The sequence below is a fragment of the Ottowia sp. genome (assembly GCF_035325765.1).
GTDB lineage: Bacteria > Pseudomonadota > Gammaproteobacteria > Burkholderiales > Burkholderiaceae_C > Ottowia.
Window position 1 is genome coordinate 1 of record NZ_DAOKZG010000001.1, and the last position, 56,399, is coordinate 56,399.

General features: G+C 70.5%; 53 protein-coding genes (1 of these 53 running past the window's edge). 16 read left to right on the forward strand and 37 right to left on the reverse strand.

Annotated features, from left to right (window positions below; translation table 11 throughout):
• Window positions 1–265 precede the first annotated feature (265 nt).
• From PKA16_RS00005 to PKA16_RS00015, 3 genes are all read right to left on the reverse strand, one after another.
• A complete protein-coding gene (locus PKA16_RS00005; RefSeq protein WP_324399118.1) occupies window positions 266–1,177 on the reverse strand; it encodes an ABC transporter permease in 912 nt (303 codons plus the stop codon).
• Between the two features lie 37 nt (window positions 1,178–1,214).
• A complete protein-coding gene (locus tag PKA16_RS00010; protein ID WP_324399120.1) occupies window positions 1,215–2,180 on the reverse strand; it encodes an ABC transporter permease in 966 nt (321 codons plus the stop codon).
• A gap of 177 nt (window positions 2,181–2,357) precedes the next feature.
• Window positions 2,358–3,302 carry a porin gene (locus PKA16_RS00015; protein ID WP_324399122.1) on the reverse strand — a complete coding sequence of 315 codons (945 nt, stop codon included), beginning with the start codon at window positions 3,300–3,302 and terminating at the stop codon, window positions 2,358–2,360.
• A 351-nt stretch (window positions 3,303–3,653) separates the two neighbouring features.
• Between PKA16_RS00015 and coq7 the strand changes: the two genes are divergently transcribed.
• Window positions 3,654–4,295, forward strand: a complete 642-nt coding sequence (gene coq7 / locus PKA16_RS00020; RefSeq protein ID WP_324399123.1) for a 2-polyprenyl-3-methyl-6-methoxy-1,4-benzoquinone monooxygenase — start codon at window positions 3,654–3,656, stop codon at window positions 4,293–4,295.
• 183 nt (window positions 4,296–4,478) lie between these two features.
• Here the strand turns inward: coq7 and PKA16_RS00025 are convergent, their stop codons facing one another.
• The gene (locus PKA16_RS00025; RefSeq protein WP_324399125.1) at window positions 4,479–4,949 is read right to left on the reverse strand and encodes an OsmC family protein; all 471 of its coding nucleotides are present in this window, start codon (window positions 4,947–4,949) and stop codon (window positions 4,479–4,481) included.
• A 430-nt stretch (window positions 4,950–5,379) separates the two neighbouring features.
• On the opposite strand from PKA16_RS00025, the gene ilvA reads away from it, so the two are divergent.
• Window positions 5,380–6,972 (forward strand): threonine ammonia-lyase, biosynthetic, encoded by a 1,593-nt coding sequence (gene ilvA / locus PKA16_RS00030; RefSeq protein ID WP_324399127.1) that lies wholly within the window; start codon window positions 5,380–5,382, stop codon window positions 6,970–6,972.
• 23 nt (window positions 6,973–6,995) lie between these two features.
• Here ilvA and PKA16_RS00035 read toward each other — a convergent pair whose 3' ends face one another.
• A complete protein-coding gene (locus PKA16_RS00035; RefSeq protein WP_324399129.1) occupies window positions 6,996–7,691 on the reverse strand; it encodes a hypothetical protein in 696 nt (231 codons plus the stop codon).
• Between the two features lie 50 nt (window positions 7,692–7,741).
• Here PKA16_RS00035 and gspG point away from each other — a divergent pair, with 50 nt between their 5' ends.
• The 10 genes from gspG (at window position 7,742) to PKA16_RS00085 (ending at window position 17,964) form a co-directional block, all read left to right on the forward strand.
• The gene (gene gspG / locus PKA16_RS00040) at window positions 7,742–8,185 is read left to right on the forward strand and encodes a type II secretion system major pseudopilin GspG (protein WP_324399131.1); all 444 of its coding nucleotides are present in this window, start codon (window positions 7,742–7,744) and stop codon (window positions 8,183–8,185) included.
• A gap of 61 nt (window positions 8,186–8,246) precedes the next feature.
• Complete coding sequence (locus PKA16_RS00045) at window positions 8,247–8,738, forward strand: prepilin-type N-terminal cleavage/methylation domain-containing protein (RefSeq protein ID WP_324399133.1); 492 nt, start codon at window positions 8,247–8,249, stop codon at window positions 8,736–8,738.
• A complete protein-coding gene (gspI, locus tag PKA16_RS00050; RefSeq protein ID WP_324399135.1) occupies window positions 8,735–9,121 on the forward strand; it encodes a type II secretion system minor pseudopilin GspI in 387 nt (128 codons plus the stop codon). The genes PKA16_RS00045 and gspI overlap by 4 nt, the downstream gene beginning before the upstream one ends.
• A 136-nt stretch (window positions 9,122–9,257) precedes the next feature.
• Window positions 9,258–9,950, forward strand: a complete 693-nt coding sequence (locus tag PKA16_RS00055; RefSeq protein WP_324399438.1) for a prepilin-type N-terminal cleavage/methylation domain-containing protein — start codon at window positions 9,258–9,260, stop codon at window positions 9,948–9,950.
• Window positions 9,947–11,032 carry a type II secretion system minor pseudopilin GspK gene (gene gspK, locus PKA16_RS00060; RefSeq protein ID WP_324399137.1) on the forward strand — a complete coding sequence of 362 codons (1,086 nt, stop codon included), beginning with the start codon at window positions 9,947–9,949 and terminating at the stop codon, window positions 11,030–11,032. Before PKA16_RS00055 ends, gspK begins: the two co-directional genes overlap by 4 nt.
• Window positions 11,033–11,267: 235 nt before the next feature.
• Window positions 11,268–12,491 (forward strand): type II secretion system protein GspL, encoded by a 1,224-nt coding sequence (gene gspL / locus PKA16_RS00065; protein WP_324399139.1) that lies wholly within the window; start codon window positions 11,268–11,270, stop codon window positions 12,489–12,491.
• On the forward strand, window positions 12,488–13,003 hold the full coding sequence (gene gspM / locus PKA16_RS00070) for a type II secretion system protein GspM (RefSeq protein ID WP_324399141.1): 516 nt from the start codon (window positions 12,488–12,490) through the stop codon (window positions 13,001–13,003). Before gspL ends, gspM begins: the two co-directional genes overlap by 4 nt.
• 199 nt (window positions 13,004–13,202) lie before the next feature.
• A complete protein-coding gene (gene gspN, locus PKA16_RS00075; RefSeq protein ID WP_324399143.1) occupies window positions 13,203–14,012 on the forward strand; it encodes a type II secretion system protein N in 810 nt (269 codons plus the stop codon).
• A gap of 250 nt (window positions 14,013–14,262) precedes the next feature.
• On the forward strand, window positions 14,263–16,548 hold the full coding sequence (gene gspD, locus PKA16_RS00080) for a type II secretion system secretin GspD (protein ID WP_324399145.1): 2,286 nt from the start codon (window positions 14,263–14,265) through the stop codon (window positions 16,546–16,548).
• 15 nt (window positions 16,549–16,563) lie between these two features.
• Window positions 16,564–17,964: an ATPase, T2SS/T4P/T4SS family gene (locus PKA16_RS00085; RefSeq protein WP_324399147.1), complete on the forward strand. Its 1,401-nt coding sequence runs from the start codon at window positions 16,564–16,566 to the stop codon at window positions 17,962–17,964.
• 413 nt (window positions 17,965–18,377) lie between these two features.
• Here PKA16_RS00085 and PKA16_RS00090 read toward each other — a convergent pair whose 3' ends face one another.
• From PKA16_RS00090 to PKA16_RS00160, 15 genes are all read right to left on the reverse strand, one after another.
• Entirely contained in the window at window positions 18,378–19,670 is a 1,293-nt protein-coding gene (locus PKA16_RS00090) for a cystathionine gamma-synthase family protein (RefSeq protein ID WP_324399149.1), read from the reverse strand.
• Between the two features lie 108 nt (window positions 19,671–19,778).
• Window positions 19,779–20,258 (reverse strand): hypothetical protein, encoded by a 480-nt coding sequence (locus PKA16_RS00095; RefSeq protein ID WP_324399151.1) that lies wholly within the window; start codon window positions 20,256–20,258, stop codon window positions 19,779–19,781.
• A 330-nt stretch (window positions 20,259–20,588) separates the two neighbouring features.
• Window positions 20,589–22,013 (reverse strand): tyrosine phenol-lyase, encoded by a 1,425-nt coding sequence (locus PKA16_RS00100; RefSeq protein WP_324399153.1) that lies wholly within the window; start codon window positions 22,011–22,013, stop codon window positions 20,589–20,591.
• Between the two features lie 361 nt (window positions 22,014–22,374).
• Window positions 22,375–23,052 carry a class I SAM-dependent methyltransferase gene (locus PKA16_RS00105; RefSeq protein WP_324399155.1) on the reverse strand — a complete coding sequence of 226 codons (678 nt, stop codon included), beginning with the start codon at window positions 23,050–23,052 and terminating at the stop codon, window positions 22,375–22,377.
• Window positions 23,053–23,071: 19 nt separating this feature from the next.
• Entirely contained in the window at window positions 23,072–23,455 is a 384-nt protein-coding gene (locus tag PKA16_RS00110; protein ID WP_324399157.1) for a PaaI family thioesterase, read from the reverse strand.
• 356 nt (window positions 23,456–23,811) lie between these two features.
• On the reverse strand, window positions 23,812–24,252 hold the full coding sequence (locus tag PKA16_RS00115) for a DUF1810 domain-containing protein (protein ID WP_324399159.1): 441 nt from the start codon (window positions 24,250–24,252) through the stop codon (window positions 23,812–23,814).
• An 18-nt stretch (window positions 24,253–24,270) separates the two neighbouring features.
• Window positions 24,271–24,660 carry a hypothetical protein gene (locus PKA16_RS00120; RefSeq protein WP_324399161.1) on the reverse strand — a complete coding sequence of 130 codons (390 nt, stop codon included), beginning with the start codon at window positions 24,658–24,660 and terminating at the stop codon, window positions 24,271–24,273.
• Between the two features lie 150 nt (window positions 24,661–24,810).
• On the reverse strand, window positions 24,811–26,547 hold the full coding sequence (soxB, locus tag PKA16_RS00125; RefSeq protein WP_324399163.1) for a thiosulfohydrolase SoxB: 1,737 nt from the start codon (window positions 26,545–26,547) through the stop codon (window positions 24,811–24,813).
• A gap of 75 nt (window positions 26,548–26,622) precedes the next feature.
• Window positions 26,623–27,294 carry a sulfur oxidation c-type cytochrome SoxX gene (gene soxX, locus PKA16_RS00130; RefSeq protein WP_324399165.1) on the reverse strand — a complete coding sequence of 224 codons (672 nt, stop codon included), beginning with the start codon at window positions 27,292–27,294 and terminating at the stop codon, window positions 26,623–26,625.
• A 15-nt stretch (window positions 27,295–27,309) separates the two neighbouring features.
• Window positions 27,310–28,113, reverse strand: coding sequence for a sulfur oxidation c-type cytochrome SoxA (soxA, locus tag PKA16_RS00135; protein ID WP_324399440.1), 804 nt, complete (start codon window positions 28,111–28,113; stop codon window positions 27,310–27,312).
• 82 nt (window positions 28,114–28,195) lie between these two features.
• A complete protein-coding gene (gene soxZ, locus PKA16_RS00140; protein ID WP_324399167.1) occupies window positions 28,196–28,507 on the reverse strand; it encodes a thiosulfate oxidation carrier complex protein SoxZ in 312 nt (103 codons plus the stop codon).
• A 180-nt stretch (window positions 28,508–28,687) separates the two neighbouring features.
• Window positions 28,688–29,146 carry a thiosulfate oxidation carrier protein SoxY gene (gene soxY / locus PKA16_RS00145; RefSeq protein WP_324399169.1) on the reverse strand — a complete coding sequence of 153 codons (459 nt, stop codon included), beginning with the start codon at window positions 29,144–29,146 and terminating at the stop codon, window positions 28,688–28,690.
• Window positions 29,147–29,240: 94 nt separating this feature from the next.
• Window positions 29,241–30,314, reverse strand: coding sequence for a c-type cytochrome (locus PKA16_RS00150; RefSeq protein WP_324399171.1), 1,074 nt, complete (start codon window positions 30,312–30,314; stop codon window positions 29,241–29,243).
• The gene (soxC, locus tag PKA16_RS00155; RefSeq protein WP_324399173.1) at window positions 30,298–31,683 is read right to left on the reverse strand and encodes a sulfite dehydrogenase; all 1,386 of its coding nucleotides are present in this window, start codon (window positions 31,681–31,683) and stop codon (window positions 30,298–30,300) included. Before soxC ends, PKA16_RS00150 begins: the two co-directional genes overlap by 17 nt.
• A gap of 256 nt (window positions 31,684–31,939) precedes the next feature.
• Complete coding sequence (locus tag PKA16_RS00160) at window positions 31,940–32,260, reverse strand: hypothetical protein (protein ID WP_324399175.1); 321 nt, start codon at window positions 32,258–32,260, stop codon at window positions 31,940–31,942.
• A gap of 416 nt (window positions 32,261–32,676) precedes the next feature.
• Between PKA16_RS00160 and PKA16_RS00165 the strand changes: the two genes are divergently transcribed.
• A complete protein-coding gene (locus PKA16_RS00165) occupies window positions 32,677–33,144 on the forward strand; it encodes a carboxymuconolactone decarboxylase family protein (protein ID WP_324399177.1) in 468 nt (155 codons plus the stop codon).
• 34 nt (window positions 33,145–33,178) lie between these two features.
• Here the strand turns inward: PKA16_RS00165 and PKA16_RS00170 are convergent, their stop codons facing one another.
• Together PKA16_RS00170 and PKA16_RS00175 are read right to left on the reverse strand one after the other, a co-directional pair.
• Entirely contained in the window at window positions 33,179–33,661 is a 483-nt protein-coding gene (locus PKA16_RS00170; protein ID WP_324399178.1) for a hypothetical protein, read from the reverse strand.
• On the reverse strand, window positions 33,658–34,641 hold the full coding sequence (locus PKA16_RS00175) for an MBL fold metallo-hydrolase (RefSeq protein ID WP_324399180.1): 984 nt from the start codon (window positions 34,639–34,641) through the stop codon (window positions 33,658–33,660). The genes PKA16_RS00170 and PKA16_RS00175 overlap by 4 nt, the downstream gene beginning before the upstream one ends.
• A gap of 57 nt (window positions 34,642–34,698) precedes the next feature.
• Between PKA16_RS00175 and PKA16_RS00180 the strand changes: the two genes are divergently transcribed.
• Complete coding sequence (locus PKA16_RS00180; protein WP_324399182.1) at window positions 34,699–35,796, forward strand: YeeE/YedE family protein; 1,098 nt, start codon at window positions 34,699–34,701, stop codon at window positions 35,794–35,796.
• Window positions 35,797–35,896: 100 nt separating this feature from the next.
• Here PKA16_RS00180 and PKA16_RS00185 read toward each other — a convergent pair whose 3' ends face one another.
• The 5 genes from PKA16_RS00185 to PKA16_RS00205 form a co-directional block, all read right to left on the reverse strand.
• Window positions 35,897–36,499: a c-type cytochrome gene (locus tag PKA16_RS00185; protein WP_324399184.1), complete on the reverse strand. Its 603-nt coding sequence runs from the start codon at window positions 36,497–36,499 to the stop codon at window positions 35,897–35,899.
• Entirely contained in the window at window positions 36,496–37,779 is a 1,284-nt protein-coding gene (locus tag PKA16_RS00190) for an NAD(P)/FAD-dependent oxidoreductase (protein WP_324399441.1), read from the reverse strand. Before PKA16_RS00190 ends, PKA16_RS00185 begins: the two co-directional genes overlap by 4 nt.
• A gap of 14 nt (window positions 37,780–37,793) precedes the next feature.
• Window positions 37,794–38,102, reverse strand: coding sequence for a c-type cytochrome (locus tag PKA16_RS00195; RefSeq protein ID WP_324399186.1), 309 nt, complete (start codon window positions 38,100–38,102; stop codon window positions 37,794–37,796).
• Window positions 38,103–38,338: 236 nt separating this feature from the next.
• Window positions 38,339–38,677, reverse strand: a complete 339-nt coding sequence (locus PKA16_RS00200) for a metalloregulator ArsR/SmtB family transcription factor (RefSeq protein ID WP_324399188.1) — start codon at window positions 38,675–38,677, stop codon at window positions 38,339–38,341.
• Window positions 38,678–38,705: 28 nt separating this feature from the next.
• The gene (locus PKA16_RS00205) at window positions 38,706–40,337 is read right to left on the reverse strand and encodes an iron ABC transporter permease (protein WP_324399443.1); all 1,632 of its coding nucleotides are present in this window, start codon (window positions 40,335–40,337) and stop codon (window positions 38,706–38,708) included.
• 109 nt (window positions 40,338–40,446) lie between these two features.
• Here PKA16_RS00205 and PKA16_RS00210 point away from each other — a divergent pair, with 109 nt between their 5' ends.
• Window positions 40,447–41,535 carry an ABC transporter ATP-binding protein gene (locus PKA16_RS00210; RefSeq protein WP_324399190.1) on the forward strand — a complete coding sequence of 363 codons (1,089 nt, stop codon included), beginning with the start codon at window positions 40,447–40,449 and terminating at the stop codon, window positions 41,533–41,535.
• 104 nt (window positions 41,536–41,639) lie between these two features.
• On the opposite strand, the gene PKA16_RS00215 is transcribed toward PKA16_RS00210, so the two are convergent.
• The 10 genes from PKA16_RS00215 to PKA16_RS00260 form a co-directional block, all read right to left on the reverse strand.
• Window positions 41,640–42,962 (reverse strand): dihydroorotase, encoded by a 1,323-nt coding sequence (locus tag PKA16_RS00215; RefSeq protein WP_324399192.1) that lies wholly within the window; start codon window positions 42,960–42,962, stop codon window positions 41,640–41,642.
• A gap of 150 nt (window positions 42,963–43,112) precedes the next feature.
• A complete protein-coding gene (locus PKA16_RS00220; RefSeq protein ID WP_324399194.1) occupies window positions 43,113–44,075 on the reverse strand; it encodes an aspartate carbamoyltransferase catalytic subunit in 963 nt (320 codons plus the stop codon).
• 2 nt (window positions 44,076–44,077) lie between these two features.
• Window positions 44,078–44,578, reverse strand: a complete 501-nt coding sequence (pyrR, locus tag PKA16_RS00225) for a bifunctional pyr operon transcriptional regulator/uracil phosphoribosyltransferase PyrR (RefSeq protein ID WP_324399196.1) — start codon at window positions 44,576–44,578, stop codon at window positions 44,078–44,080.
• Complete coding sequence (gene ruvX / locus PKA16_RS00230; protein WP_324399198.1) at window positions 44,575–44,979, reverse strand: Holliday junction resolvase RuvX; 405 nt, start codon at window positions 44,977–44,979, stop codon at window positions 44,575–44,577. Before ruvX ends, pyrR begins: the two co-directional genes overlap by 4 nt.
• 17 nt (window positions 44,980–44,996) lie before the next feature.
• Window positions 44,997–45,596: a YqgE/AlgH family protein gene (locus tag PKA16_RS00235; protein ID WP_324399201.1), complete on the reverse strand. Its 600-nt coding sequence runs from the start codon at window positions 45,594–45,596 to the stop codon at window positions 44,997–44,999.
• 103 nt (window positions 45,597–45,699) lie between these two features.
• Window positions 45,700–51,960, reverse strand: a complete 6,261-nt coding sequence (locus PKA16_RS00240) for an Hpt domain-containing protein (protein ID WP_324399203.1) — start codon at window positions 51,958–51,960, stop codon at window positions 45,700–45,702.
• A 64-nt stretch (window positions 51,961–52,024) separates the two neighbouring features.
• On the reverse strand, window positions 52,025–54,271 hold the full coding sequence (locus tag PKA16_RS00245) for a methyl-accepting chemotaxis protein (RefSeq protein ID WP_324399205.1): 2,247 nt from the start codon (window positions 54,269–54,271) through the stop codon (window positions 52,025–52,027).
• Window positions 54,272–54,295: 24 nt separating this feature from the next.
• A complete protein-coding gene (locus PKA16_RS00250; RefSeq protein WP_324399207.1) occupies window positions 54,296–54,826 on the reverse strand; it encodes a chemotaxis protein CheW in 531 nt (176 codons plus the stop codon).
• Window positions 54,827–54,829: 3 nt separating this feature from the next.
• A complete protein-coding gene (locus PKA16_RS00255) occupies window positions 54,830–55,195 on the reverse strand; it encodes a response regulator (protein ID WP_324399210.1) in 366 nt (121 codons plus the stop codon).
• Window positions 55,196–55,591 (reverse strand): response regulator, encoded by a 396-nt coding sequence (locus PKA16_RS00260; protein ID WP_324399211.1) that lies wholly within the window; start codon window positions 55,589–55,591, stop codon window positions 55,196–55,198. It lies immediately after the preceding gene.
• A gap of 308 nt (window positions 55,592–55,899) precedes the next feature.
• On the opposite strand from PKA16_RS00260, the gene PKA16_RS00265 reads away from it, so the two are divergent.
• A protein-coding gene (locus PKA16_RS00265; protein ID WP_324399213.1) for a bifunctional hydroxymethylpyrimidine kinase/phosphomethylpyrimidine kinase crosses the window boundary here: on the forward strand, window positions 55,900–56,399 show its 5' portion. It continues 442 nt past the right edge of the window; the window shows 500 of its 942 coding nt (coding positions 1–500); its start codon is at window positions 55,900–55,902; its stop codon lies beyond the right edge, outside the window.

The following is a 56,399-nucleotide window of genomic DNA, read 5'->3' on the forward strand; positions in this document are numbered from 1 at the left end:
CGTTGAGCGTTGAGCGTTGAGCGTTGAGCGTTGAGCGTTGAGCGTTGAGCGTTGAGCGTTGAGCGTTGAGCGTTGAGCGTTGAGCGTTGAGCGTTGAGCGTTGAGCGTTGAGCGTTGAGCGTTGAGCGTTGAGCGTTGAGCGTTGAGCGTTGAGCGTTGAGCGTTGAGCAAGTTGGGAGCGCCGGGTTTTCGGAAGTTCACGCCAAACGCTGAACCGCGCGTCGCGCTGAACGCTCAACGCTGAACGCTGAACGCCGGTCGTGTGTCATTGCAACCTCGGGTTCAGCGCATCGCGCAGCCAGTCGCCCAGCAGGTTCACCGACAGCGCGATCAGCACCAGCATCACGCCCGGGAAGATGGTGATCCACCATTCGCCCGAGAACAGGTAGTCGTTGCCGATGCGGATCAGGGTGCCGAGCGAGGGCGAGGTCGGCGGCACGCCGACGCCCAGGAACGACAGCGTCGCCTCGGTGATGATGGCCGTGGCCACCTGGATCGTGGCCAGCACCAGCACCGGCCCCAGCACGTTGGGCAGCACGTGGCGGCGCATGATGCGCAGCGGCGACACGCCGGTCACGCGCGCCGCCTGCACGTATTCCTTGCCCCGCTCGACCAGGGTGCTGCCGCGCACCGTGCGCGCGTACTGCACCCAGCCGGTGAGCGAGATCGCCAGGATCAGCACGCCGAAGGCCAGCGATTCGTTGGCGTTCGGAAACAGCGCGCGCCCTACGCCGGCGATCAGCAGCGCCACCAGGATCGCCGGGAACGACAGCATCACGTCGCACAGGCGCATCAGGAAGGTGTCGATCCAGCCGCCACGAAAGCCCGCCAGCAGGCCCAGCGCGACGCCCGCCAGCACCGACAGGATGACCGACACCACGCCCACCACCAGCGAGATGCGCGCGCCGTAGATCACGGCCGACAGGATGTCGCGCCCCTGGTCGTCCGTGCCCAGCAGGTAGGTCGTGCTGCCCTGCTCGTACCAGGCCGGCGGCAGGCGCGCGTCGGCCAGGTTCAGCGTCGCCAGGTCGAACGGGTTGTGCGGCGACACCCAGCCCGCAAACACGGCGCAGAACACGCAGACCAGGGCGATCAGCGCCGCCACGATCGCCGTCGGCGAGCTGCGAAAGCTGTAGCCGATGTCGCTGTCGAGCCAGCGATGCAGGAATGAGCCCATGTCAGCTTTGCGGTCCGCGCCCCACTCGGTCACGCGCTCAGGCCACGCGCAGGCGCGGGTCGACCACGGCATAGAGCAGGTCGACGACCAGGTTGATGATGACGAAGATCAGCGCGATCAGGCACAGGTAGGCCGCCATCACCGGCACGTCGCCGAAGGTCACGGCCTGGATGAACAGCAGGCCCATGCCGGGCCACTGGAACACCGTCTCGGTGATGATGGCAAAGGCGATCAGGCCGCCCAGTTGCAGACCGGTGATGGTCATCACCGGCACCAGGGTGTTCTTCAGCGCATGGCCGAAGTGCACGGCGCGGTCGGTCAGGCCGCGCGCACGGGCGAACTTGATGTAGTCGGTGCGCAGCACCTCGAGCATCTCGGCGCGCACCAGGCGCATGATCAGCGTGAGCTGGAAGATCGCCAGCGTGATCGCCGGCAGCACCATGTGCATCCAGCCGTCGCGCGTCAGCAGGCCGCTGCTCCACCAGCCGAGCTGCACCGTCTCGCCACGCCCGAAGCTGGGCATCCAGCCGAGCCAGACCGAGAACACCAGGATCAGCAGGATGCCGATCAGGAAGGTCGGCAGCGACACGCCCAGCAGCGACACCGTCATGAACACCTGGCTCAGGAAGTTGCCGCGCTTGAGCGCCGCGTAGACGCCCATCGGCATGCCCACCAGCAGCGCCAGCGCCGCCGCCACGATGGAAAGCTCGAAGGTGGCCGGAAAGCGCTCGCCCAGCAGGCGCGACACCTTGGCCCCCTGGCGCAGCGACAAGCCGAATTCGCCCTGCGCGGCATTCACCAGGAAGTGCCAGAACTGCACGAAGAAGGGCTGGTCCAGCCCGAGTTCGGCGCGGAGGCGGGCGATCTGCTCGGGCGTCGCGTCCTGCCCCAGCAGGAACACCACCGGGTCGCCCAGGTACTGGAACAGCAGGAAGGCGACGAAGGCCACCGAGACCATGACGATGATGGCCTGCAGCAGGCGGCGGAAGATGAAGGCCAGCATGTCACGTCGGCGTTGCGTCGGCCGATGCTAGCAGAGCCCCCGGGCGCCCGGACTCAGGGATTGCGCGCATGGCACCCGGCCTCGGGTGCGTCCGACGCGCGCGCGATGGACGAAAAAAAGCCGCCCGAAGGCGGCTTTGAAACTGTTCGGGCACTGCCCTTGCGGGCAGCGTCACGATCAGAAGTTGTGGCGCAGGCCAATGCCGTAGTTGTTGTCGCCATCGAAGCGCAGGTAGGCGGCGTACACGAAGGTGCGCTTGGACAGGGCATACTTGCCTTCCAGCACGCCGTTGGTGTACTTCTTGCCCGTCCACTCGTTCTTGGTGTCACGCGTCAGGTCCAGCGTGAGCGCGAAGGCACCCAGGTTGGCGGTGCCACCGATCGAGAAGCCGCGACGACGCAGGTCGGCGGCATCGTTCGCGTTGTTGTACGAAGCGGCCACGGCGAAGCTGCCGAAGTTGTACTTGCCGCCCAGTGCGTAGTTGGTCTTCTGGCTCTTAGTCTTGTTGACCGACAGACCCGCAGCGATCGGGCCGTTGGCGTAAATCGCGTTCAGGTCCCACTTCGCAAGGTCGCTGTTGTCGGCCTTGAAGACGTAGCCCAGTTCGGCGGTGAAGCCACCCAGGTTGGGGGTCTTGTAGCTGAACTGGTTGCTGGTACGAGGACCTTCGCCGGTGTAGCCGTAGGTGTTGCCGACCACGGAGTAGTTGGCGGCGCCGGTCAGTTCCCAGGTGGCCAGGCCGTAGAACGACGGGTTCAGCGTGCGGCCCATCTTGAAGGTACCCCAGTTGCCACCGATCCACAGGTTGGCCGCGCGACTCCACATTTGACCGCCGCTGAGGTTCCCAGCGCCGTTTTCTAGGTTAAGGCCATGCTCGAAGTTGAAGCCAGCCTGCAGGCCACCGCCCAGATCCTCGACTCCGCGCACGCCCAAACGGCTGGTGCCGTTGTTCATAGCGCTGGAACCAAGCATCTCGATTTTGGGATCGGCAGCGGCTCCAAGAGCCGGCGAATTGATCTTGCCGAAACCCGCGTCGGCCACGCCGTACAGGGTCACGGAAGACTGCGCCATGGCGCCGCCGGCAAAGCCCAGGACCGCCAGGGCAATCAGAGATTTTTTCATTCCAAGTTCTCCAAGGTTAAACATAGGGCGCCGGTGCGAAGGGTCCGTCTGCGTATCCCGCCGGTTCCCCGGGCCAACCTCCCCATGTGGGAAGTTGTTGCTATTGCACCAGAGGCGCCCCCAACTTGCAAAGATTTCCGGTTCAAAACACCGGGCCCGGGGTCGATCTGTTGCATAAGGGCGACAACCTGGGCCTGCGCGTGGGCAGATTGCAACGCTCGCCCTCGGCACCCCTTGCTCGTGCGCTGCGCGGGCAGTGGCGACGATGGTCCGCAGCCTACGTTGCCACGGCAGCGCCCAGGCTCGGCCATCCGCGCGGTAGCGGCCGCGCATCTGGCGTACCATGCGCCCATGTTGAGCCCAACCGACCGCCTGCTGGCCGCCGCGGACGGCGCACTGCGCACCTTGTGCGCGCCGCCGCAGGCGGCGCGGCCGACACCGCAGCCCGGCGTGCCACCCGAGGCGCAGGTGGCGCTGAGCGACGCCGAGCGCCAGCTCTCGGGCGCGCTGATGCGCGTCAACCACGTGGGCGAGGTGTGCGCCCAGGCCTTGTACACGGCGCAGGCGCTGATGACGCGCGATCCGGCGCTGCGCCAGCAGCTCGATACGGCGGCCCGCGAGGAAACCGACCACCTGGCGTGGACGCACGAGCGCCTGGGCGAGCTGGGCGCGCGCACCTCGCTGCTCAATCCGCTCTGGTACGCCGGCGCATTCGGCATCGGCGTGCTGGCGGGCAAGCTCGGCGGCGACCGGCTGAACCTGGGCTTCGTGGTCGAGACCGAGCGCCAGGTCGAGGCGCATCTGGCGCGCCATCTGGACCGCCTGCCGGCGGCCGACGCGGCCTCCCGCGCCATCGTTGCCGAGATGAAGAAGGACGAGGCACGCCACGCCGACAACGCACGCGCTGCTGGCGGGGTGGACCTGCCACTGCCGGTGCGCGGCCTGATGCGCCTGGCCGCGCGCGTGATGACGACGACCGCGCACTACGTGTGAGCGTCGCCGAGGGGGGCGCCCGCCCCCTCGACGGCAAGGGCATGAAGCCCCGGTCAACCCCGGTGTTTGCCGCCGGCTTGCTTTCGCGCGCTTCGCGCTCCTTTCACGCCCTTCGCGCCCCGATGCAGCGGGGCGCGCATCCAGGCCGGATGAACGGGCGCATGCCCTGGCGTGGCCGACGCCTCACGTGTCCACGGCACCACCATCCACCTCGACCACCTCGAACGAGGTCGTGATGTCGGCCGTCTTGCCCAGCATGATGGACGCCGAGCAGTACTTGTCGTGGCTCAGGCGGATGGCGCGCTCGACCGCGGCCGGCGGCACGCCGCGGCCGCTGACGGTGAAGTGCATGTGGATGCGCGTGAAGACCTTGGGGTCCTCGGTCGCACGCTCGCTGGTCAGGCGCACCGAGCAGCCGCGCACGTCGTGGCGGCCGCGGCGCAGGATCAGCACGAGGTCGTAGGCGGTGCAACCGCCGGCACCGGCCAGCACGGCTTCCATCGGCCGCGGCGCCAGGTTCTGGCCGCCCTGCTCGGGCCGCGCGGGGTCGGGCGCGCCATCCATGGCGATGACGTGGCCCGAACCGGTTTCCGCGACGAAACCCATGCCCGAGCGCGTGCCGGCGGCGCCGGTCCAGCTGACTGTGCATTCCATGTCGATCCGAGCTCCACGAAGCAGGCCGCCAGCGTAGCCGATCGGGCCGCGCCGCGCCAACAGGGCGCACGCCCCGCCTGAACCCGCCAGGGATTCTCCCCGGGCGACTGCCTGCAGCGCTCCCGCGGGCCTGCTGCGGGCCGCCGCCCCGGCGGGGACGTGCAGGCGGCGCGGAACCGTGCACAAATCGGCATCCGGAAGGCCTTGATGCTGCGACGCAACATGTGTTTGTGAACGCTCGTGCTTTTTCGGGTATGCTACGCAACAAGTCCGGTGGAACCACCGGACGCCACTTGTCTCCTCCACCCCTTCAGTAGGTGGATTCAAGCCCTGAACCCCGCGGTTCGGGGCTTTTTTTTGTGCGTCGCAGCAGCACGCCCGGCAGGGCGTCCTTATGATGGACGGCTTCGTCCGATCCCGCCATCCGTCCATGCCGACCGCCGCCCGCCGCCCTGCCCTGACTTCCATCGATTACCTCAAGCGCGTGCTGACGGCGCGCGTCTACGACGTGGCGATCGAGTCCGACCTGACGCCGGCGCGCGTGCTGGGACGACGCCTGCACAACAAGGTGCTGCTCAAGCGCGAGGACCAGCAGCCGGTGTTCTCGTTCAAGCTGCGCGGCGCCTACAACAAGATGGTCAACCTGACCCCCGAGCAGCTCAAGTGCGGGGTGATCTGCGCCAGCGCCGGCAACCACGCCCAGGGCGTGGCGCTGTCGGCGCAGAAGCTGGGCGCGCGCGCCGTCATCGTGATGCCGGTGACGACACCGCAGGTCAAGGTGGACGCGGTGAAGGCGCTGGGCGGCGAGGTGGTGCTGCAGGGCGACAGCTTTTCCGACGCCTACCAGCACGCGCTGAAGCTCCAGGCCGAACAGCAGCTGACCTTCGTGCATCCGTTCGACGACCCGCTGGTGATCGCCGGCCAGGGCACGATCGGCATGGAGATCCTGCGCCAGCACCAGGGCCCCCTGGATGCCGTGTTCGTCGCGATCGGCGGCGGCGGGCTGATCAGCGGCGTGGCCGGCTACATCAAGGCGGTGCGGCCGGAGGTGAAGGTGATCGGCGTGCAGATGACCGACTCGGACGCGATGGCGCGCTCGGTGGCCGAGGGCCGGCGCGTGAACCTGCCCGACGTCGGGCTGTTTTCCGACGGCACGGCGGTCAAGCAGGTGGGCGCCGAGACCTTTCGCATCGCGCGTGCGCTGGTCGACGAGTTCGTGCACGTCGACATCGACGCCGTGTGCGCGGCGATCCGCGACGTCTTCATCGACACGCGCAGCATCGTCGAGCCGGCCGGTGCGATGACGGTGGCCGCGGTCAAGCAGTACGCGGCGCGCCACAAGACCCGGGGCGAGACCTACGTGGCCATCCTGTCGGGCGCCAACATGAACTTCGACCGCCTGCGCTTCGTTGCCGACCGCGCCGAGGTGGGCGAGGAGCGCGAGGCGCTGCTGGCGGTGACGATTCCGGAGGAGCGCGGCAGCTTCAAGCGCTTCTGCCAGGCGATCGGCGCCCTGCCGGGCGGCCCGCGCAACGTGACCGAGTTCAGCTACCGCATCAGCGACGCCGCCAACGGCGGCCAGGCCCACGTGTTTGCCGGCCTGACGACCACCGGCAAGGGCGAGTCGCCGCGCATCGCCGCGGCGCTGCAGCGCGCCGGCTTCGGCGCGATTGACCTGACGCACGACGAGCTGGCCAAGGAGCATGTGCGCTTCATGATCGGCGGGCGCTCGGTGCAGGCGCGCGACGAGCGCCTGTTGCGCTTCCTGTTTCCGGAGCGGCCGGGCGCGCTGTTCAAGTTCCTCGACCTGATGAAGCCGAACTGGAACATCTCGTTGTTCCACTACCGCCACCAGGGCGCGGATTACGGCCAGATCCTGGTGGGCATGCAGGTGCCGACGCGCGACGACGCGGCGTTCAAGCGCTTCCTGGCGGAGCTGGGCTACCCCTGGGTGGAGGAAACGGACAATCCGGCGTACCGGCTGTTCCTGCGCGGCGCGGAGACGCCAGCAGCCACGTCCTGAGCCCGGCTGCGGTGCAGCGCCGCCTATTCGGAGGGCACCCCGGACGGTGCCGGCACGCCCAGCGGACGCCCGCTGGTCATGGGGGTCCGCACCGGTGCACGGGTGGTGCGCCGGGGCGGCGTCGCGATGGCATCGCCCGCGCGCGAGCGTTCGCTGAACGGCGGCAACTCGAGGCGCGCCTCGCGCCCGTCCGCGCCCAGCACCACGGCGTGCGGGGCCACCGAACGCAGGGTCCAGCCACCGTCCAAGCCTTCCACGGTGGCGCCAACCCGCAGCGGCCGGGCCGGCTGGCCATCGACCGCAATCAATGCGGCGCCGCCGGCGCCGTGCGTCAGGATGCCCTGCAGCACCAGGCGCGTGCCGATGTCGGCCGTCACCGGGGCGCTGGCACGGGACTCCAGTGCGCCCAGCGCGCGCGCCACCGCCGCCGTGTCCACGCCGGTCGACGGTCCGGCCGCGCCTGCCACCGGCGCGTCCAGCCGGGGCGCGCTTGCGCCCAGGCGCAACAACCAGAACACGATGCTGCCCGCGGCAAGCGTCCACACCATCAGCGTGACGAGGGCAACCGAGAGGCGGGGAGCCAGGCGCAGGGACCGCATGCGCCCGATTATCATTGAACCCAAAAACGGCGGTTGGCCGCTTGCCTTCTTCACGAGATCCGCATGAACCTTGACTTCCGCTGCTTCGATCACCTCCACCTGTTGGGCGAACGCGTCCAACTGCCGCCTTTTAGGTTGAACCGCTTTCGGCTTCCCGCAGTCTGACTCCGATGAACCCCCGCCTTCTCCGCTTTCTTCACCGGCCGCGCGTGCGCGGCTTCACCTTGATCGAGCTGATGGTGGTGCTGGTCATCATCGGCGTGCTGGCGGCACTGATCGTGCCCAACGTGCTGGACCGCACCGACGACGCGCGTGCCACCGCGGCGCGCACCGACGTGCGCAACATCATGCAGGCGCTCAAGCTCTACAAGCTCGACAACCAGCGCTTCCCGACCGCGGAACAAGGCCTGCAGGCGCTGGTCCAGCGTCCCACCATCGCCCCCGTGCCGAGCAACTGGCGGCCCTACCTGGAGAAGCTGCCGAACGACCCCTGGGGCCAGCCCTACCAGTACCTCAACCCGGGCATCCAGGGCGAAGTGGACGTGATGAGCTTCGGCGCCGATGGCCAGAGCGGCGGCGAGGGCAAGGACGCCGATATCGGCAGCTGGCAGTGACGGGCCGCGCGGCGGCGCATGACGAATGACCCCGAACGCCCGCGCCGCTGGCACCCCCGCCATGAGCGGCACAGCCGCCGTCATCGGGGCCGCGCAAGGGCCCCGTCATCGTGCGCGGCGCGGTCATGCGCGCGGGCGCGGCTTCACCCTGATCGAGCTGATGGTGGTGATCGCCATCATCGCGCTCGGCAGCGCCGCCGTCAGCCTGGCGCTGCCCGATCCCCAGGCGCGCGCGCTCACGCGCGACGCCCAGCGGCTCGCGGCGCTGCTGGAGGCGGCACGCGCGCAATCGCGCGTGGCCGGCGTGCCGGTGTACTGGCAGGCCACGCAGGATGGCTTCGCCTTCGAGGGCTTGCCACCCGGCGCACCGCCCCTGCCGCGCCATTGGCTGGATCGCCAGACGGTGGCGCTGGGCAACGCGCCGGTGTGGCTGGGCCCGGACCCGGTCATCGCTCCCCAGGCCATCGTGCTGCGCCGCCTGGGCAGCACGCTGGCGCCGCTGTCGGTGCAGACCGACGGGCTGCGCCCGTTCACGGTGGAGCCGCTGCCATGAGCCGGTGCCAGGGGCCAGGGCGCGCGCGTGGCTTGACGCGCGGCTTCACCCTGGTGGAGGTGATGGTGGCGCTGGCCATCACCGCGATCGCGCTGATCGCCGGCCTGAAGGCCAGCAGCGCGCTGACCGACAACGCGGGGCGCCAGGACAGCCTGCTGCTGGCGCAGATCTGCGCCGACAACCATCTGATCGAACTGCGCCTGGCGCGCCAGCTCCCCGGCATCGGCGACAGCAGCCACGATTGCCAGCAGGCAGGCCATGCGCTGCAGGTGATACGGCAGGTGCGGCCCACCCCCAATACCAACTTCCGGCGGGTCGAGGCCGTGGTCAGCGAAAACGGTCGCTTCATCGTGCGCGTCGCAACCATCGTCGGTCGCAACTGACGTGAAGCGCCTGCCATGCCGCCGCGCTCCGTCCCCCGGCAGGGGGCCGCGCCCGGCCTGCCCCGCGGACATCGAAGTCGCGTCGGGTCATGCGTCGCCGATCGCGCCAGGCGCAGCAGGGGAGCGTGGGAGCACCATCCCCAGCGGCTTCACCCTGGTCGAGGTGCTGGTGGCGCTCGCCATCCTCGCGCTGATGGCGCTGATGAGCTGGCGCGGCATCGACGGCATGGCGCAGGCGGATCAGGCCACCGCGCGCCACACGGACGGCACGCTGGCACTGCAGGCCGGATTGGCCCAGTGGCGCGCCGACCTGGATGCCATAATGATCTGGCCGACCGCCGCCCCCACGACCGACCCGCCCGCGTCGGCAGCGCGCGTCCAGCGCAGCCTCGCGTGGGACGGCCGTGCCCTGCGCATCACGCGCACGATCCCGGGCGATGCGGCGGCGGGCCTGCGCGTGGTGGTCTGGACACGCCGTCCGACGGATGGCCAGTGGCTGCGCTGGCAATCGGCACCCGTGCGCTCGGTGCGCGCCTGGCAGGCCGCATGGGACGCCGCTGCGCGCTGGGCCGAAGCGGGCGCCAGCGCCGCCACCGAAGGCATCGGCGCCCAGGCCGTGGCGATCGCCACTGCCACCGACTGGCAGCTGCATTACTTCCGCCGGAATGCCTGGAGCAACCCGCTGTCGAGCGCCGCCGAAAGCGCGACCGACACCGACGCCCTGCCCGATGCCGTGCGGCTGTTCATCACGCTGGCGCCCGACCAGGCCGTGACCGGCGCGCTGCAGCTCGACTGGGTGCGACCGGACTTCGTCGGAGACCAGCCGTGAACGCCGAATGCGTCCAGGCCGCCCGCGGCGACGCCCTGCCCGCCGGGCCGCTCCCAAGGCGGGCTGCGGCCCCCTCGGGAGGCAGCGCAGCAGGCGCAGCCGCGAAGCGTGGGGGTCAGCAGTCAGGCGCCGCCCTCCTCATGGCCATGATCACGGTCGCCCTGGTGGCCACCCTGGCGGCCGGGGCGCTGTGGCGCCAGTGGCGCGGGGTCGAGGTGGAAAGTGCCGAGCGCGCGCGCGTACAGTCCGCCTGGATCCTGACGGGGGCGCTGGACTGGGGGCGGCTGATCCTGCAGGGTGACCTGAACGAGGATCGGCGCAAGGGCCACCTGGTCGACCACCTGGCCGAGCCCTGGGCGGTGCCGCTGGCCGAGGCGCGCCTGTCGACCTTCCTGGCCGCCGGCGAACGCGATGCAGAGCTTGAGCGCGATGCCTTCCTGTCGGGCGAGATCACCGACCTGCAGGCCCGGCTGAACGTGATGAACCTGGTGACCGAAGACGCGCTGGGCGCGCTGGCCCGGTTCGAGCGCCTGTTCGACCTGCTGGGACTGCCGAGCCAGCAGCTGGGAGCGTTGCAGCGCGCCCTGGCACGCGCCCGGGACGCGCAGGACGGCACGCTCGAGGATGACGGCGATGCGCCCCTGCTGCCGCGTCGCTTCGAGCAACTGGCGTGGCTCGGGCTCGACGCCGAGGCGCTGGCCCGGCTGCGCCCATACGTCACCGTGCTGCCGTTGCAGGGGGGTCGACCCACGCCGGTGAACCTGAATACCGCCAGCGCATCCGTGATGCACGCCGCCGTGCCCGGGCTTGACCTGGCCCAGGCGGAGCGCCTGGTGGCGCTGCGCAGCCAGAACGATTTCAAGAGCCCGCAGGCGGCCATGGAGGCCCTGGGGGTGACCGATGCCGAACTCGGCTGGGCCACGGTGTCGTCCGGCTTCTTCGAGATTCGCGGCCGTCTGCGGCTCGACGACTTCGCGCTGGAAGAAGTCGCCGCCATGCAGCGTGCCGCCGGTGTGCGGGGCCGGCGCACGGTCACCGTGCTGTGGCGCGAACGCCAGAGCCTGACGCTGGAGGCACGCTGAGCGTTGAGGGCCGCCGGCACCGCGCCCTACAATCGCCGCGGAAACCGCGCCGGATCGCGCTGGCCAGGATTGCGGGTCGGGCGCGACCTGGCGCGCGGCACACGCACGCACCCGGCCGGGTCAAGCGGCTGGAAGCGCGCGGCGCGGCCAGCACCGCCCCGCGCGGCAAGCGGCCGGGATGGGCGATGATTGTCCGCGCCTGGCCACCATTTCCAGGAACGACCCGCCTGCCACCATGAGCCTGCTTGTTCTCGACCTGCCACCCGGCCCGCCGGGCAGCTATGCGTGGGCCACCTCGACCGACGGCCACGCGCCCGACGCCCACGGCGAGGCGGTACCGGCCCTGCTGCCCAGCGCGGCACGCAGCCTGGAAGTGGTGGCACGGGTGCCGGCGGCACGCCTGTCCTGGCATCGCGTGGAGCTGCCGCGCGGAATCGGCCCGCGTTCTCCCCGCCTGCGCGCCGTGCTGACGGGCCTGCTGGAAGAGCGCGTGCTGGAAGAACCGCAGACACTGCACTTCGCCCTGGAGCCGCGCGCCGGTGGCGGCGGCCCGGTGTGGGTCGCGGTGTGCCGGCGCGACTGGCTCGACGCGCACCTCCGCGCGCTCGCCGCCGCCGGGCGAACCGTGGCGCGGGTGGTGCCCGAACTGGCACCGGACAGCGGCACCCTGCAGTTGATGGTGGTCGGCGAGCCGGAGCATCCGCGCCTGCTCGCCAGTGGCAGCGCGGTGCCTGGCGGGGTGCAGAACCTGCCGCTGTCGACCAGCAGCCTGGCGCTGCTGCAGGGGCAACTGGCGCCCGAGGCACGCGCCGCGGCGCGGCTCGACGCCGAACCGGCGGTTGCCGCGCTGGCCGAACAGTTGCTGGGCCAGCCGCCGGCCCTCGTCGCGCCGGCCGAACGCCTGTTGCGCAGCGCCAGCTCGGCGTGGGACCTGGCCCAGGGCGAACTAGCGCGCACCGGCGCCGCCTGGGCGGCACGGCGTGTGGCGGCCGGATGGCGCGACTTCCTGCACGCACCACGCTGGCGGCCTGCGCGCTGGGGCCTGGTGGCGTTGCTGCTGGCGCAGCTGGGCGGGCTCAACCTGGCAGCCTGGCAGACCCGTGCCGAACTGCAGGAGCAACGCGCCGACATCCGGGCGCTGCTCGGCCAGGCCTTTCCCGAAGTGCGCGTGGTGGTCGATGCGCCGGTCCAGATGGCGCGCGAGGTGGCGCTGCTGCGCCAGGCCGCGGGCGCCAGTTCGCAGCGCGACCTGGAACCCATGCTGGCTGCCTACGCACGCATTGCCCCGGCCGACGCGCAACCCAGCGCGATCGAGTTCACGCCGGGGGAGCTGCGGCTGCGGGGGCTGCAATGGGCAGCCGATGCGCTGGCACAGGCACAGACCCGATTGCGCCCGCTGGGCTACCGCATGCTGACCGAGGGCGACAGCACCGTGCTGCGCGAGGAGCTGGCGCCATGAAAACCCCATCCGAAGCCGGCGTTGGCGCCCGCGCGCGTGCCGCGTGGACTGCGCTGGCACCACGCGAACGCCGGCTGATTGCCCTGGCCACCACCGCCGTGCTGCTGGGCCTGTTGTGGCTGCTGGCCCTGGCGCCGGCGCTGGCCACGCTGCGCGCGGCGCCGGCACAGCGCCAGCTGCTGCAGGGCGAGGCCCAGCGCATGCAGGCCTTGCGCGATGAGGCGCAGGCCCTCAAGGCGCTGCCACGCCTGGGTCGCGATGAGGCGTTGCGCGCCCTGGAGGCCGGCACGCGCGCGCGCCTGGGTACGGCCGCGCAGCTCAGCGTGGCCGGTGATCGCGCGCAGCTGACCCTGCGCGACGTCTCGGCGCAAGCCCTGGCCGACTGGCTGGCCGACGCGCGCGCCAACGCACGGGCCAGCGTGGTCGACGCCCGCCTGACGCGCGCGGGTGATCGCACGGCGGGCACGAGCGCGAGCTGGAGCGGCACGCTGTCGCTCAGCCTGCCGCAATGAAGGCAACGCTGGACAAGTCCCCGGCACGCCGCGCATGCCTGCCTGGGGCGGCCCGCTTCGCGGCCCATGCCCGCGAGCCCCAGCCATTGCCGCGCCTTGCGCGCGCCGGGCGCGCGACATCATGGAGGCCGGTCCCGCGTTGCCCGAAGCGCAGGCCCGCACCGGAGCGGGTGCTGCGGGCACCTGGAGCGCACCCGGCATGAAGCGCACGCGCACCGCACTGCCCGGCGCGACACGCGCAGCGCCCTGGTACTGGGCCGTTGCCGGCATGGTGCTCGGCGGCGCGCTGGTGCTGCTGTGGCAGGCCCCGGCGCGCTGGCTCGCCAGCGGCCTGGCGCAGGCCAGCGGTGAACGCGTGCTGCTGGCCCAGGCGCAGGGCAGCGTCTGGTCCGGCACGGCGCGGCTGCTGCTCACCGGCGGCGCCGGCAGCCGCGACCGCGCCGCCCTGCCGGGTCGCGTGCATTGGCGGCTGCGTCCGGCCTGGCCCGGCCTGATGGTGCGCCTGCACGCCGACTGCTGCACGCCGGACGGGCCCCTGGAACTGCGCCTGATGGCCCGCTGGAGCGGCCTGCAGCTGCAACTGGCGGATGGCCAGACTGTCTGGCCGGCTGCCGTGCTGGCGGGCCTGGGCACGCCGTTCAACACGATCCAGCCCCGGGGCGAACTGACGCTGGCGACCCAGGGGCTGCGCATCGACTGGCTGGCCGGGCGCGTGCGCATGGCCGGCACCGCCAGCCTGACGGCACGCGATGTCTCGTCGCGCCTGACCACCCTGCAGCCGATGGGATCGTACCGGCTGCAGCTGTACGGAGGCGAGCCGGTCAGCATCGAGCTGTCGACGCTGGAAGGCGCGTTGCGCCTGGCGGGCCGCGGCCAGTGGGCGCCGGGCGCGCAGCCGCGCTTCCGCGGCGAGGCCAGTGCCGCCCCGGGCCTGGAGGCACAACTGGCCAACCTGCTCAACATCCTGGGGCAACGCCGGGGCGACCGTGCCATCCTGTCGTTCGGGTGAAGCCATGGTGCGCCGACTGACCCCCGTCAACCTGAACCCGGCGATGGACCGGGCCTGAACGCCCCGAAGCCGACATGCACACGTACCTTGACCGCGTCGATCGGGCCCATCCGCCGGATGCGCGGGCCATGCGTGCGCCCGCACCACCCTCGCGGCGCCATGCTGCGCTGTTCCTCGTCGTGCACGAAAGTGCGCACCCCTGCCCGCCGGCATTTGTTACAGTGCCACCCGCTGACCGATTTGCCCACCCATGGCCCGATTCACCCTGACGCCCACCCGCACCCTGTGCGCCCTCGCGCTGCTCGCGTGCACGCCCGGCCTGCATGCTGCCGATCCGGCCCCGGTGCTGACGGGCGCGGACACCGACGTCGCGACGCCGCGTGCCGGGGATCGCGTGACGCTGGATTTCGTGAATGCCGAGATCGACGCCGTGGCGCGCACCATGGCCACGCTGACCGGCCGCAACGTGGTGGTCGACCCGCGCGTCAAGGGCACGCTGTCGCTCACCAGCACCACGCCGGTGACGCCGACGCAGGCGCTCGACCTGTTCGCGGCGCAGTTGCGCACGCAGGGTTTTGCCCTGATCGAATCCAGCGGCATCGTGCTGGTGCTGCCCGAGTCCGAGGCCAAGCTGCAAAGCGGCGCCGTCTCGGCTGGCCGCGTGCACGGCGGCGGCCAGATCCAGACCCAGATCTTTCGCCTCACGCACGAGAACGCCAACAACCTGGTGCCGATCCTGCGTCCGCTGATCAGCCCCAACAACACGATCAACGTGAACCCGGGCACCAACGCGCTGGTGATCACCGACTACGGCGACAACCTGCAGCGCCTGGGGCGCATCATCGCGGCGCTCGACGTCTCCAACGCCACCGGCGTCGAGATCGTGCGCCTCAAGCACGCGGTGGCCAGCGACCTGGCACCGCTGGTGGCGCGCCTGCTGGAGAGCGGCGCCAGCGGCAGCCTGCCCGGCCCGGTGGCTGCGGCGCCGCAGGCCGCGGGCGCCCAGGCCGCCGGGCTGAGCGTGGGCAGCGGCGGCGGCTACCACACCACCATCCTGCCCGAGCCGCGCAGCAATGCGCTGATCCTGCGCGCCGCCAATCCGGCGCGCCTGGCGCTGGCGCGCACCCTGATCGAGCAGCTCGACCAGCCGCCCTCGCGCCTGGCCGATGGCACCGGCAGCAACATCCACGTGGTCTACCTGAAGAACGCCGAAGCGGCCAAGCTGGCGGTCACGCTGCGCGCCGCCCTGGCCGCGCTGCCCGGACAGGCCGCAAGCAGCGGCGGCGGCGCCGGCGCCGCCACCGGCGCGACGGCGCAGGCCACGGTGCGCACCAGCAGTGCCAGCCTCGGCGGCAATTCGAGCGGCCTGGCCAGCGGCCCGACCATCGACGCCGCCGCCAGCAACCAGCCCTCCACCGGTGGCCAGATCCAGGCCGACCCGGCCACCAATGCCCTCATCATCAGCGCGCCCGAGCCGGTCTACCGCGAGCTGCGCACGGCGATCGACCAGCTCGACCAGCGCCGCGCCCAAGTCTACGTGGAAAGCCTGATCGCCGAGGTGCGCGCCGACAAGGCGGCCGAGTTCGGCATCCAGTGGCAGGGCATCCTGGGCAAGAAGGGCGACACCAACATCGGCGTGATCGGCACCAACTACGGTGCCGGCAGCACCAACATCATCGACTTCAGCGCCCAGTTCATCGGCGCCGGCAGCAGCGGCTGGACCCCCACCACGCCACCCTCGGCCGGCCTGAACCTGGGGCTGGTGCACCGCTTCGGCGCCACCTACGCGCTGGCGGCGCTGGCCAACTTCCTGCAGTCCACCGGTACCGGCAACGTGCTGTCGGCGCCCACCCTGCTGACGCTGGACAACGAGGAAGCCAGCATCATGGTGGGCCGCAACGTGCCCTTCGTCACCGGCAGCTTCACCAACACCGGCGCCTCCGGCGGCACCGTCAACCCGTTCCAGACCTATGAGCGCAAGGACGTCGGCCTGACCTTGCGCGTGCGCCCGCAGATCAGCGAGAACGGCACCGTCAAGATGGTGATCTACCAGGAGACCTCCAGCGTCGAGCCGACCTCGGTCAACTCGCCGCAGGGCCTGATCACCAACAAGCGCGCGATCGAATCGAGCGTGCTGGTGGACGACGGCGCCATCATCGTGCTGGGCGGGCTGATGGAGGACCAGTTCACCGAAAGCGAGGACAAGGTGCCCGGCCTGGGCGACATCCCGGTGGTCGGCAACCTGTTCAAGAGCCGCTCGCGCGGCATCACCAAGAGCAACCTGATGGTGTTCCTGCGCCCGGTGGTGGTGCGCGACGCCATCGCCACGGAGCAATTCTCGCTCGACCGCTACGACCTGATGCGCAGCGCCCAGCAGGGCAACCAGCCCCAGCCCAGCAGCGTGCTGCAGATCAACCAGGCGCCGGTGCTGCCGGCGGTGCAGCCGACCAGCGCCGAAGGCTGGACGCGCCCGGCGCCGCCGCCCCCGCTGATCGAGATGCCGGCCAGCGGCGAGGCCAATTACCTGGGCCGCTGAGCGACGCCACCGGCCGTGCGCTACCCCCTGCCCTACGCCTTTGCCCGCGGCAACCGCCTGCTGCTGGAAAACGATGGCCAGGCGCTGACCCTGTGGCACGACGGCGCGCCCGACCCGGCCGCGCTGGGCGAGGTGCTGCGCTGTCACGGCGAAAGCGAACTGCCGCTGGCCCTGCAGCAACTCGACGCGGGTGCGCTCGCGCAGCGCATCAGCAATGCCTATGCGCAGGGCGAATCGAGCGCCGCCGCCGTGGTCAGCGAGGTCGAGAGCGATGCCGACCTGTCGCGCATCATGCAGGAACTGCCCGCCGTCGAGGACCTGCTGGAATCGGCCGACGACGCGCCGATCATCCGCATGCTCAACGCCCTGCTGACGCAGGCCGCGCGCGACGGCGCCAGCGACATCCACATCGAGCCCTACGAGCGCCATTCCAGCGTGCGCTTTCGCGTCGACGGCGCGCTGCGCGAGGTGGTGCAGCCCAACCGCGCGCTGCACGCGGCGCTGATCAGCCGCCTGAAGATCATGGCCGACCTGGACATCGCCGAAAAGCGCCTGCCACAGGACGGTCGCATCAGCCTGCGCCTGGGCACGCGCGCCATCGACGTGCGCGTCTCCACCCTGCCGAGCGCGCACGGCGAGCGCGCCGTGCTGCGCCTGCTCGACAAGTCCGAACAGCGCATCAGCCTGGAAGCCGTCGGCATGCACGGCGACGTGCTGCACAGCTTCGAGCGCCTGATCGCGCAGCCGCACGGCATCATCCTGGTCACCGGCCCCACCGGCAGCGGCAAGACCACCACCCTCTACGCCAGCCTGGCGCGGCTGGACGCGGCGCACAACAACATCATGACGGTGGAGGATCCGATCGAGTACGAGCTGCCCGGCGTCGGCCAGACCCAGGTCAACCCGCGCATCGAGCTGACCTTCGCGCGCGCGCTGCGCGCCATCCTGCGCCAGGACCCGGACATCGTCATGATCGGCGAGATCCGCGACATCGAGACCGCGCAGATCGCCATCCAGGCCTCGCTCACCGGCCACCTGGTGCTCGCCACGCTGCACACCAACGACGCCGCCAGCGCCGTGACGCGCCTGATCGACATGGGGGTCGAACCCTTCCTGCTGTCCTCCTCGCTGCTGGGCGTGCTGGCGCAGCGCCTGGTGCGCAAGCTGTGCACGGCCTGCGGCGGAAAAGGCTGTGCCGCCTGCGGCGAGACCGGCTATTCCGGCCGCACCGGCGTGTTCGAGCTGCTGGTGGTGGATGACGAGATTCGTGCCCAGATCCACGGCCAGGCGCCGGAGGCCAACATCCGCGCCACGGCGCTGGCCAAGGGCATGCGCCTGATGCGCGACGACGGCGAGCGCCTGGTCGCCGCCGGCATCACCAGCCGCGAGGAGGTGCTGCGGGTGACGCGGGATTAAGGCCCACCCCCGTGCCTCCACTCGCTGCGCGATGTTGCGCCTCCCCCCTCAAGAGGGCGCTGCCTATGGCCAGGGGAACCCTGGCCATGGCTGCCACCGGCGTGGCCTGCTTCGCGGCCATTTGAGTCCGCGAGGAAGTGGCGTCGCGGGCGATGGGATCGGCGATGGGGAACAAGCCACCCCTGCGCCTCCACTCGCTGCGCGACGTTGCAGCACTCCTTGAGCACCGCACGGCCGCCCGAAGGTGCGAAGGCCCTCTCCGGGGGCAGCGCAGCGTGGGGGTGTTGGGTTGGGGGCGCTGCCCATGGCCAGGGGAACCCTGGCCATGGCTCCGTGCGCGGTGACTCGATCCGCGTGCTGCGCATCCTGCACGCCGCGCGCCGGTGGCCGGCCCCGCCGCCCGCCTGATTGCATCAAGCCTGCGCGAGCTGGCGAAACGCATGATCCAGGTCGGCGATCAGGTCGTCCGCGTGCTCCAGGCCGATCGAGACACGGATCAGCCCCTCCGACACGCCGGCGGCCTCGCGCGCCGCGGCCGGCACGCCCGAGTGCGTGGTCGAGGCCGGATGGCAGACCAGCGATTCGGTGCCGCCCAGGCTGACGGCCGACTTGAACAGCGACAGTGCGTTGATGAGGCGGAAGGCGTCGGCGCGCCCGCCCTCGAGCACGAAGGAGAAGGTGGAGCCGGCGGCGGCGCACTGGCGCCGGTAGACCGCCTGGTAGGCGGCGCTGTCGACCTGCTCGGGATGGTGCACCTGCACGCGCTGGTAGGGGTTGTCGGCCAGCCAGCGCGCGACGCGGCTGGCGCTGTCCGCGGCCTGTCGCATGCGCAGCACCACGGTTTCCATCGAACGCCCCAGCATCCACGAGGAGTGCGGATCGAGCTGCGAACCGTAGACGCCGCGCGTGGCGCGCACGCGGTCCACCAGTGCCTTGCGGCCCGTGACGCCGCCGGCCACCAGGTCGCTGTGGCCGCCGACGTACTTGGTGAGCGAGTAGACGGACAGGTCGATGCCATGACGCGCGGGCTGCTGGAAGATCGGGCCCAGCAGGGTGTTGTCGCACACCGAGATCGGGCGCGTGCCGTGGCGCTGCTCGAAGGCGTCGATCTGCGCCGCCAGGGCGTTCAGGTCGATCAGTGCATTGGTCGGATTGGCCGGGGTCTCGACGTAGCACAGGCGCACCGGGCCGCGTGCTGCCGACGCCTCCAGCGCCTCGCCCATGGCCGCGGCCGACAGGCCGTCGGCCATGACGTGGGTGCCGATGCCCCACTCGGCCAGGACTTTCGACAGCAGGGTTTCGGTGCCGCCATAGAGCGGCGCCGACTGCACCACCTGGTCGCCGGGGCGCAGGAAGGTCAGCAGCACGGCGCTGATGGCCGACATGCCGCTGGAGGTCACGAGTGCCGCCTCGCTGCCGTCCAGCAGCGCCAGCCGGTCCTCCGCGATCTCCAGGTTGGGGTTGTTGAAGCGGCTGTACACCAGGCCCGCCGATTCGCCTTCGGCCAGCGGCACGCGGCCCGACACCACGTCGAAGAAGTGCGCGCCATCCTCGGCCGAGCGGAAGGCAAAGGTCGAGGTCAGGAACACCGGCGGCTTCACCGAACCCTCGGCCAGGAAGGGGTCGTAGCCGTAGGACATCATCTGGGTCTCGGCGTGCAGCGCGTGCGCGTCGATCTGCTTGCGGTGGTAGGCGGGCTTGCTCATGGGTGCTCCTCGTCGTGCGGGCCGGTGGTGTGCGCGCCTGCATCGACGCGCCGCCCCTCGGCCTGCCGCCCATGGTAGGGCAGCCGGCCGGCACGGTCGGCGGTCAGGTCATTCGGGCGCGGGCGCAGCGGCATCATCGGCCGCGCCCCAGGCGGCCTGCTGCAGGGCGATCGGCAATTCGTGCGCCAGCGCCATCTCCTCGCGCTGGTGATGGTGCTCGAGCAGGTGGCGCAGCGCATGCGCGGCATCCAGCAGCCTGAGTGCCGCCTCGCGCCGCGCCAGCCCATCGGCGTGCGTGCGCCGCGCCAGCGCCGCCACGCGCCCCGCATATTCGTCCGCCAGCTCGACGATGCGCTGGTGCTCCAGCCGGTACACCCTGGCCTGCCAGCGCGCACCCGCGGGCACCTGCGGCAGCAGGCGCTCCTCCTCGATCTCGATGTGGCGCGCCAGCCCCGCGCGCCAGAGCTCAAGCAGCTGCTGCGCGCGCCCGAAGTCGCCCGCCACCACCTCGAGCAGATGCGCATGCAGTTGCGCTTCCAGCCGCTGGTGTTCGCGCTCGAACAGGCTCGGAGCCTCGGGTGCTTCCATGCGCCGATCATCCCACGGCGGGCGGCTGGCGGCCGACACCGCCTTGCGGTCAACAAGATGAAGGATGACGCCGGCTGGCGCCGGCATGACGAAATGACTCGCGCCGTCACGACAGCGCAGCGGAGTCATCCTGTCCCTTCGTCAGCTTGAACGGAGACCCGTTTGTATCGGCAGGTCCGCCACGCCGTGCGCGACCCACGACGCATGAACCGACCCTGCACCGAGGGCCATCGGGCGGGCCATGCGGGGCAGGCGTGGCCAGGGTCTCCCTGGGCGCCGGGTGCGTCTCCCTTTCAGGGGGATGGCGCGCGGCGCCGCCGGGCGTTCACTTCAGGCGTGCGCGAGCGCCGGCTCCGTGCGCTCGGCTGCCACCGGCGCCGGCAGCGGCTCGAAACGCGCCGTGAAGAAGCGCAGGAACTTCGGCTCGTACACCATCTTCATGCCCTGAATCTCGCGCCGGCGCGCGTACAGGTCCTTGCAGGCGCGCGCCACCACGTCGAGGTGGGCATAGGTGTAGACGCGGCGCGGGATGGTCAGGCGCACCAGCTCGAGCTTGGGCCGGTGGTGATCGCCGGTCTCCTGGTTGCGCCCGGCCGAGACGATGCCGCGCTCCATGCTGCGCACGCCGCTTTCCAGATAGAGCTGGGCCGCCAGCGTCTGCGCCGGAAACTCGTCCTGCGGCAGGTGGTCGAGAAAGGCCCGCGCGTCCAGGAACACTGCGTGTCCGCCCACCGGCTTGACGATCGGGATGCCGGCGGCCTCGAGCTGGTCGGCCAGGTAGCGGCACTGGCCGACACGGTGGCTGATGTAGTGCTGGTCCACCGATTCCTCGATGCCGCGCGCCATGGCCTCCATGTCGCGACCGGCCAGGCCGCCGTAGCTGGGCATGCCCTCGAACAGCACCACCAGTTCGGTCGCGCGCTGGTAGAGCTCGTCGTCGTTCATGCACAGGAAGCCGCCGATGTTGACCAGGCAGTCCTTCTTGCCGCTCATGGTGCAGCCGTCGGCATGGCTCATCATTTCCTTCAGGATGGCGCGAATGGTCTTGCCGGCATAGCCGTCTTCGCGCTCCTGGATGAAGTAGGCGTTCTCGACGCAGCGCGTGGCGTCGAACATCACCGGGATGCCGTGCTGGCTGCACAGTTGCTTGACCGCGCGCAGGTTGGCCATGCTGACCGGCTGGCCGCCCGCCAGGTTGACGGTGACGGCGACGCAGACGTAGGGGATGCGCTCGGCGCCGACCTCGTCGATCAGCTTCTGCAGCTTGGCCAGGTCGACATTGCCCTTGAACGGCACCTCGGCCTGCGAATCGTGCGCCTCGTCGATGATGATGTCGACGAACTGCGCGCCGTTCAGCTCCTGGTGCGCGCGTGTGGTGGTGAAGTACATGTTGCCCGGCACGGTGTCGCCCGGCTTGATGCACAGGCGCGACAGCAGGTTCTCGGCGCCGCGGCCCTGATGGGTCGGGACGATGTGCTTGAAGCCGTAGTACTCGCGCACCACCTCCTGCAGGTGGATGAAGTTCTTGCTGCCGGCGTAGGCCTCGTCGCCCAGCATCATGCCGGCCCACTGGTAGTCGCTCATCGCCGTGGTGCCGCTGTCGGTCAGCAGGTCGATGTAGCACTGGTCGGATCGCAGCAGGAAGGTGTTGTAGCCGGCCTCCTGCAGGTACTGGGCACGCTCGGCGCGCGTGGTCATCTTGATCGGCTCGACCACCTTGATCTTGAAGGGCTCGGCAGCGTACATCGGGTTCATGTGTCTCTCCTGTCTGGCTATCGATGAAACAAACCGTGCGTGATGGCTTGCCCCGGGTTGGCTCGATGCCGTCCTGAAGGAAATCAGGCGCTGTCTGGCAAGATCCGAAGATCAACGCAACGTAACCATATTTGTACCGGCTATTCGCTGATGTTTTTTGTTGATGATTTCTGATTGACGCACTTTTATTGCGTAACGACCCTGACGCCGATGGGGTTGGTGTCGGGCGCCACGGCAGGACACCCGGACCTCCGACGCACTGCCGAAGCGGGATTCGCCACGCGCTCGGGGGTGGTCGCTTGCAGCGCCGAAAAGCGCCGGCAGGCGCGCCACGCGCGCCGACGCGGCGTGCCGCGGCACTTCAGGCTGCGCCGATGCCGCGCCCGGCGGCGGGTCGCACCACGTCCCCCGCCACCAGGAGGAAGGCACCGGTGGTGCACCGCGTGGGCACGAGGCGCTCGACGCAGCGCGGCAGCCATCCACCGTCCGGCAACTGGATGGCGCTGCGCACGCGCAGGTTCGCCACCGGCAGGCCATCGAACAGGCGGCGCGCCTCGGCCACCGTGTGCCAGCGCGCGCCCTGGTAGGCCCCCACGCCGCCGTCACGGCCCTTCTGGTGCCACAGCAGGCTGTGGCGGTTGAGCAAACCCAGCACGAAGCGCCGCCGCGTCACGCGCAGCAGTTCGCGCACCGCCAGGCGCTCGTCATCGACGAAGCACAGGGCCGTGATCGACATCGTCAGATCAAAACGCGCGTCGGCATACGGCAGGGCGCGCGCGTCGGCCTCGTCATAGCGGATGCGCGCGCCGCCACGCGCTCGGGCATGCGCGAGCCACGCGGCACTGATGTCGGCGCCGACGATTTCGCCCGACACCGCGGCGGACACCGCACGCGTGAAATAGCCGGTCCCGCAGCCCACGTCCAGCAGCGATTCGCCCGGCCTGGGTTGCAGGTGGCGCAGGATCAGTGCCGTCTCGCGCGTGCCGATCCAGCGCCCGCGCGGGGTGTCGTACCAGGCGTCGTAGGCGGCGGCGTCCATGCCGGCTCAGGGCCCTGCTTCAGCCGGCACGGGGCGGTGCCGCGAGAATCGCGTAATTGCCTGTCGCCAGCGCCACCAGCTGTTCGCCCGCCCGCACGCGCGAGCTCAGGTGCGCCACCGTGCGGCCGCGGTTCACCAGCTCGGTGGTGCACACCAGGCGTCCGCCCTGCACGGGCCGGAAGTAGCTGATCGAGATGTCGATGGTGGCGCAGGTCTGCCCCGTCTCCAGCGTCGGATACAGGGCCAGGCCCATGCCGGTATCGGCCAGCGCGAACACCACCGCGCCATGCACCACGCCGTGCGGGTTCATGTGCTCGGGCGCCAGCTCCAGGCTCATCGTGCTGTAGCCCGCGCGCTGCTCGCCCGTTTCCAGCTTGATCAGGTCGGCAAAAGGGTGCTTCATGGATGTCATCGGACAGTCGCTGCAGCGCGGGACGCGCTCCGGCAGCCAGTCTACCGGCAGCAGCGGCGTCAGGTGCAGCGCGTCCGTGGCTTCGTGGGCTCTGGGGCAACGCGCAACAATGCCCGGGACTCGCGAACACTTGCACCCAGGCAGCGATGCGCAGCGCGCGAGGAGCGGGTTCAGCGTTGCCCTGATCTTGCACGGCGACACCAGCACTGCGGAACGCTCGAGCGCCCCGAGCACGCGATCCGGGCTGTCTGCCAGCAGGCCCCCCCGTCGGACGCCCTGCCCGGCGGTTCGCGGCAAGCCACGGACCTCCCATGGAGCGCTCGGCATCCGCTTGCCGCAACGCGCTGTCAAGCCGCGCCGTCGCCCCCCAGCATCCGCAGCGTGAGCGGATCCGGCACGCCGCCACAAAAGGCCTCGAGCGCCCGCACGAACTCCGGCACCTCGGGCGCCGCGCGGGCGAACAGCGTCAGGCACGAACACAGCTTGAGCGCATCGATGCCACCCAGGATGGATTCGGCCGACCGCCCGGCATGGCCGAGCAAGGCCCGCACGCACTCCAGCAGCCGCGGGCCCAGCACGGGGTGCGCCACGTAGGCCCGCGCCTCGGCCAGGCCGGCAATGCCATAGGCCTGCGCCATGGCGCTCGAGCCCAGGCCGCGCAGCTGCGGGAAGATGAACCACATCCAGTGCGAGCGCTTGCTCCCTTCCTGCAGCTCGGCCAGCGCGCGTGCGTAGGTGCTGGCCTGCGCCTGGACGAAACGCTCCAGATCGAATGCATCGCCCACCATGGGATGTCTGTGGCTGGTTCAAAGGCCCAACTCGGCCTTGATGCCAGAAATCATCGTGGTCGTCCAGTCCTGGCCCGTGAGCTGGATCCGGGAGCGCTTCAGGCTCTGCACCTCGACCGTATACACGCGCGCCCCCTTTTGTGCCGGCCGCACGAACACCCCCACCACCTCGCCCAAGGTCGCCAGGCCCGCGCCCTTCTCGGCCCGCAGCACGCCCTGTTCCGGACTGTTCTCGACGATCGTCAGGTTGCGGCTGGCCGTCAGCACCACCGCGCGCCAGATGGCGTCATAGCTGCGACCACGCACCTCGAAGGTCGACCCACCCGTGCCCGGCTGCAGGCTGTCCGTCGTGGCGCAGCCCGCGGCCGCCAGTCCACCCAGTGCCGCCAGCAATGTCCTGCGTTTCATGCCGATCTCCTCCGTGTTGGCTTGCCTGACACACTGCAGAGGAGGCTTCCGGCCCGGGCACTCTCCAGGGTCGGCCAGGCGCACCCGGTCAATCGCAACGCAGGCGCCGCGATCGACCTCCCGCTACCCGGCCGTGGCGGATCGCTGGCGTCAATCCGCGTAGCCCGGATTCGGCAACGCCCCGCCCACCAGCTTGGGCATGTTGGCCTTGCGCGGCGCGACCTTGCCGCCCGTGGCCTTGAGCCACTTCTCCACCAGGTCCCACACCATCGGGTTGCCGGCCTGGGCGGCCTCCTGGCCGACGGGCGCCCAGCCGGCCACCTTGTAGGTCTTGTCGGGGTCGATGAGCTCGCCCTTGAGGCGCATGTCGGTGACGCGCTTGCCGATGCTTTCCTGCGGGTTGAAGGCGTAGCTCAGGCCGCCGACGCGCACCATGTCGCCGCCCTGCTGGTAGTAGGGGTCGGGGTTGAACAGGTTGTCGGCCACGTCCTCCATCACGGTCTTGATCATCTCGCCCTTCATCTCGGTGAGCGTGGCGTAGCTGTAGGTGGTGGCGGTCATGTCCATGACCCACTCGCGCGTGATGGGCTGGCCGGGCAGCAGCGTGGTGCCCCAGCGGAAGCCGGGCGAGAAGGCCAGGTCGGCGCCCTGCACTTCCATCAGCGCGTCGACGATGAGCTGGTCGCCGGTGCCGTTGAAGTTGCCGCGCCGGTACAGCAGGCCCTCGGTGATGGCGAGCTGCTCGGCCAGCCTGGCCTCGTAGGGCGCGCGGACCTTCGTGATGAGCGCGTCCATGTCGGGGTCGGCCGGCAGCATGTTGGCGAACACGGGCAGCAGCTTGTAGCGGAAGTCGCGCACCTTGCCGTCCTTGACGTCGAGGTCGAGCACGGCCAGGAACTTGCCGTTGCTGCCGGCATTGGTGACGAGAGTCTGGCCGCCACCGTTCCTGACGATGCTGGGCACGGGCATGCCGTCATGGGTGTGGCCGCCCAGGATGGCGTCGATGCCGCGCACGCGGCTGGCCATCTTCAGGTCCACGTCCATGCCGTTGTGGCTGAGCACGATGACGACCTGGGCGCCCTTGCCGCGCGCCGCGTCGACCACCTCCTGCATGTGCTCGTCCTGGATGCCGAACTCCCACTCCTCGACCATGTAGCGCGGGTTGGCGATGGGCGTGTAGGGGAAGGCCTGGCCGATGATGGCGCAGGGCACGCCGTTGATGGTCTTCATCGTGTAGTGCTCGAAAACCGGATCGCCGAAGTCGGTGGTCTTGATGTTCTGCGCCACGAAGTCGACGTGGCCGGCGAAGTCCTTCTTGACGATCTCCTGCACGCGGTCCATGCCGAGCGTGAACTCGAAGTGCCCGGTCATCACTTGAACGCCCAGCAGCTTGCAGGCATCGACCATGTCCTGGCCCTTGGTCCACAGCGCGGTGCCGCTGCCCTGCCAGGTGTCGCCGCCGTCGACCAGCAGCGCGCCGGGGCGACTCGCGCGCAGGCGCTTGACCAGGGTCGCCAGATGCGCAAAGCCGCCCACCTTGCCGTAGCGCTCGGCGGCCTGGGCGAAGTCGAGGTAGGTCAGCGCGTGCGCGCCCGGCGTGCCGGCCGTCACGCCGACGGCCTTCAGCAGCTGCTCGCCCACCAGGTGCGGCAGGCGCCCCTTCATGTCGCCGTAGCCCAGGTTGACGCTGGGCTCGCGGAAGTGGATCGGCCTGAGCTGCGCATGGCAGTCGGTGAAGTGCAGGAACGAGACGTTGCCGAACTTCGGGATCTCGTACAGGCCCTCGGCCGCGGTCTGGGCACTGGCGTTGGCAAAACGCCCCAGGCCCATGCCGGCGGCGCTGGCGGCGCCCAGCACCTGGAGGAACTCGCGCTTGCTCAGGTTCATGGATCAGTCTCCGCTCATATATGACTTGAAAAAAAGGCCCGGCAGAACCGGGCCGTGTCTCTGGTGTGCGGCAGCTCAGCGATTGACCGGCGACCGCGGGTCCAGCAGCAGCGCCACGATGTGGCGGATCTGGTCCTGCGTCAGGATGCCCTTGGCACCGGCGCGCGGCATGTTGGAGCAGGCGTTGTAGGCCTTGCTGTTCCAGATCTTGCCCCAGGTGTACTTGACGACCTCCTGCGCCTGCGGGCTGTTCGGGTCCGTCACGCCGCGCAGCTTGCCGTACTGGTAGAGGCTCGGACCGATGGTGCCGAAGGAGATCTCCTCCTTGCTGATCTGGTGGCAGTTGTAGCAGTTGCCGCCGTTGGCGGCGCCAGCCTTGTCGGTCCAGGTCATGCCGCGGCCGCTCTGGGCGATCTTCTCGCCCTCCTTCCAGTTGCCGATGAACTTGCCGTCGCTGGGCCACTGGATGGTCTTCATGTTGGCCGCTTCCAGGCGCTTAGCCAGCTCGGGGTCGAGCGGCTGGCCGGCCACGTCGGCAGCGTCGCAGGCGGCCAGGGTGTCGTCGTGGGCCAGGGCTTCGTCGACCTTGACGATGCCCTTGTCATGAAAGCCGGTCTTGACCACTTCGGCGGCGCGCGCATCGGCCTCGGCCGACGTCGGCCCGGGGGCAACGACGGCGCAGCCAACCACCAGGGCACCGGCGCCCAGCAGCAGCGCCGACACGGTCGTGAGCTTGAGATGTTTCATGCTTGTGCCTCCTTCTCAGCGCTTGATGGCGGGTGCCACGGAACGGGCTCCCTTGGCGTTCACGCCCATGTAGACCCCCAGCGCCACCGTGGCGTCGCTGATGAAGTCGGGCTCGGGGAAGCGCTGCTGGCGATAGCAGTCGTTCAGGCGGTGCTGCATGGACCACATCTGGCCGTTGGAGACGCGATACGCGGGCCAGGCGGCAAAGCCGACGCCGTCGCCCGGGTTGCCGGTCAGGCGCGGCAGGTCCTGCAGGCGAATGCGCTTGCCGTCCTCGCCGTGGCAGGAGGCGCAGGCGAAGTCATGCGAGCCGCCGCGCTGGAAGAACAGGCGCTTGCCAACCTCGTACATCATGCGTTCCTCGGCATGCGACTGCGGCAGGTTGAAGGTCATGCCCTTGGATTCCTCGGCGATCCAGGTTGCCAGCGCAGAGGTGTTGGCGCGCTCGCCCTTGCCCCAGCTGGCGTCGATGACCTCCTTCGGGTCGATGCCCTGCAGCGTGCTCATGCAGGTGACCAGCCGTGACTCCAGGTCCTGCACCTTGCCGGTGTCGGCAAAGTAGCGCGGCAGCTCGACGAAGGCGCCCTTGACGACGCCCGGGCCCTTGCCGAGGTCGCACTGCTCGAGCGAGGCGTTCTTCGGGCCGCGCTTCTTCGTCCAGAGCTCCTCGCCCTTCATCGAGAACAGGTCGGCCGGGTTGCCGTCCTGCAGCATCTCGCGGTATTCGTCGATCGCCTCGGTGCTGGTCTTCTGCGCCAGGGCGCCGCCGGCCAGGGCCAGCAGTCCCAGGGCAGCCAGCGCGGTCGCGCCGTGCTTGATCTTCATCGTGCTTGTCTCCTCGTCATGAAAGCGGCAGGGCAGGCCCGGAACGCGCCGGGCCTGCCCGAATGCGGGTCGGGCGTCAGGACACCGTCGCCTCGTCGGTGCGCGTGTCGCCCTTGTTGTCGGTCCAGGTGATGGAAATCTTGTCGCCAGCCTTGGCGCCCTTGACGACGAACTGCAGGAACGGGTTCTTGGACACCGCCGGCCCCCATTCGCAGCTGAACACCTCCTTGCCGTTGAGCGAGGCCTTCACGTCCTGGATGTGCCAGGCCGGCACGATCTGCCCGGACGCGTCCTTGCGCTGGCCGGACTCCATCTCGTGACTCATCAGCACGCGCACCGTGGCCTTGTCGTCCTTGGCCTGCGCGCGGATACGCATTGGATCACCCATGTCTTTTCTCCTGAATTCAGTTCAAATCAATTCAACGAACCTCACCACACCCCCATCCGCACCGGGCCCAGTGGCCGCGGAGCAGGCCATGCCAGCGAACGCCATGCCCGGGCTTGTACCGGGCATCGGCGTTGTCCCCCTCAGGGGGAAGGAGCGCAGCGACACAGGGGGAGTGTCTTTCTAGCCACCACAGCCACCCAGGGTGACCTTCACTTCCTTCTTGGCGTAATGCGCCTTGCCATCGGCCGTGATGGCCACGGCATAGACGTCCGACGACTGGCCCATCTTGCTGCGCGTGGCAAAGCTCGGCTCGACCGCGTCGCTCACGTTGAACACCGCCACCAGCGCGTTCGGGTTCTTCTCGACCAGCAGCACCATCTGCTTGACGTTCGGCAGCGTCGTGCTCAGCGCCAGCGGCACCACGGCGCCGTTCTCGGCGATGTCGGGCGCCGTCAGCGTGACGTCCCCGCTCTCGGTCGGAGCACCGCCGGCACCCAGGGCCTTGAGCGCGCCGTCCAGGCTCTTGGCATTGAAGGCCTCCTTGTTGAAGGCGAGGGCGAACTGCGGGAACAGGCCGCTGCCGGCCAGCAGGCCCGCCACGACGGCGCTTTGCTTGAGGGTTTGCCTGCGTGTCTGCATGGGCGTTTCTCCTTCGGGATGGATCGGAACTGGTTTCATGTTAATCGATGGATGGCAGGTTTCTTGATGCGCGTCAGATTGTTTTGAAATGAGCTCATTTGGCGGCGGCGCCAGCCGCCAGCCACTCGGCCATGACCTGCACGTCGGCGGCCGGCAGGTCCTGCGGCGGCATCGGGGTTTCGCCCCAGACGCCGGAACCACCGGCCTTGATCTTGCCGGCAATGTAATCGGCCTTGCCGCCGTGCTTCTTGCCGATGTCGACGAAGCTCGGTCCGACCAGCTTGCTGGCCTGCGCGTGGCAGGCCGTGCACCCGTGCTGCTGCGTCAGCGCCACGGCAGGTGGCACGGCGCCCGCGACCTTGTCGGCGTCGGGCACGGCGACCGGGCCGGCGGCATCGCCCAGCAGGCCTTCCTCGCGCGTGGTATCGGAGCCGCGCTGCGGCCCGACGGTGCGGTTCTGCTCGCGCAGGTTGCCGTGCGCGTCGCGGGCATGCGCCGGCAGCACGGAGGAGACCTTCAGCTCGGGCGTGCAGTCCTTCATGCAGGCCGTGGCCTGCACGTCCGGCTTGCCCGGGGTCCCGCCCAGTTCGGGGCCGGGCCACATGGCGTGCTTCGTCGTCATGCCGTTGCGGTTGGGCATCCGTTGCTGCACCTCGGCGATGTTCCGGTTGCTCAGCGTGAAGTCGGCCGGCAGCACGTCGGCCAGATGCAGCAGGAAGGCCGTGACGGCATAGACCTCGTCGGGCTGGAGCGACTTCGGCTTGTCCCAGGGCATGGCGCGGTTGATGTAGTCCCACAGCGTCGAGACCGTGGGCACCTTCATCAGCGTGGTGCGCTGCGGATAGTCCAGCCGGCTCAGGTTGGCGACGCGCCCGCTCTTGACGTCGTCCTTGCCGGTGCCGCCGATGAGCGGAAAGAACACCGAGTTGGATTCGCCGAAGAAGCCGTGGCAGCTCGCGCAGCGCGACTCCCACACGTCCTGGCCCTGGTCGACGCTGCCCGAGCCGGCCGGCAGGCCCTGGAAGTCGGGGCGCACGTCGATGTCCCAGGCCTTGACCTCGGCCGGGGTGGCGGCGCGGCCGACGCCCGCAAAGCGCTGCTGGGCCAGTGCCGGCAGCGTGATGGCCGCCGCCAGCAGCATGGCCAGCCACTTACGAGAGCTGGACATTCTTCACCTCGCCGTTTTCCTGCACCAGCCAGGACTGGATCGCGTTGTTGTGGTAGATCGAGCGCGACCCGCGCACCTCGCGCAACTGCCGGTAGTTGGGCTGCACGTAGCCGGTCTCGTCCATGGCGCGGCTCTGCACGATGGCGGGCTTGCCGTCCCAGGTCCAGTCGAGGTTGAAACGCGTGAGGCAGCGGTCGAGCACCGGCGTCTCGAGCCGCGCCGTGCGCCAGTTGCGCCCGCCGTCGACCGAGACGTCGACGCGCTTGATCTTGCCGCGCCCGGACCAGGCGATGCCGCTCAGGTTGTAGAAGCCCTGGTCCAGCAGCACCTGGCCGCCCGAGGGCGTGGTGATGACGCTCTTGCACTCCTGGATGCTGGTGTACTGGCGGTGCGTGCCGTCGGGCATCAGGTCGACGTAGTGGATGGCCTCGTCCTTCGTCGCCCAGGGCTGGTCGCCCACTTCGACGCGGCGCAGGTATTTCACCCAGCTCACGCCCTGCACGCCCGGCACCACCAGGCGCAGCGGGTAGCCGTTCTCGGGCCGCAGCATCTCGCCGTTCTGGCCGTAGGCCACCAGCACCTGGCCGCTGGTGACGAGTTCGATCGGGATGGTGCGCGTCATCGACGAACCGTCGGCGCCCTCGGCCAGCACGAATTTGCCCTTTTTCAGGTCGGCGCCGGCCAGCTCCAGCAGGGTGATCAGCGGCACGCCCGTGAACTCGCTGCAGGACAGCATGCCATGCGTGTACTGCACCGTCGGCACGGCGACGTTGCCCCATTCCATGCCGGTGTTGGCGCCGCACTCGATGAAGTAAAAGCGGGACACGCTGGGCAGGCGCATCAGCTCGTCCATGGTGAAGACCATCGGCGTCTTCACCAGGCCGTTGATCATGAAACGATGCTTGGACGGATCGATGTCCCACCAGCCCTGGTGATGGCGCTCGAAGTGCAGGCCGCTCGGCGTGACGATGCCGAACAGCGACTGCAGCGGCGCGAACGACACCGAAGCCTGGGTGGTCTGCGTCAGGCCCGGGCTCTGGCGCCGCTGCACATTGGCCTCCCAGCGCGAAGGACGGCCGTAGCCGTCCGTGACCACCGCCTGGCCGAGGCTGGTGGAGTGCGTCGGCAGATTCAGGATGTTGGGGTCGCCGCCGTCCGCCGGCACCGGGTTGGCCTGCGCACCCGCCTGCGTGGCCGCGGTGCCGGCCAGGGCCGCCGCGAAGGCGCTGCGGATGAAGTCGCGCCGACCGCGCTGGCCCTCGGCGAACACGGCCTGCACGCCGACCGGATCGACGAAGTGCTCGGGCGCCTTGCGCAGGCGGCCACGGGCCGTCAGGCCCGCAGGCAGCGAAATGGTTTCAGGATCCATGGCGTGAAATCAATATATGCGCAAGAACTAATGTTATAGGCGCAAGACAGCGCCGCACATGGGGTTTTACCCGAGTGTCCGGCTCAGGCGCCAGGGAACCTCTGCATGACTTCTCGCGGCAGGCAGGCGCCGCGGATCGAGATCGGATGCAAGGCGCGAACCGCAGCGATAGCCGCAGCCATGGCGAGGATTCGCAACGCGGCAGACCGCCCGAGACTGCGGATGCCCGCGGCGCGGGAGGTCATGCACAGGCTCCCTAACGCGCGAAGTGGTAGTGGTCGCGGTTGAGCACCGCGGCGACGGCCTCGATTTCCTCGGGAAACAGCGTCAGGCTCAGCTCGCTGCTGCAGCGTTCGACCATGGCGAGCAGCGCCGCCGGCGTGTTGATGCGGCCTTGCGGGCGGTAGATCGCCTTGCCGTCGTCGGCCCACTTGAGGGCATGGCACTGGTTGCACCGGTGTTCCGCGATCAGGCGCTCGCCGAGCGCCAGGTCCGCGTCCCGGAACGCGGCGGGACCATCGGCCCAGGCCGCCGCGGTCACCAGTGCCAGTGCCAGTGCGGTGATGGCGCGCTTCATGCAGGAGTCCTCCATCGTCGGTGCCGGGCCGCGCATGCGGCGACAGCTTGCCCATGATATCGGATCGGCCTGAATCCGGCCGCTGGATGCGCCTGTCCGGCACATGGACGCGGTTGAACCCAGGACAACGCTGGACCCGTCCCTCGCGCGCCGCGCATCCCAGCCTGGGGCGGCCTGCTTCGCTGCCAAGGCCCATGACCCCCAGCCATTGCCGCGCCTTGCCCCTGCAGGGCGCGCATCATGCCGTGGGACCTGGTCGGCGTCACCGGAAGTCCGGGGCATGGGCCAGGACGGCCCGGCGTGCCGGCGTGCCGGCGTGCGCCGCCATGCTTCCACGGCCGTCATGGACTCCCGCGCGCAAGCTGACGCCGGGTTCGGCCGGCGTGACAATCGAGGCGCAGAGAAAGGACCACACCGTGACGGACATTCCCTTCACCCAGCGCATGAACGTGCATGCGACCGACCCCAAGGCCTACGCGCCGATGCTGGCGCTGGAAAAATACATCCATGCGGGCAGCCTCGGCGAGGCCCTGCTGGCACTGGTCAAGCTGCGCGCGTCACAGATCAACGGCTGCGCCTTCTGCCTCGACATGCACGGTCGCGAGGCGCGTGCCGCGGGCGTGCCGCAGCGCCAGCTCGACGTGCTGGCCGGCTGGCAGGAAGCGCCCGGCCTGTACTCGGCGCGCGAACGGGCCGCCATCGCCCTGACCGAGCAGGTCACGCTGATCAGCCAGGGCGGCGTGTCGGACGCCGTGTGGGCCCGGGTCGCGGCCGAGTTCAGCCCGCAGGAGACCGTCGAGCTGCTGATGGCCATCTGCGCCATCAACAGCTGGAACCGACTGGCCATCACCACGCACCAGGACCTGCCGCCGCAACAGGACTGAAGCCGGTTGCCGGCACAGGCCGCGCGTCGGAGGTTCAGCCAGCCAGCGCGCGGCGCGCGCGCTCCAGTCGGTCGTCCAGATAGGCGGAATAGAAATCGGGCGAGCCGCCCTCCAGGCGCTCGGCGACCTCCTGCCCGCCGCGCCCGAGGAACAGCAGGGTCGGCGCCATGGTCACGCCCCAGGCCTTGATCAGGGCCTCGTGCGTGGTGGGTGCGCCGCCCGCGGTTTCGGTGGCCTGGCGGCTGCCCATGTCGATCTGCACCACGGGCAGGCCCTCCTGCGCGTGCATGGGCGCGAGGTAGTGCTCGCGCACCAGCTTGCACCAGGGGCAGCCGTGCAGGCTGACCATCACCACCAGCGGCTGGCGCGCCGCCAGCGCGGGCGCCAGCTCGGCGCGCAGCGAGCGCGACAGCGGCAGTTCCCTGGCCGCCGCCGCAGCCGGCGCGCTCCGGCCGAGCGCGCCCAGCGCGCCCAGCACGGCGAGCAGTTGTCGGCGGCCGATGGCACGGTCCCTCACTGCTCGTGCTCCATCAGCAGGTAGGTGTTGTAGGCGTTCATGCGGTTGGCCGCGCCAAACAGCGGGAGGTGCTCGAACTGGCTCCAGTCGGTGGCTGCGTACGCCTCGTCGAACGGCGTCATGTCGCGCGCCGCCTCGCCCATCGTCTTGCGCAGGTAGACCAGGTAGTCGCGCGTGAGCTGCATGTCCTTGCGCGCCTCGGTCGAGACCGGGCCGTGGCCGGGCACGACGACCTGGGCGTCGAAGGTCAGCAGCTTCTCCAGCGACTGGATCCAGTTGCGGCTGTCGGCCTCGCCAACGAAGGGGATGCGGCTGCGAAACACCAGGTCGCCGGCGTACAGGAGCTTGCGCTGCGGCAGGTAGATCACCAGGTCGTCCGGCGTGTGCGCGGGGCCCACCGGCTGGATCACCAGTTGCGTGTCGCCCACCCTGAGCTCGCGCCGGCCGTCGATCCATTCGGTGGCGGGCACCAGGCGCGTGCGCGCGTCGATCCAGGGCGCCAGCTCCTGGCGCGAGGCCTGCAGGCGCAGGCGCGCGGTGTCGGAGTTGAGGTATTCGCGCCCGGCCTGGTGCGCGATGATGTGCGCGCCCAGGTCGGCGAACACCTGCAGGCCGTAGATGTGGTCGGCGTGGTAGTGGGTCAGGATGACATGCGTGACCTTCTGCTCGGTCACCTTGCGGATCTCGCCGAGCAGGCGTTCGGCCAGGGCCGGCGAACCGAGGGTGTCGATCACCACCACGCCGGCCGAGGTGACGACGAAGCCGGCGTTGGAGATGAAGTTCTGGTTGGCGGGCGAGCCCAGCGCCGACAGGCCCTCGACGTACCAGCAGCCGGGCGCGGCTTCGCGCGCCTGCATGGGGGGGAGCGCCGCGGGCTCGGCCGCCTCGGCATAGGCCGCCCAGCGTCCGGCGCCGCCGGCGCAGGCCAGCAGGCCCGCGCAGCCACGCAATAGTTGACGTCGATCAAATTGCACCGCCATGTCCCATCCTATATTTATAAGTCACGACTAAAGTAATTATCTGGAATGCACCCCGACTTGACAAGCCTGCTGGACCAGCATGGCACGGGCACGGTGCTGGCCCTGGGTGGCGCGCTGATCGGGGCGCTGTTCGGCTTCTTCGCGCAGCGCTCGCGCTTCTGCCTGCGGGCAGCGGTGATCGAGTTCTGGCGTGGCCAGTTCGCCGAGAAGCTGTCGGTGTGGCTGCTGGCGTTTGCCAGCGCCGTGATCGGCGTGCAGGCGCTGATCCTGGCGGGCTGGCTCGACGTCAGCGAAGCGCGCCAGCTGGCCACGCGCGGCAGCCTGTCGGGCGCGCTGGTGGGGGGCCTCGTGTTCGGTGCCGGCATGATCATGACGCGCGGTTGCGCCAGCCGGCTGCTGGTCCTGTCGGCGGGCGGCAATCTGCGCGCCCTGCTCTCGGGCCTGGTGTTTGCCGTCACCGCGCAGGCCGCGCTGGGCGGCAGCCTGGCGCCGCTGCGCGAACAGATCGCAGGCTGGTGGACCGTGGACGGCGGCGCTGCCCGCCACCTGCTGGAACGCCTGGGCGCGGGTCCGCTGGATGGCCTGGTGCTGGGACTGGTGTGGCTCGCGGTGGCGGTGATCTTCTCGCTGCGCAGCGGCAACCGACCCTGGATGTGGATCGGCGGCATCGGCACCGGCCTGGCGGTGGCAGCAGCCTGGGGCTTCAGCCACGCGATCGCGCGCGCCAGCTTCGACCCGGTGGCGATCCAGGGCCTGACCTTCAGCGGCCCCTCGGCGGAATGGTTGATGCGCGTGCTGGCGACGCCGTCGCGTCCGTTCGGCTTCGACGCCGGCATGCTGCCCGGCGTCTTCATCGGCTCGGCGCTGGGCGCCTGGATCGGGCGCGAATTCAAGGTCGAGGGCTTCAAGGACGGCACCAGCATGGCGCGTTACATCGTCGGCGCCATGGGCATGGGTTTCGGCAGCATGCTGGCCGGCGGCTGCGCCGTGGGTGCCGGCATGACGGGTGGCGCCATCTTCGCCCTCACCGCCTGGCTCGCGCTGGCCGGCATGTGGCTGGGCGGCGGGCTGATGAACCGGCTGCTGGCCGAACCCGTGCAGACCAGCCAGCCCGCGACGCAGCAGGCACCGGTGGTCGTACCGCTCGCGCCATGAGCGACAGCACCCTCCCGAGTCGCCCAAGGCGCTCGCTGCTCCTCGGCCGCGACTGCCCGCCCATGGCCGGCCCTGTGGCGACCAGGGTCGCGGGCCGGGGCTACTGGCCGCTCAGGTATTCGGCCACGGCTGCCATCTCCAGCGCCGTCATCTTCTCGGCCACGGTGTGCATCACGGCGTTGTCGTTGTTGCGCGCGCGCTGATGGAACTGCTTGAGCTGGTTTTCCAGGTAGGCTGCGTGCTGGCCGGCCAGGCGCGGCAGGGTCGCGCTGCCGGCGCCGGTGAGGCCGTGGCAGCTCGCGCAGGCGGGCACCCCGCTCCACTTGTTGCCGGCCTGGTAGAGGTACTTGCCCACCCCCGCCAGCGCCGCGTCACTGGCCACCTCCTGGTGCGGCGGGCGGCTGGCGTAGAAGCGGCCGAGCGCCACCATGTCCTCGGGCGACAGTTCGGCCACCATGCTGGCCATGGCCGTGCTCTTGCGCGTGCCGTTCTTGAAGTTCTCGAGCTGCTTGGCGATGTACTCGGCGTTCTGGCCCGCCAGCCGCGGGAACACCTCGCTGGCCGATTCGCCCTCGGCGCCGTGGCACAGGAAGCAGGAGCCGCCGATGATCTTCTGGGCGCGGGCGGTGGTGTCGCTGCCGTCCTGCGCCCAAGCCGCGCCGGCCAGGGCCAGCGCGGCGGCGGCCAGCAGGGCCCGCCTCATGCCAGGGTGTCGGCCCAGATGTTGCGTGCCCAGGCCATGGCGTAGCGGCCCTCCAGCTCGCTGGCCGCCACCGACACGCCGCCCGAGCCCTTGACCGGCACCATGGTCTTCTGGTCGGCCTCGTAGCGGTGCACGCTGGCGACGTGGATAACGTCCGTGTCGCTGACGAAGCTGTAGCAGGTGTTGTTGTAGATCGGCAGGCGGTTGACGTCGCGACCCGAAAGCAGGGCCACGATGGCGGCCGCCGCCACCTTGCCATGCTGGTTGGCCATGTGGCCGGACTTGGGCATGGCCGGCGCGATCTGCAGCGCATCGCCGAGGATGTGGATGTTCTTCGCCGCCACCGACTCCATGGTCAGCCAGTCGACCTCGCACCAGCGCTTGTTGGCCGTGGTCAGGCCCGCGTTGTGCGCGACGTCGCCGGCGCGCATCGGCGGCACGACGTTCAGCACCTGGGCCTTGACGTCGTCGTTGAAGTCGAACTTCAGCGTCTTGGTGGCCACATCGACATCGATCAGCTTGTGGCCGCCGCGGTATTCGATGATGCCCTTGTAGCGCTCGGCCCAGGCCTTCTTGAACAACGGGCCCTTGGACGTGACGTCGTCGTTGGCGTCGAGGATCAGCACCTTGGATTTGGGCTTGGCCTGCTTGAAGTACCACGCCACCTGGCAGGCGCGCTCATAGGGCCCGGGCGGGCAGCGGTAGGGCGACAGCGGGATGGCCAGTGCATAGACACCACCATCGGGCATGGCCTCGAGCTGCTTGCGCAGCGCGACGGTCTGCGGCCCGGCCTTCCAGGCGTGCAACACCTGGTCCTGGGCGCCTGGCCTGGTCATGCCGGGCAGGGCATCCCACATGAAGTCGACGCCGGGCGACAGCACCAGCCGGTCGTAGCCGAGGGTGGCCCCGCCGGCCAGGCGCACCTGGCGCTTGTCGGCGTCGATGGCGGTGACGCGATCGCGCACGATCTTCACGCCGTGGCGCTTGGCGAGGTTGTCGTAGGGCGTGGTGATGTCGGCGATCTGCTTGCTGCCGCCCAACACCAGGTTGGAGATCGGGCAGGAGATGAACACCTCGCCCGGCTCGACCAGGGTGACCTCGACCCGGCCTTCCGACCACATGCGGATGTACTTCGCGGCCGTGGCGCCACCGTAGCCGCCGCCGACGACCACCACCTTGCCGCCGGCGCCCGAGCCGGTGGAAGCGCAGCCGGCCGCGAGGCCGAGCGTGGACACCGCGGTGGCGGCCGAACCTGCACGAATGAATTGACGACGATCGATCATGGCTGCCTCCCTCACTTCTTCTGCGCCGCGAACCAGCCGGCGATCGCGTCCAGTTGCTCGTCGCTGTAGCCCTTGGCGAGCTGGTGCATCACCGTGGCCGGCTTGGCGCCGCTCTTGAAGTCCTTCAGCTTCTTCAGCAGCTCGTCCTTGGCCACGCCCGCCAGCGGCTCGTTGCCCGGCTGCGCATGTCCGTTCGTGCCGTGGCAGTTGGCGCAGGCCGCGGCCCAGCTGCGCACCTGCAGCACATCGGTCTGGGCATGGGCCGTGCCGAGCACCGTCATCAGGCCGGCCGCCAGGCCGACAAGCAAAGTCCGTTTCATTGCGTGGATCCTCCCCGATGAATACAACGAAGGCTGACGGAAATTCGTGGCGATTTATATCGTCGCTCGATGATATAGCGCGGGTTTCGGGTCTGACACTGGGGGATTACCCCAGACCCGGGTGCATCCGCCGCAGTCCGCGTGGGTGCCAGGCCCAGCGATCGATCCGCCGGATCGCCGTGCGCCGCAGCCATCCCGGCGCGCCGCGCGGACCAAGGGGGGCCCTGCCCCCGGGCTCAGTAGAGGTTGCTCTCGGAGGCGATCTGGGTGCAGACGGCGCGGCACAACGCGACCACGCGGTCGTTCGTGATGCGGTAGTAGATCTGCACGCCGTCGCGCCGCTTGCCGACCACGCCCGCCTTGTAGAGCGCGCCCAGGTGTTGGCTCATGTTGGGCTGGGTGGTGGGGATGTGCGCCAGCAGCTCGCCCACGTTCTTCTCGCCATGGCACAGCGCGCTGATGATCTTCAGCCGCATCGGCGCCGACATCAGGCGAAACACCTCGGCCGCCGATTCGAAGACTTCGTCGGTCTTGTGCTCCGCTTCGGCGACAAGGGGTTGCTTGGCTTGATCCATGGTGCGAGACGACACGAACCCACCTGAACTATACGTGCTCGGCATCCTCGTGGCGATGGGCGCGCAGCGTGCGACTGAGCAGGATCACCGGCACCAGGCCCACCAGCACCAGCGCGAGCGAGGGCAGCGCGGCCTCGCCCAGGCGTTCGTCGCGCGCCAGTTGATCCGCCACCACCGCCAGCGTGTCGGTGTTGAACGGGCGCAGCACGACGGTGGCCGGCAGCTCCTTCATGACGTCGACGAATACCAGCAGGCCGGCGGCGAAACCGGCGCGCCGCAGCAGCGGCCAGTGCACGCGCGCGGCCAGCTCCAGCCCGCGCGCTCCGAGCAGGCTGGCCGACTCGTCCAGGCTGCGCGGCAGGCGCGCGTAGCCGGCCTGCATCGACTGCAGCGCGACCGAGACGAAGCGCACCAGGTAGGCCCACAGCAGGCCCAGCACGGTGGCCGTGACCCAGCCGCCGGCGCCCGACTCGGGCCAGCGCTGCTGCAGCCAGCCCACCGGCAGCAGCACCCCCACCACCACCACGGCACCCGGGATGGCGTAGCCGAGCGAGACCACCTGCACCGCCCCGCGGCGCAGCGCGGTCGGCCCGTGACGCAGGCTGAAGGCCAGGAACCAGGCGGCCAGCACCGCCAGGACCGCCGTCATGGCACCCAGGCGCACGCTGTTCCAGGCCCAGCCGAGGAAGCGGTCCCAGGGCAGCACCGACCAGTCGGCCGACAGCGGCCGCAGCATGAACAGCACCGGCAGCGCGAAGCCCATCAGCACCGGCAGCAGGCACAGCAGCCAGGCCAGCGCGCCGCGCCAGCCGCGCAACCGCACCGGCCGCGCCTCGGTCGAGCTGCTGTGCTGCGCGCCCGAGCTGGCAAAGCGCAGGCGCTGCTGGGCGCGCTGCTCCAGCCACAGCAGCAGCGCCGCCAGCGCCAGCAGCACGGTGGCCAGTTGCGCCGCCGCCGTGCGGTTGTCCATCGAGAGCCAGGCCTTGTAGATGCCGAGCGTGAAGGTCTGCAGGCCGAAGTAGGCCGACACCCCGTAGTCGGCCAGCACCTCCATCAGCGCCAGCGCCACGCCTGCCGCCACCGCCGGACGCGCCATCGGCAGCGCCACCTCGCGCAGGCGCCGCGGCAGGCTGGCACCGAGCAGGCGCGCTGCCTCCATCAGGTGCGGCGCGCGCTCGGCCAGCGCGGTGCGCGTCAGCAGGTAGACATAGGGATAGAGCGAGAACGAGAACACCCAGGCCGCGCCGCCCAGGCTGCGCACCTCGGGCAGCAGCCGGCCCTGCAGGCCGAAGCTGGCGCGCAGCCAGCTCTGCAGCGGCCCGGAGAACTGCAGGAAGTCGGTGTAGGCGTAGGCCGTGACGTAGGCCGGCATGGCCAGCGGCAGCAACAGCAGCCATTCGAAGCTGCGCCGGCCGCGAAAGTCGAACACCGTCACCAGCACCGCCGCCGGCACGCCCAGCGCGACCACGCCGATGCCGACCAGCAGCGCCAGTTCGACCGTCACGCCGAAATAGGTCGGCAGCACGGTGCCGGCCATCTCCTGCAGGATCTGCGCCGAGACGGCGTTCCACTGACCCCAGGAACTGACCAGCGCCAGCACCGGCAGCGCCAGCGCCAGCGCGACGGCGGCAAGGATCAGGGAAGGCAGCGAGCGCAAGATGGATGCGAGGCGGGCGAGACCGGCCGCGCGCGCGCAGAACCGGGGTCGGTGGAGTGGCTGGTGCACGCACCAGTGCAAATGAGAATTGTACGCATCTACAATCCCCGCCATGTTCCTACGCATCGACCAGGTGGACGTGTGCTACCCGGGCCAGTCGCGCCCGGCGGTGCGGGCAGCCTCGCTCATCCTGCAGGCCGGCGAGATCGGCGTGCTGATCGGCCCCTCGGGCTGCGGCAAGACCACGCTGCTGCGTGCCGTCGCCGGGCTCGAGCGCGTGTGCGGCGGCAGCATCGCGCTGGCCGGCGAGACCGTCAGCGGCGCACACCTGCACGTGCCGCCCGAGCAGCGCCGCATTGGCATGGTGTTCCAGGACTACGCCCTGTTCCCGCACCTCGACGTGGGGCGCAATGTCGGTTTCGGCCTGCGCCACCTGCCGCCGCCCGAGCGCGCCAAGCGCGTTGCCGAAGTGCTGGCCCTGGTCGACCTGCCGGGCAGCGAGCGCCGCTTCCCGCACGAGCTCTCGGGTGGCCAGCAGCAGCGCGTGGCGCTGGCGCGCGCGATGGCGCCGCGCCCGCGCCTGCTGCTGCTGGACGAGCCGTTTTCCAATCTGGACGCGGACCTGCGCGAGCGCCTGGCCCATGAGCTGCGCGCCATCCTGAAGGCGGCTGGCGCCACGGTGCTGTTCGTGACGCACGACCAGTTCGAGGCCTTTGCCATCGGCGACCGCATCGGCGTCATGGACGAGGGCCACCTGCACCAGTGGGACGACGCCTACACGCTCTACCACCGACCGGCCACGCGCTTCGTTGCCGACTTCATCGGCCACGGCGTGCTCGTGCCGGCGCACATCGTGCTGGACGCCGGCGGCCCCCATGTCGACACCCCGCTCGGGCGCCTGAAGGACACCGCGGAGTGCCCGCTGCCCAGCGCCTATCCGGGCGGGCGCTGCGACCTGCTGCTGCGCGCCGACGACATCGTGCACGACGACCAGTCGCCGGTGAAGGCGCAGATCATCCGCAAGGCGTTTCGCGGCTCGGAATTCCTGTACACGCTACGCCTGGCCAGCGGCGAGACGGTGATGGCCCACGTGCCGAGCCACCACAACCACCGCATCGGCGAGTGGATCGGCATCCAGCCCGACGTCGACCACGTGGTGGTGTTCGCGCCCGAATCACAGGCCCCGCGCGCGGCGGCCTGACGCCGGGCGCGCGTCGCGCGGCACACCCGCGCGCGGCCTCCTCGCGTCGGGCTTGGCACGCCGAGGATGGCGCTGCCGAGCGCACCCAGCCATCGGATTCAGGTTCAAGCCGGCACGGCGTCGGTGGCGTGCGCCAGATGGCCTCCGACCAGGGTCCAGCGCACGCGGCCCGGCATCTCGTGGCCCTCGAACGGCGTGTGCTTGCCCTGGCTGCGCAGCGCCGACGGCTCGACCTGCCAGAAATCCCGGGGGTCGTACACGCACAGGTCGGCCACGCCCCCCTCGACCAGCCGACCCGAACTGGCCTGCAGCGTGCCGAGCGCGGCCCCCAGCACGCGCGCTGGTCCCTGGGTCACGACTTCGAGCGCGCGCGCCAGGCCGGGCCCGCCGCGCTGCTCGCCCCATTTCAGCGCCAGTGGCAGCAGCAGCTCGAGCGCCGTCGCGCCCGGCTCGGCCTCGGCGAACGGCAGGTGCTTGGCGTCCGGCTCGACCGGCGTATGGTCCGACACCAGGGCATCAAGCGTGCCGTCGGCCAGCGCCGTCTGCAGGGCATCGCGGTCGCGCTGCTGCCGCAGTGGCGGATTCAGGCGCGCGCGGCTGTCGAAGTAGCCGATGTCGTGGTCGATCAGGTGCAGCGAATGGATGCTGACGTCGGCCGTGACGTTCAGCCCCTCGGCCTTGGCACGCCGCAGCAGCTCGACCCCGGCGGCACTCGACAGGCGACACAGATGCACGCGCGGCGCGGCGCCGCCGCCCAGGGCGCGCAGCAGTTCGAACACGGTGTGCAGGGCGATCGTCTCGGCCGCGGCCGGCACGCCCGCCAGCCCCATGCGCATGGCGAGCGGCCCGCTGGCGGCGACGCCGCCGCCGAGCCAGGGATCCAGCGGACGCAGCCAGATGGCGTAGCCGAAGGTCCCCGCGTACAGCAGCGCGCGCTGCAGCACCTGGATGTTGACGATGGGCGCATCGGCCTGGCCGAAGGCGATGCAGCCGGCCTCGGTCAGCAGCACCATCTCGGTCAGCACCTCGCCCTTGAGGCCGCGCGTGAGCGCGCCCTGAGGAAACACGCGCGCCTGGTGCAGCTTCTCGGCGCGCATGCGCAGCATCTCGACCAGGCCGGGCTCGTCCAGCACCGGGTCGGTGTCGGGCGGGCACACCAGGCTGGTGACGCCGCCGGCGACGGCGGCCGCCATCTCGCTCTCCAGCATGTGGGCGTGCTCGTGCCCGGGCTCGCGCAGGCGCGCCGCGAGGTCCACCAGGCCCGGCAGCACCCAGCAACCCGCGGCATCGATGCTGCGCGTCGGCGTGAAGCCCGGCGGCACGCGCCCGATGCTGAGGATGCGGCCGGCCGCGATCGCCACGTCGGCCCGTTCGTCGCGCCCGGATGCCGGGTCGATCACGCGGCCGTTCTGGATCAGGATCTTCATGTCTTGCCCATCAAAACAGCTTCCACCTTCCCGGATCGGGCGGCCGCGGCGCAGGCCATTCCAGTGCACCCGTGGTCAGGGTCTCCCTGGCCACTGGGTGCATCCCCCTCAGGGGGATGGCGCCGCAGGCGACTCAGGGGGAGCGTCATTTCATGCCTCGTTCCCCGCCACGATGCTCATCACCGCCATGCGCACGGCGACGCCGAAGGTCACCTGCGGCAGGATCACGCTCTGGCCGCCGTCGACCACGCGCGAATCGATCTCGACGCCCCGATTGATGGGTCCGGGGTGCATGACGATGGCGTCGGGCCGCGCCCAGCGCAGCTTCTCGGGCGTCAGGCCGAAGCTCTGGAAGAATTCCTGGCTGGAAGGCAGCAGGGCGCCGCTCATGCGCTCGTTCTGCAGGCGCAGGGTGATGATGACGTCGGCATCCCGGATGCCCTCCTCCAGCGTGTGGCAGACACGCACGCCCAGCGGCGCCAGGTCGCCCGGCACCAGGGTACGGGGGCCGACCACGCGCACCTCGGCCGCGCCCAGCGTGGTGAGGGCATGGATGTCCGAGCGCGCCACGCGCGAATGCAGGATGTCCCCGACGATCGCCACCACGAGGTTGGAGAAGTCCTGCTTGTAGTGGCGGATCGTGTACATGTCGAGCAGGCCCTGCGTCGGGTGCGCATGGCGCCCGTCGCCGGCGTTGATGACGTGCACGTGCGGCGCCACGTGGCGCGCCAGCAGGTAGGGCGCGCCGCTCTCGCCGTGGCGCACGACGAACAGGTCGGCCGCCATGGCGCTCAGGTTGGCCACGGTATCGAGCAGCGATTCGCCCTTGTTGGTCGACGAGCGCGCGATGTCCAGCGTGTAGACGTCGGCGGACAGCCGCGTGGCGGCGATGTCGAAGGTGGTGCGCGTGCGCGTGCTGCTCTCGAAGAACAGGTTGAACACGCTCTTGCCGCGCAGCAGCGGCACCTTCTTGACCTCGCGGTCGCTGACGCTGACGAACTGCGCCGCGGTGTCGAGGATGTGCGTCAGCAGCTCGCGCGACAGCCCTTCGGTGGACAGCAGGTGGATCAGCTCGCCGTGGCGATTGAGTTGGGGATTGCCCCGGCCCAGCATGCTCAGTCCCGCCTTTCGATGTGGAAGCGAAAGCGGCCATCGTCCCCGCGCGCCAGCTCGAGCGACTGGCTGGCCGGCAGCGTGACCCGCGCGGCGGCGAATTCGGCCGCCATCGGCAGCTCGCGCCCGCCGCGGTCGACCAGCACCGCCAGGCGCACGCGCGCCGGCCGGCCATAGTCGAACAGCTCGTTCAGAACGGCGCGGATGGTGCGACCGGTGTAGAGCACGTCGTCCAGCAGCAGGATGTCGGCGCCATGGACCTCGAACGGCAGCCGCGTCTGCGCCGCGGCGGCCAGGCCGCGGCGCGCGAAGTCGTCGCGGTGCATGGCCGAGGACAGGGCCCCGGCCGCGCCGGCGCGACCGAGGTCGCGCTGCAGGCGCTCGGCCAGCCACCAGCCGCCCGAGACCACGCCGGCCAACTGCGTTTCGGGCTCCAGCAGGCCGCGCACGCCGCGCAGCAGCTCGCCGTACAGGGCCTCGGCATCGAGTGCCAGCGTGCTCATGCGAGATTCCTCAGAAACTGCTCCAGGATGATGGCCGCGGCGGCCGCATCGGTGTCGCGCGCGCCCGCGGCCCGCGCCTCGGTGGTGCTGTAGCGCTCATCGACCTCGTACACCGGCAGGCCGTGACGCGCGCGCAGCTGGCGCGCGAAGCGGCGCGCGCGGCGCGTGTTCTCGTGCTCGGCGCCATCGGGATGCAGCGGGATGCCGACCACCAGGGCATCGGGCTGCCACTGGCGCACCTGGGCGTCGATCGGCGCCCAGCGCGCCGCGCCCTCGGCGCGGATCGTGCCCTGCGGCGTGGCGCTGCGCGTCAGGCGGTTGCCGCTCGCCACGCCGGTGCGCTTGAGGCCGAAGTCGAACGCCAGGAACTGGCTCTGTTCCGCCGGCACCGTGTCGTCCATCACCGGCCCGCGGCCTCTCACGCGTGGCCGGCATCGGGCGCCAGCATCCACGCCTCCAGCCCCAGCAGGCCGAGCGCGCGCGCGTAGCGCTGCTCGATCGGGGTATCGAACACCAGCGTCGCGTCGGCATCCACCGTGAGCCAGCTGTTGCCGGCGATCTCGGACTCGAGCTGGCCCTCGCCCCAGGCCGAATAGCCCAGGGTCACCATCACGCGGCGCGGTCCGCCGCCCGAGGACAGGGCTTCGAGCACGTCCTTGGACGTGGTCATCTCCAGGCCCCCGGGCACCGTGAGGGTGGAAGCGTAGACGGACTCGTCGGGCGCCAGTCCCTCGACCACGATCGGGTCGTGCAGCACGAAGCCGCGCTCGGTCTGCACCGGGCCGCCATGGAACACCGGTTGCGCGCCCAGGTCGCCGCGCGACAGCGGCAGGTCGACCTTCTCGAACAGGTCGGCCATGCTGATGCCGCCCGGCTTGTTGATGATGAGGCCGAGCGCCCCGTGCGTGCTGTGCTCGCACACGTAGACCACGCTGCGCGCGAAATTCTCGTCGACCATGCCCGGCATGGCGATCAGGAAGTGGTTCGTCAGGTTGATCGGCGCGGGATCGGCGGGCATGGCGCGATTTTACCGGCCGCGGCCAGGTCGCGCACCGACCGCGCCGGGGCCTGGGCAGTTCGGCGCGCGCGGCCCCGACGCCGGCGCCGCGGGGTGGGCGCCGTCAGAGTACCGGGCTGGGCGCCTGGGCGTGGGCATAGGCACGGATCAGCTCGAGCAGCTCCTGCTCCGAATACGGCTTGCCCAGGTAGTGGTCGGCGCCCAGCTGGCGTGCGTGCTCGCGGTGCTTCTCGGCGATGCGCGAGGTGATCATCACCACCGGCAGGTCCTGCAGGTCGGCGTCGGCGCGGATGTTGCGCAGGAAGTCGAAGCCGTCCATGCGCGGCATCTCGATGTCCGACAGCACCACCGCCGGGCGCTCCTGCTGCAGGCGTTCCAGCCCCTGCAGGCCGTCGGCGGCCAGCGCCACGCGATAGCCCTCGCGCTGCAGCAGGCGCTGGGTGACACGCCGCACGGTGATCGAGTCGTCGACCACCAGCACCAGCGGAATGTGCGAGGCGGCGGCCGGCGTCGGCACGCCCGGCAGCGCCGTCGCCGGCACGGCGGCCGGCTGGGTCCCGAAGGCGCGCGCGCGCTCGCCGTAGACCGAGGCCAGCGCCACCGGGTTGTAGATGAGTCGCACCGCGCCCGAAGCCAGCGCCGTGATGGCGACCAGGCCCGGCAGGTGCGAGAGCTGCGGTCCGAGCGCCTTGATGACCACTTCCTGGTTGCCCAGCACCTCGTCCACGTGCAGCGCCACGCGCTGCGCCGCCGAGCGCAGGATCAGGACCGGCGCCTTGCGCGCCGCCGCATCGCTGCTGCGGGCCGAATGCTGCAGCAGGGTGCCGGCCCAGAAGAACGGCACGGCCTCCCCGTCATAGCCGAACACGCCGCTCTCGTAGGCTGCGTCGAGGTCCTGCTCGGCGCCGCGCAGCAGGATCTCGACCAGGCTCGCGGGGACGCCGACCACCAGGTCGCCGACCCGGATCATGACCACCTGGGTGACGGCGGTGGTGAGCGGCAGCACGAGACGGAAGGCAGCGCCGCGACTCGCCTCGCTGCGCGTCTCGAGCCGGCCGCCCAGGGCCAGCACCTCCGAGCGCACGACGTCGGTGCCGACGCCACGGCCGGCGATCTCGGTGACTTCCCGCGCGGTGGAAAAGCCGGGCGCGAAGATCAGCTCGGCCAGCTCGCCGTCCGCGAGCGCCTGCCCCGGCTGGATCAGCCCGCGCTCGAGTGCGCGCGCGCGGATGCGCTCCAGGTCCAGGCCGGCGCCATCGTCGGCAAACTCGATCGCCACGTCGTTGCCCGACTGCTGCACGGTGATGGTGATGACGCCGGTCGCGTCCTTGCCGCGCGCGCTGCGCTCGGCTGGCGCCTCGATGCCGTGCACCACGCAGTTGCGCAGCAGGTGCTCGAAGGCCGGCGTCATGCGGTCCAGGATGCCGCGGTCGATTTCGATGCTGCCACCGAGGATGTCGAGGCGCACCTGCTTGTCCGCCACCTTGGCGGCCTGGCGCACGACGCGGTAGAGGCGCTCGGAAATGCCGTCGAATTCGACCATGCGCGTGCGCAGCAGGTCGTCCTGCAGCGCGCGCGACTGGCGCGCCTGGGCCGCCAGGTCATCCTCGCTGGAGTCGATCACGCGCTGCAGGTTGCGCTGCACGGTGGCCACGTCGTTGACCGATTCGGCCATCATGCGCGTGACTTCCTGCATGCGCGTGAAACGGTCGAGCTCGAGCGGATCGAAGCTGTGCTGCGCGTCGCGCGACTGGGCCAGCCGCGACTGCATCTGCGTCTCGGCCTGCAGTTCGACGTCGCGCACCTGGCGACGCAGGCGCTCGACGTTGCTGGCCAGCTCGGTCTGCAGGTTGCGCAACTGCTTCATGTCGGCTTCGAGGCGGGCGCGCGCGGTCATCACCTCGCCAGCCTGCGCCATCAGGCGGTCGAGCAGCTGGGCGCGCACGCGCACCGTCTGGCGCGCATGCACGCGCGCCGCGGCGAAGGAGAACGCGGTCGGCGCCGCCACTTCTCCCGCCACTGCTCCCGCCACCTCGCCCGCCGGTTCGCCCGCAAGCTCGGGCTCGGCTTGCGGCTGCGGCACCGCCGCCTCGGCCGCCTCGGCCGCCTCGTCCACGCGCGCCGGCGCCTCGGGCGCGGCCAGCGGCGTGGCCGCCGGCGCCGCGTGGGCGGCCGTGCGCAACTGCTGGAAATCGCCCAGCAGGTGGTCCAGGTACTCCTGCAGCGGTGCGATTTCGCCAGGCGCCAGATCCTCGGTACCCAGTGCCTCGACCGCCGACTCGGTGCGGTGCGCCATTTCACCCAGGCGCAAGGCGCCCGCCAGGCGCGCGCTGCCCTTGAGCGTGTGCAGCACGCGCAGCACCTGCGCGCGCGCTTCCAGGTCGCCCGGATGCGCCACCCACTGGCGCAGCGCGGCGCTCAGGCGTGGCAGCAGTTCGTCGGCCTCTTCCTCGAAGATCGGGAACAGATCGGGGTCGATGCCGTCGACCACGTCGATGCCTTCCTCCAGCTCGTGCGGCTGTTCGAGCGGCACCGCCACGCTGTGCAGCGGCTCCAGCGGGGCCAGGCTCGATGCCGCGGCATCGACCAGGAGCGGCGCCGCCGCCTCGGGCCGTTGCGGCCCGGCTTCGAGTGGCGCTGCCGCGACGCCGGGCACGGCGGGCTCCAGCGCATGCAGCGCGGCCAGCAGGCCGGCGGCCGGCGCCTTCAGCGCGCCCGCCGCGAACTGGTGCAACAGGCGGCGGATATCGTCGGCGGCGCGGCCCAGCACCGCGGCCTGCTCGGCCGTGCCCGCTGCCTGCCCCTGCAGGCGATCGAGCGCATGCTCGAGCGCGCGCGCCAGTTCCGACAATGCCGTGAAGCCCACCGTGGCGGAACTGCCGGCCAGCGAATGGGCGCAGGCAATCGCGCGCTCGGGCATCGGCGCTTCCGGATGCAACGCCCATTCGGACAGCTCCGACAACAGGCGCTCGGACCAGGTTTCGGCCTCGCCCAGGTAGACGTTGTAGAGCGGCTGGCTGATGCGCAGGTCGCCGACCTCCTGGATCGCCGCCTGGTCCCGGGCCGGGGCCGGTTCGGCGAGCGCTTCTTCGGCCGGCTCCGGCGCCAGCGCCGCGGATTCGTCCTCGACCGACTCCGGCGTGCGTGCCGCGGGGTCGGACTCGGCCGGCTCCGGCGGCAGCGCCGCGGGCTCTTCCTCGGCCGCCGCCTCCGGCACCAGCGCTGCAGGTTCGGACGCGCTTTCGAGGCGTTCCGGTGCCCGTGCCGCGGGATCGTCTTCGACCGGCTCCGGCGCCAGCGCTTGCGGCGCGTCCGCGCCGGGTGGCTGCTGGTCAAATGCCGCCAGGTCCAGTTCGAACGCGACCGGCTCGGCCTCGGGCGGCGTGTCCGCCAGCACGTCGATGCTGCGCGCCAGCCCGGCATCCAGTTCGAGCGGCGCGGGGGCGCTGTCGTCAACGCCGTCGGCGAGTGGCATGAGCTGCGACGCCGGCTGGAACGAGCTGTCCAGCACCAGCGGATCCGACAGCTCCAGGCCGGGCAGGTCGAACGCGGCCAGGGCCGTGTCAAGGCCCATGGCCGGCAGCGGTTCCCCGCCTTCCGGTTCGGCTTCGAGCAGGGCCTGGTCGTCGTCGAACCCGACCGCTTCGGCCTGCGCCGGCGCTGCGTCGGTGGCGGACTCCTGCTGCGCCTCGTCCTCTGCCAGGGCGGGCGCCGGCTCGGGCAGCCCGGCCTGTCCCAACTCCAGATCGGGGAGCTCGGGCAGCAACGCCGGCGCCGCCGCCTCGAATGCCACGGCCTCGGCGGTCGCCGCGTCGGCCGACAGGTCGCTCTCCACCGCAAGCGGCTCCGCCACCGCGCCGGCCTGGGGCGCCAGCGCCAGCACGCGCTGCTCGCCCTGCAGGCGCAGGGCGTCGGCCAGCTGCTCGAACGGCTCGGCACGCCAGGCCTCGGCCGCCTGGCCCGCAATCGCCTCGACCCATTGGCCAAACGCCGCCAGTGCGTCGCCGGCGACCGTGCGCAGCGGGGCATCGGCAGTCTTCTGCTCCGCCAGCCAGGCATTGAGGAGCTGCTCCAGCGCCCAGGCGGCGGCCCCGAATTCCGCCAGCCCGACCATGCGCGAACTGCCCTTGAGCGTGTGGAAGGCGCGGCGCAGGGTGGTCAGGCTTTCCAGGTCGGCAGGGGCATCGGCCAGGGTCGCGATCGCGGCGTTGCCCGTGGCCAGGACCTCGCGTGCCTCCTCCAGGAAGATCTCCAGCAGGTCATCGTCATCGTCCAGCGGCGCCTCTTCGGGCGCCGCTTCAGGCGTCGGCAACGGCATCGGGCGATCCGACGCGGCCGACTCCAGCTCGCGCAGCGCGCTGTCGAGGACGGTGCCGTCGTCCTGGCGCGCGGCTTCGGCCGCGCGGCTGGCGGCCTGGGCCAGCGCCGGCCGCTCGTCGAGCGCCGCGCGCGCCGCGATCTGCTCCAGCTGTTCGATCGGAACCGGGCCGGTATCCGACGCCGGCAGTTCCAGCGGCGCGGCACGGGACGGCACCTCGAGCGGCGCCGGGGCCGTGGCCGGCGCTTCGGCCAGCTCGGCGAAACCCCTGCGCGTGCGCTCGATCACGTAATGGAATTCACCGCTGTCGGCGTCGAAGAAGAACAGCTGACGCGCCAGCGTGGGCTGGTAGCCGAGCGTGTCGATCAGGAAACCCAGCGCGCCCAGGCTGTTGCCCAGGGTTTCGAATTGCGCCGCGGTTGCCGCCTCCTGCAGGTCGGCGCCCACGCCGCGCAGTTGCTCGACCTGCTCGCGCATGCGCCCCACCGCCAGGGCGGCCTGGTCCAGCCCCAGCACGTTGAGCACGCCCCGCATCTGCTGCATCAGGTCCGGCACCGCATCCAGCGGCGCGGTGTCGGCCGGCTGGCGGAAGAAGCGGTCCAGGTGCTGTTCTACCTCGCCCAGGGTGACGCGCAGCTCGCCCACCACCGTGCCCAGCGTCTGCTTGTCGCTGACGCTGCGGTAGAGCTCCTCCATCCACGGCTCCAGGCCGGGCGCGTGGCCGCCCTCGCGCACGGCATCGAGCCGCGCCGCGAGCTGGTCCATGCGCTGGGCGAAGATCACGTCGTCAGGGCGGAAATCCTCGAACGAAGCCTCCAGGAACAGCAGGGTGGTGGCCGTCTCGATGGCCAGCTCGGGCGCGGGCACCTGGCCGCCGCGGCCGACCAGGGCCGCCACTGCCGCCAGCGCCTGCGCCAGCGGCTTGCTGCGCTCGTGCAGGCGCTCGAGCGAATCGACCACCAGGCCGAACTGGTCGACACTGGCCTTCAGGCGGCCGATGTCCCCGCCCGCCAGCGCCGACCAGTTCTCCTTGATCGATTCGATGCGCCGGCGCGCCTGCGCCAGCACCGCCGGATCGTACAGGCCGAAGGTCGACACCTCGTAGGAGACGGGCGCCAGCGCGTCGAGTCCCCAGGCCGCCCGCACCGCCGCCAGCACCGGTGCCGCCGCGGCATCCACCGGTTGCGCCTGGCCGCAGAAGAACAGCAGGTCGTGCGCCAGGCGCTCGGAGACCTCGGCGTCGCCGCGCGCCAGCGTGGTGTATTGCAGCAGGATGCGCGAGGCCGCGCGCTTGACGTAGACGTCCAGTGGCAGCAGCGACTGCGCCAGCGCCTCGAAGAAGCCGGCCACCAGTTTCCAGAACATGGCGGGCCGCGTCGCCGCGCCGACGCCGGCGGCCAGCGACCGGCTCACGGTCGCCAGCTCGGCGGCGGCGTGCACGTCGCCGCGCTTCATGACCTTGAGCACGCCGTGGTCGAAGCGTTGGCGCACCACCGGGTCGCAGGCCAGCGGCTGCGCCGCTGCCGGCGTGTCCGCGTCCAGCCAGCGCCAGGGCACCGACCACAGGTCGGCTGGGTGGATGCGGTCGGCGCCGGCCATTTCCTGCACCTGGCGGTACGCCGGGAACAGGCCCAGGGTGGGACGCGGCCGCGTGCTGAGCTGGTCCTGCACGAATTCGACCAGGGCGAAGCCGCAGCGCTCGAGCGTCGCGGCAGCGGCCTCGGAGCACCGGTCGGGGTGGGCGACGAACTGCTGCGCCACCGCCTCCATGCCGCGCACCATGCGCGCCGCCATGTCCTGCTCGACCATCTCGAGCGCGCCGGCCACCTGGTGCAGCTGCTGGCGCGCCACGCGCAACTGGCTGGCATCGACCGAGGCCAGGTCCACCCCGCGCGCGCGCTCGGCCTCGTGCGCGAAGCGCTTCAGCGCCTTGGTCGCCGCCTGCACGGACTTGCGCGTCTCCTCCAGCACCCAGGCCAGGGGGCCCAGGTCGCTGGCCTGGGCCAGTGCTTCGGATGCCGGGAGGGTGGGGTGAAGGGTCGCCATGGGTCGATGCCTTGGGGGTTCGTGGGGCGGGCGCGGGCCGCCGGCGCGCACGCCGGCCCCGGGTTCAGGCGATCTTGAAGCGCGCCACCGACTGGCGCAGCTCGTCAGCCATGCGTGCCAGGTCGCGCACCTGCTGCGCCGTCGAGCGCGTGCCCTCGCCGGTCTGCTCGGTCACCGCGAAGATGTGCTGGATGTTCTCGGCCACCACGTTGGCATGGCTGGCCTCGCTCGAGGTCGAGGCGGAAATCTGCTCGATCAGCTGCGCCAGCTGGCGCGACACGCGGTCGATCTCGGAGAGTGCCGCCCCGGCGCGGTCGGACAGCTGCGCGCCCTGCACCACGCCCTGGGTCGAGCGCTCCATGGCGGCCACCGCGTCCTGGGTGTCGGTCTGGATCGCCTTCACCAGCGCGGCGATCTCGCGCGTCGCGTCGGCCGAACGCTCGGCCAGCCGCTGCACCTCCTCGGCCACCACCGAGAAGCCGCGCCCTGCCTCGCCCGCCGAGGCGGCCTGGATGGCGGCGTTGAGCGCCAGCACGTTGGTCTGCTCGGTAATGTCCGAGATCAGCTCGGTGATTTCGCCGATCTCCTGCGACGATTCGCCCAGGCGCTTGATGCGCTTGGAGGTCTCCTGGATCTGGTCACGGATCGCGTCCATGCCGCCGATCGCGTTCTGCACCGCCGCCAGGCCCGACTCGGCTGCCTGCAGCGACTGGCGCGCCACCGTCGCCGATTCCTGCGCCTGGGTCGAGACCTCGTTGATGCGCTGGGCCATGTCGAGCACCGACTGGCCGGTATCGCGAATCTCACGCAACTGCTCGGTCGAGGCGGACAGCAGGCCGGAGGACGTGGCCTCCACCTTCGAGGTCGTCTGCGCCACGCGCGTCGCCGTGCTCTGCACGCTGCCGACCAGCGAACGCAACTCCTCCACGGTGTAGTTCACCGAGTCGGCGATGGCGCCGGTGATGTCCTCGGTCACCGTGGCTTCCTGCGTCAGGTCGCCCTCGGCCACCGTCTGCAGCTCGTTCATCAGGCGCAGGATGGCGGCCTGGTTGGCGTCGTTGATGCGCTTGGCATCGAGCTCCTGCTGCTGCGCGCTCTGGCGCTGCAGCTCGGCCAGCGACTCGCGCTGGCGGCTCTCGCGCAGCGAGCTGTAGACCAGGCCGGCAATCGAGGCCGCCGCCACCAGCAGCGCCAACGCCATCAGCAGCCAGTTCTTCAGGCCCACGCCCGAAGCCGCGGACAGGCGCGCCTGCAGGGTCTCGAGCTGCTGGCGCAGCGGCTCGCTGTCCGTGACGATCTGGTTCTGCGCGTCGCGCACCGAGGCCAGGCCCTGGATGTTGTCGAGCACGCTGGTCGCCTGCGTCTGCACCTCGCCGTAGATCTTCAGCAACGCGCCCAGCGCATCACGCGTCTGCGCGTTGCGCGCCGGCGCGAGCTGCGCCTCGGCGCTGCCGTCGAGCATGCCGCGCGCCAGCGTGCTGAAGGTGGTGACGTCCTTGCCCAGCAGGAAGATCGCCTCGGGGTTGATGCCCTCCACGGTGAGCAGTTCGCTGGCCGACTTGCCGATGCGCTGCGACAGCATCACGAGCTGCCCGGAGGCGGTCAGTTCGCTGGCTGGCGCGCCGTGCTGGAACTTCAGCGTCGACACCGTCTCGGCCGCCTCCAGCAGATCGGAGGAACGCGTGCTGATGGTGCGCAGCGCACCGCCCACCTGCGCCATCACCTCCTGCTGCGCCAGCACCGTGGCCGCGCTCTTTTCCGCGCGCTGCACCGTCGGCACGATCTGGTCGAGCTCGGCCGCGTAGGCCGCGCCCAGCGCCTGCACGCCCGAACCGCCCGACTGCAGGCCGCCGACGCTGCGCGAGAGCGCGTCCGCGCTGTCCTTGACCTCAGCAAACGCCGAACGGCTGCCCAGCAGCGCCTGCGACACCGACTTGGCCAGACGCTGCGACTGCATCAGGGCCTGGCCGGTGGCCGCCACCTGCTGGGCAGCGCGATCGGCGCCGGAAATCGTCCAGTACACCACCACCACCAGCGCCAGCAGGGCCAGTGCCAGCACGGTCGAGAACAGGCGCTGGTGACTCGCCGCCGGGCGCGCCCCGAGCCCCGGCACCTCGAACGCGCCGTCATCGCTCACCACGTCGATCACCGGATCGCCGCTGACGGCGTAGGCCGGATCCGAGTCGACCGAAGACTCGTAGCCCGGCTCCGCGCCCAGGCTCTCCAGCGACTGGGTATCGTCGCGCTCGACCGGCGCGCTCGACGCCTCCTGCTTGTTGAACCGGGTGGAAAAGCTGCCAATCAGTGCCATGGGTGTCACCTCGAGAGACTGGATTCAGGCGCCCACGTCGAGAAAACCCGACTGTTGCGCCAGCACCTGCAAGTTGAGTTCGCGCCAGGATTCGCCGCCCGCGGTCACGTAGGCGTGACCGAAGTAGGGCGGCTCGGAGGGCGCCGGAGGGGTCGAGCGCACGAAGGCCTCGGTCGTGCGCATGCCCAGCAGCTCGTCCACCAGCAGCGCGCAGTTGACTTCCAGCAGCGCGTTGAAGCCGACCAGCCGGCACTGCGCGAGTGCCGCCGGGCTGCGCGCGGCCACCGACTGGCCGCCCAGGAAGGCCGCCAGGTCGACCACCCCGCACAGCGTGCTGCGCAGGTTGGTCACGCCCAGGAACCAGGGCTGCACGTGCGGCACGTGCTGCACCTCGCTCCAGGGGAAGATCTCGGCCGCGTGGCTGAGCGGAATCAGCAGCCGCGCCGGGCCGGCGCGCACCGCCAGCCAGGACGCTGCCGCCGTGCCGGTGCGCGCCACGCGCAGCCGTTCGGCCAGGTGGGCCTGGAATTCGAGCAGCGCCTGCTTGTCAGCCATGGTTCAACCCAGGGCCTTGATCTTGCCCAGCAGCTCGGCTTCGTCCACCGGCTTGACGACGTAGTCGCGCGCGCCCTGGCGCATGCCCCAGACGCGGTCGGTCTCCTGGCCCTTGCTGGTGCACATGATCACCGGCACGTCGGCATAGCGCGGGTCGCGGCTGAGCGAGCGCGTGAGCTGGAAACCGTTCTGTCCCGGCATCACGACATCCATCAGGATCAGGTCGGGCTTGGCCTGCGCGAGCCGCGCCTGCGCCTCCTCGGCGCCCTCGGCGGTGCTCACGCTGTAGCCGGCACGGCCCAGCATCTCGCTCAGGAACAGCAGTTCGGTCTTGGAATCGTCGACGATCAGGACTTTGCGAATGGGCATTTACACGGCTCCTTGGCTGGCCACGCCGAACTCGTCGACGGCACGCAGCAACTGATCCTTGGTGAACGGCTTGGTCAGGTAGTCCTGCGAGCCGACCATGCGGCCACGTGCCTTGTCGAACACGCCGTCCTTGGACGACAGCATCACGACCGGGGTGGCTGCGAACTTTTGATTGCGCTTGATAATGGCACAGGTCTGGTAGCCATCCAGGCGCGGCATCAGGATGTCGCAGAAGATCAGGTCGGGCGCGCTGTCGCTGACCTTGGACAGGGCGTCGAAGCCGTCCTCGGCCAGCATCACCTCGTGCCCGCCCTGCTTGAGGAAGATCTCGGCGCTGCGGCGGATCGTGTTGCTGTCGTCGATCACCAGCACCTTTCTCGAAATCCTTGCGTTCACGTGGGTCTCCTGTTGTCTGCTGCCGCGCCGCCGGGCCCGCCCGGCACGCGTGGCCGCAGGATGCGCTGCCCCGGCCACGGGCCCGCGCCGCCACGCTCCCGGACGCCGGATCCGGCCGAGCCGCGCGGGGCGCGATACCATGCCGGGATGGGCGTGCCACCGTGGTTGCCGGGTGCGTCCCAGGGCCAGTCCATGCTGATTGCTCTCGCTAATACAAAAGTCGCAAATACCAAAATGCAATTTATTGTATCAACAGGTAAACGATTTCGCCCCCCCACAAGGTGTCGAAAAGGTCTCAAATTCGGCACTTGAGCAACAAAATGGCGGAAAAAACGTCGCAAGACAACGACAGTCCGGCACCCGCGGTCGATCTCGAGCCGCCGGCAGTGCTGAGCTTCAACGCCAGCGACCCGACCGGCGCCGGCGGCCTGGCGGGCGATGCGCTGGTGGTGGCCTCGGTCGGCGCCCACCTGCTGCCGGTGGTGACCGGCGTGCAGTTGCGCGACACGCGCGAGGCGCTCGAGCACGTGGCGCTGGACGACGCCACCATCGCCGAGCAGGCGCGCCTGGTGGCCGAGGACGTGCCGGTGCGGGTGCTCAAGGTCGGCTTCGTCGGCAGCCCCGAGGCGGTGGCGGCGATTGCCGCCTTCGTCTCCGACTACCCCGAACTGCCGGTGGTGCTCTACATGCCCGACCTCTCCTGGTGGGACGAGCAGGCCATCGATGCCTACCAGGACGCACTGCGCGAGCTGCTGCTGCCGCAGGTCGACGTGCTGGTGGGCAACAACACCACGCTGCGCCACTGGCT

Bases quoted from the DNA above. Each gene is read 5' to 3' on its own strand.
- PKA16_RS00005 (WP_324399118.1), bottom strand. From the start codon at position 1,177: ATGGGCTCATTCCTGCATCGCTGGCTCGACAGCGACATCGGCTACAGC.
- PKA16_RS00010 (WP_324399120.1), bottom strand. From the start codon at position 2,180: ATGCTGGCCTTCATCTTCCGCCGCCTGCTGCAGGCCATCATCGTCATG.
- PKA16_RS00015 (WP_324399122.1), bottom strand. From the start codon at position 3,302: ATGAAAAAATCTCTGATTGCCCTGGCGGTCCTGGGCTTTGCCGGCGGC.
- coq7 (WP_324399123.1), top strand. From the start codon at position 3,654: ATGTTGAGCCCAACCGACCGCCTGCTGGCCGCCGCGGACGGCGCACTG.
- PKA16_RS00025 (WP_324399125.1), bottom strand. From the start codon at position 4,949: ATGGAATGCACAGTCAGCTGGACCGGCGCCGCCGGCACGCGCTCGGGC.
- ilvA (WP_324399127.1), top strand. From the start codon at position 5,380: ATGCCGACCGCCGCCCGCCGCCCTGCCCTGACTTCCATCGATTACCTC.
- gspG (WP_324399131.1), top strand. From the start codon at position 7,742: ATGAACCCCCGCCTTCTCCGCTTTCTTCACCGGCCGCGCGTGCGCGGC.
- PKA16_RS00045 (WP_324399133.1), top strand. From the start codon at position 8,247: ATGAGCGGCACAGCCGCCGTCATCGGGGCCGCGCAAGGGCCCCGTCAT.
- gspI (WP_324399135.1), top strand. From the start codon at position 8,735: ATGAGCCGGTGCCAGGGGCCAGGGCGCGCGCGTGGCTTGACGCGCGGC.
- gspL (WP_324399139.1), top strand. From the start codon at position 11,268: ATGAGCCTGCTTGTTCTCGACCTGCCACCCGGCCCGCCGGGCAGCTAT.
- gspM (WP_324399141.1), top strand. From the start codon at position 12,488: ATGAAAACCCCATCCGAAGCCGGCGTTGGCGCCCGCGCGCGTGCCGCG.
- gspN (WP_324399143.1), top strand. From the start codon at position 13,203: ATGAAGCGCACGCGCACCGCACTGCCCGGCGCGACACGCGCAGCGCCC.
- gspD (WP_324399145.1), top strand. From the start codon at position 14,263: ATGGCCCGATTCACCCTGACGCCCACCCGCACCCTGTGCGCCCTCGCG.
- PKA16_RS00090 (WP_324399149.1), bottom strand. From the start codon at position 19,670: ATGAGCAAGCCCGCCTACCACCGCAAGCAGATCGACGCGCACGCGCTG.
- PKA16_RS00095 (WP_324399151.1), bottom strand. From the start codon at position 20,258: ATGGAAGCACCCGAGGCTCCGAGCCTGTTCGAGCGCGAACACCAGCGG.
- PKA16_RS00100 (WP_324399153.1), bottom strand. From the start codon at position 22,013: ATGAACCCGATGTACGCTGCCGAGCCCTTCAAGATCAAGGTGGTCGAG.
- PKA16_RS00105 (WP_324399155.1), bottom strand. From the start codon at position 23,052: ATGGACGCCGCCGCCTACGACGCCTGGTACGACACCCCGCGCGGGCGC.
- PKA16_RS00110 (WP_324399157.1), bottom strand. From the start codon at position 23,455: ATGAAGCACCCTTTTGCCGACCTGATCAAGCTGGAAACGGGCGAGCAG.
- PKA16_RS00115 (WP_324399159.1), bottom strand. From the start codon at position 24,252: ATGGTGGGCGATGCATTCGATCTGGAGCGTTTCGTCCAGGCGCAGGCC.
- PKA16_RS00120 (WP_324399161.1), bottom strand. From the start codon at position 24,660: ATGAAACGCAGGACATTGCTGGCGGCACTGGGTGGACTGGCGGCCGCG.
- soxB (WP_324399163.1), bottom strand. From the start codon at position 26,547: ATGAACCTGAGCAAGCGCGAGTTCCTCCAGGTGCTGGGCGCCGCCAGC.
- soxX (WP_324399165.1), bottom strand. From the start codon at position 27,294: ATGAAACATCTCAAGCTCACGACCGTGTCGGCGCTGCTGCTGGGCGCC.
- soxZ (WP_324399167.1), bottom strand. From the start codon at position 28,507: ATGGGTGATCCAATGCGTATCCGCGCGCAGGCCAAGGACGACAAGGCC.
- soxY (WP_324399169.1), bottom strand. From the start codon at position 29,146: ATGCAGACACGCAGGCAAACCCTCAAGCAAAGCGCCGTCGTGGCGGGC.
- PKA16_RS00150 (WP_324399171.1), bottom strand. From the start codon at position 30,314: ATGTCCAGCTCTCGTAAGTGGCTGGCCATGCTGCTGGCGGCGGCCATC.
- soxC (WP_324399173.1), bottom strand. From the start codon at position 31,683: ATGGATCCTGAAACCATTTCGCTGCCTGCGGGCCTGACGGCCCGTGGC.
- PKA16_RS00160 (WP_324399175.1), bottom strand. From the start codon at position 32,260: ATGAAGCGCGCCATCACCGCACTGGCACTGGCACTGGTGACCGCGGCG.
- PKA16_RS00175 (WP_324399180.1), bottom strand. From the start codon at position 34,641: ATGGCGGTGCAATTTGATCGACGTCAACTATTGCGTGGCTGCGCGGGC.
- PKA16_RS00185 (WP_324399184.1), bottom strand. From the start codon at position 36,499: ATGAGGCGGGCCCTGCTGGCCGCCGCCGCGCTGGCCCTGGCCGGCGCG.
- PKA16_RS00195 (WP_324399186.1), bottom strand. From the start codon at position 38,102: ATGAAACGGACTTTGCTTGTCGGCCTGGCGGCCGGCCTGATGACGGTG.
- PKA16_RS00200 (WP_324399188.1), bottom strand. From the start codon at position 38,677: ATGGATCAAGCCAAGCAACCCCTTGTCGCCGAAGCGGAGCACAAGACC.
- PKA16_RS00210 (WP_324399190.1), top strand. From the start codon at position 40,447: ATGTTCCTACGCATCGACCAGGTGGACGTGTGCTACCCGGGCCAGTCG.
- PKA16_RS00215 (WP_324399192.1), bottom strand. From the start codon at position 42,962: ATGAAGATCCTGATCCAGAACGGCCGCGTGATCGACCCGGCATCCGGG.
- PKA16_RS00220 (WP_324399194.1), bottom strand. From the start codon at position 44,075: ATGCTGGGCCGGGGCAATCCCCAACTCAATCGCCACGGCGAGCTGATC.
- pyrR (WP_324399196.1), bottom strand. From the start codon at position 44,578: ATGAGCACGCTGGCACTCGATGCCGAGGCCCTGTACGGCGAGCTGCTG.
- ruvX (WP_324399198.1), bottom strand. From the start codon at position 44,979: ATGGACGACACGGTGCCGGCGGAACAGAGCCAGTTCCTGGCGTTCGAC.
- PKA16_RS00235 (WP_324399201.1), bottom strand. From the start codon at position 45,596: ATGCCCGCCGATCCCGCGCCGATCAACCTGACGAACCACTTCCTGATC.
- PKA16_RS00240 (WP_324399203.1), bottom strand. From the start codon at position 51,960: ATGGCGACCCTTCACCCCACCCTCCCGGCATCCGAAGCACTGGCCCAG.
- PKA16_RS00245 (WP_324399205.1), bottom strand. From the start codon at position 54,271: ATGGCACTGATTGGCAGCTTTTCCACCCGGTTCAACAAGCAGGAGGCG.
- PKA16_RS00250 (WP_324399207.1), bottom strand. From the start codon at position 54,826: ATGGCTGACAAGCAGGCGCTGCTCGAATTCCAGGCCCACCTGGCCGAA.
- PKA16_RS00255 (WP_324399210.1), bottom strand. From the start codon at position 55,195: ATGCCCATTCGCAAAGTCCTGATCGTCGACGATTCCAAGACCGAACTG.